This is a genomic window from Nonomuraea sp. ATR24 (assembly GCF_041950485.1).
Taxonomy (GTDB): Bacteria; Actinomycetota; Actinomycetes; order Streptosporangiales; family Streptosporangiaceae; genus Nonomuraea; species Nonomuraea ceibae.
The window spans coordinates 57672-112627 of sequence record NZ_JBGNUU010000007.1; the positions used below are offsets into that span (position 1 = coordinate 57672).

Below are 54956 nucleotides of genomic sequence, written 5' to 3' on the forward strand. Positions count from 1 at the left end.
TGATGGTGGTCGCCCATGGCTCGTGCGGCGGCGCCCAGGGCGTTCAGGGTCTCCGCCTGCAGGTGCGGGCCGAGGTCGCGGCTGATCGCGTAGGCGCGTTCGAAGGCGCGGCGAGCGGCGTCGTGCTCGCTCTGGTCGGTGTGGAGGTTGCCGAGGGCGAGCTGGGCGTTCCAGAGGCTTGCCTGGCTGCCGATCTCGTGGTTGATCCGCTGGGCCTGCATCAGGTGGTCGCGGGCCAGGTCGGGCTTGCCCAGTTGCCTGTAGGTCTCGCCCATGTCGATCAGGAGGACCCCCGTGCCGACGCGGTTGTCCGCCTTCTGGAACAGTTCCAGTGCCTGTCGATAGTGGTCGTGGGCGCCGTGGACGTCGCCTCGGCGTTCGAGCGAGTGGCCCAGGAAGTGATGGCCCACCGCTTCGCCCTCCGGGTCGGCGGCCGCCCGGCAGGTGCTGATCGCCTCGTGGGCGTACTGGACGGCCTGGGCCACGTTCCCCAGGGCGTGGTGAGTTCTGGCCAGGTCCGCGAGGGTGCGGCCCTCGCTCCACAGGTCGGCTGCCTGCCGTACCGCTGAAAGGGTTTGCAGGTGGAGGGTGAGTGCGGCGCCGCGGCGGCCGCGTTCCTCCAGGAAGGGGAACAGGGTCGTGGACAGGAAGAAGGCCTGCGTGTGCCAGCCGTGTTCAGCCGCGTGCGCGCCGACGGCCAGGAGGACGGGCAGCTCGGTGTCCAGCCAGGCTGCGGCGTCGGCGCGGTCGGACAGTGGTGGGGTCTCCAGGCCGGGAGCGGGCTCGTGCGGAGCTGGGAGAACCCTGTCCGCGTACCTGAGGTCGGCGGCCATGCCGGTCAGGTGGGTGTAGAAGGCGAAGAGCCTGGTCAGGGCGGCCTTTGCGGAGGCGTCCTGTTCCTCCAGAACGGCGGCTGACCTGGCGTGGTCGCGCAGAAGGTCGTGGAAGGTGTAGCGGCCTGGTTCCTGCTGGAGGAGCATGTGGGTGTCCAGCAGGTCTTCCAGGAGCGACTCGGCACGCGTAACGGTCAGGCCGGTGAGCGCGGCGGCCGCGTAGGCGTCGATGTCCTGGCCGGGGTGGAGACCGAGCAGGCGGAACATGCGGCGATGGTCGGCGCTCAGTTGCTCGTACGACAGTCCGAAAGCGGCCGCGACGCCCCGTTCCGCAGTGGCCAGTTCGGCCAGGCGGCGGCCCTGGTCGCGCAGCCGTACGGCGAGGTAGTCCACCGTCCACCGGGGACGGTGGCGCAGCCGCGCGGCGGCGATGCGCACGGCCAGCGGAAGGAACCCGCACAGGCTCAGGACCTCGGCGACGGCAGCGGGCTCCTCCCGCGCGCGCGGCCCGACGACGCCGGTGAACAGCTCGACCGCGTCACGCTCCGAGAGCACGTCGACGGAGATGGCGTGGGCGCCGTCCAAGTCGGTCAGCCTGCGCCGGCTGGTGATCACGGCCATGCTGCCCGAACCGCCGGGCAGCAGCGGCCTGACGTGCTGGGTGTCGGCGGCGTTGTCGATGACGACCAGGGCGCGCAGCCCCGACAGTTCGGCGCGCCACAGCGCGGCGCGTTCGGAGGTCCCTGGCGGTACGCGCTCGTTGGGGACGCCGAGCTGGCGCAGCAGGATCTCCAGCGCGTCGCCGGGATCGACGGGGTCCCGGCCTGCGGTGTGGGCCTGCAGGTCGACGAAGAGCGCGCCGTCGGGGAAGCGCTCGGCGAGCAGGTGTCCCGCGTGTACGGCCAGCGTGGTCTTGCCGATGCCCGCCATGCCGTCGATCGCGACCACGCTCACCCCGTCGGGCAGCATGGCGAGCCGCTCGAGCTCGGCTTCCCGTCCGGCGAAGTCGGGCACGTCGTACGGCAGGAAGTTCACCACCGCGGGCCGGTCGTCTCTCAGCACCGCCTCTTCGACGGCCGCGAACTCCCGGCTGGGGTCCAGGCCCTGCTGCGCGGCCAGCGTCGTGCGGTAGTCACGCGCGGCCGCCAGCGCCTCCGCCTGCCGTCCCGACCGGTGCAGCGCCAGCACGTACTGCCCGCGCAGGCGCTCCCGCAGCGGGTGGCCGGCCACTTCCGCGGCGAGCTCGTCCAGCAGCACGGCATACCGCACGGCCTCCAGCTCCAGCTCCGCCAGCCGTTCCAGCGCCGTCAGCCGCTGCTCCTCCAGCAGGGCCCGGGTGGCGGGCACGAAGTCGGCCTGCACGTCGGCCAGCGCCTGCCCCCGCCAGAGCCCGAGCGCCTGGCGGATCTCCTCGCGGTCGCCCGCGGCCAGCCGCCTGAACTCGTGCACGTCCACCTGACCCGGCTCCGTCACCACGGCATAGCCGGCGGGACGCGTCTGCACGATGTTCTCGGCCTGCGCCGCGCGCAGCATCCGGCGTATCGCCATCACCGACGCCTGGACCTGCGCCTTGGCCGTCTCCGGTGGGGTCGGCCCCCACATCGCCTCGATCAGCCGGTCCGTGCTCACCGTGCTTCCCGCGTTCAGCAGAAGGTAGGCGAGCATCGCTCGATGCCGGGGCGCTCCGCCCAGCACATGCCCGTCAGCGCTCACCTCCACTGTGCCCAGGAGCGAGAAGCGCATAGAGACCATATGGGCGAATGTATCAACGCCCTCGCTCAGTATTTCTCCAGGCCGCGGCACGTACAGGACAGGAGGACACATGAGCGGAGACGCGCTGATCTCAGGTGCGGGTGTCGCGGGCATGTCGCTGGCGTACTGGCTGCACGGGCAGGGCTACGCGGTGACCGTGGTGGAGCGCGCCGCCGCGTTGCACGGCACCGGGTACGCGGTCGACTTCCGCGGGCAGGCGATCGGCGTCCTGGACGGCATGGGTCTGCTGTCGCAGATGCGCGATCACGCCACGGGACTGGGAGCGATCACGCTCGTCGACGGTGACGGGAAGCGGATCGGTGAGGTTCCCGGGGAGACGCTCGCCGGCGACCTGACGGTGCTCAAGCCCGATGTGACGCGCATCCTGCACAGCATCACCGCCGACGACGTCTGCTACGTCTTCAACGACTCGATCACCGCGATCGACCAGGGCGAGGACGGCGTCAGCGTCGAGTTCGAACGGGCGGCCGGGCGCAGGTTCGACCTGGTGGTCGGCGCCGACGGCGTCCACTCCGGCGTTCGCCGCCACGTCTTCGGTCCCGACCGCGACTTCGTCCAGCACCTGGGCATGTCGGGTGTCGGGTTCACCACGGCCAACCGGCTGGGCCTCGACCACGAGGGCCTGCTGTACAGCGGGCCAGGCAGGGCCGTCCACGTGTTCAGCTGCGGCGACCCCGGCAGGATGACCGTGAGCCTGTCGTTCGCCACCGCTTCGGCCGACGTGGACAGGCTCGGCCGCGGCTCGAAGGAACGCCTGGTCCGCGAGCGCTTCGCAGGCACGCGATGGCTGGTGCCACGGCTGCTGGAGGAGATGCGGCTGGCTCGCGACTTCTCCTTCTTCTCCGCCTGCCAGATCGTCATGGACCGTTGGTCACACGGCCGCGTCGTCCTCGTCGGCGACGCCGGCTACTGCGCGGCGCCGATGGCGGGCATGGGCGCCTCCCAGGCCCTGATCGGGGCCCGCCTGCTGGCGGCCCGCCTGGTGGAGACGGACGGCGACCACACCGTCGCGTTCCCCGCCTACGAACGTGAACTACGCCCCTACGTCACCGAGAACCAGGCCAAGGGCGCAGAGGCGGCAAAGGCGTTCGGCTGCACCATCCGCCCATCCCATTGATTTTCCGTAACGCATCGAAGGAGCACACCATCATGTCCGTCACCCTTACCGAGCAGGACAAGAACACCCTGCGGATCGCCGCGTGGGGCGCCGTCTCGCTGATGTCCGCCGCCGGCGCCGCCGGCTCGGCGCACCAGGCCGGGACCGACGGTTCCCTCGCCCTGACCTCCGCGACCGGGCTGGTCGGGCACGTGCTCGCCAAGGCGCCCAAGGGTGTGAAGTACGGCAGGTCCGTGGCCGAGCTGGCCGATCAGGTGCTGCCGGCCCTGAACGCCTCCATGAGCCTGCTGAAGGAGCAGGCCGCGGCAGAGGCCGGCAACTTCCGGCGCACCGTCCTCGTCGCCGTCGAGGCAGCCGCCCGCACCCACCAGGGCGAGCCCAGTCCCACCGTGGCAGAGATGGCCCGCAAGATCACCGCAGCTCTGGACGCCGCTCCGGCCACGCCGCCCGGACAGGATCGCCCGGAGTTGCAGAAGCTCATCCAGGAGATGGTCGACTCCGGTTTCGTCGGAGTGACGCTGCGGGTGCGTGACGAGCAAGGCGAATGGGCAGGCAGCGCCGGGGCGGGCGAGCTCGCCGGGACCGAAGCGCCGCCGATCGACGGGCATGTCCGGATCGGCAGCAACACCAAGACGTTCACCGCCACCGTGGTGCTGCGACTGGTGGCCGAGGGCAAGATCGCCCTGGACACCCCGGTGGACGACTATCTGCCCGAGTTCGGGCTGGACCGGCGGATCACCGTGCGGATGCTGCTGCAGCACACCAGCGGGGTGTTCAACTTCACCGGCGAGTACTTCGAGGACGGCACGTTCGTGGCGGGGATCCCCGCCACCCCCGCTGGCAAGGCGTGGGTGGACAACCGGTTCCACAGCTACCGGCCGGAGGAGCTCGTACGACTGGCGCTGACCAAGCCGGCGAGGTTCGAGCCGGGCACCGACTGGAGCTATTCCAACACCAACTACGTGCTGGCCAGGCTGCTGATCGAGAAGGTCACCGGCCGCTCGGTCGCCGAGGAGATGCGGCGCCTCGTCCTGGGGCCTCTCGGCCTGACGGGCACCGTCCAGCCGACCACCGAGCAGGACATCCCCGCCCCGCACGCGCACGCCTACTACCGCTACGAGGAGGACGGCCAGGCCCGGACGGTCGACGTCACCCGGCACAACCCCTCCTGGATCTCCAGCGGCGGCGACATGATCTCCACCATCCGAGACCTGCAGACGTTCGTCACCGCGCTGCTGGGCGGCAAGCTGCTGCCGGCCGAACTGCTGGCCGAGATGTGCACGCCGGAGTCCAAGGCCGGCTACGGCCTGGGCGTGTTCGTCCAGGAGACGCCGGGCGGCGGCACGGTCATCACGCACAACGGCGGCATGGCGGGCCACGCGGCCCTGATGTACGGCACACCTGACGGAGGCAGGACGTTGACCGCCGCGCTGAACTACGTGGACGACGCCGACATGTCCGTGGGCGCGGCATTCCAGCAGGCGACGCAGCGCCTGGTCGCCGAGGTGTTCGGCAGCGGCCAGGCTCAATAGCCGGCGCCTCGATCACCCTGACCGCTGGTCTGCGCCAGCGGTCAGGGCACCTCGATACCAGCACAAGGAGTCACCCCGATGAACACCACACGGTTCGTCTCCGGCGGGAGCCGGGCTCACGCCGTCACCGGAAGTCCGGCGAAGGCACGCACGAGCGCTGTCGCCAAGGCCAGGTGAAGGAGAGTGGACACCATGACGGTCAGAGGCACCGTCGCCGACGGCTTCGAGAACGTCAGGGACGAGTTCGCCGCAGTCGTCACCGCCGAACCCGGGCTGGGCGCGCAGCTCGCCGTACGGCTGGCCGGCCGGCAGGTGGTGGACCTGTGGGGCGGGCCGGGAGTGAGCGGCGAATCCCTGTTCGCGCTGTACTCGTCCGGCAAGGGCGCGGCCTACCTGGTCGTCGCGCTGCTGGTCCAGGACGGCGTGCTGCACCTGGACCAGGCCGTGGCCGCGCACTGGCCGGAGTTCGCCGCGGAGGGCAAGAGCGACCTCACCCTCCGAGACCTGCTCGGCCACCGTGCGGGGCTGATCGGCGTGGACGGCGGCTTCAGCGCGGCGGAGCTGGCCGACGACCGGCTGCTCGCCCTGCGGCTGGCCGCGCAGAGGCCCTACTGGCGGCCTGGGAGCGCGTACGGCTACCACGCCTTCGTGATCGGCGCGCTCATCGGCGAGGTGGTGCGCCGGGTGACCGGCCGATCGATCCAGGAGATCTACGCCGAGCGGGTGCGCATCCCGTACGACCTGGACTTCTACCTGGGGCTGCCCGAGGCCCTGGAGCCGCGTTACGTGCCGGTACGGGCGGCGCGTGACGACGGGCAGCGCGCTCCCGCGCCGGACAGCCTGACCGGGATCGCCTTCAACCTCAACGCCACCCCGCCGACCGACCTGGTGGAATTCGCCAACACCCGGTCCGTGCGCGCGCTGGGCCCCACCTCCTCGGGGAGCGTGGGCAACGCCCGCGGCCTGGCCACGCTCTACGCCGCGGCCGTCTCCGAGGTCGACGGCCGGCCGCCGTTGCTGACCCCTGAGACCCTGGCCGAGTTCACCGAACCACACTCGACCGGCGCCGACCTGGTCACCGGTGAGCCCGACCACTTCCTCCTGGGGTTCGAGGCCCAAGGGGTTCGCTATCCCCAGCTCGGCGCCGGCGCGTTCGGGCACAGCGGCGCCGTGGGCGCCCAGTCGTTCGCCGACCCCCACCACGGGATCGCCTACAGCTACACGCGCAACCGCTTCGCCGCCGGCGGAGGTGGCGGCGCGCTGGAGAACCACCGGCTCATCGCCGCAGTGCTGCGCGCGATCGGCTGAGACCGGGACACCGGTGGCATCCAGGAGGCCCGTGCCCGCCGTGAGTCAGCCGATGAGGAAGGATGTCAGGCTGTGCTTGATCTCAATGCGTTGCGCGCTCCGCGTACCCGCGTCCCCGGACCCGACCTGCCGCACGTCAGCGACCTGAGCGGCCCCGGCCAGCTGCGCCTGCGCCACTACCGGCCGGCCGACGAGCCGCGGCCGATGATCGTGTTCCTGCACGGCGGCGCGTTCATCCTGGGCGACCTCGACAGCCACGATCGCACCTGCCGCCGGATCGCCGCCGCCTGCGACGTGGAGGTGCTGGCCGTCGACTATCGGCTCGCACCCGAGCACCCCTACCCGGCGGCGATCGACGACGCGGTCGAGGTGCTGCGCTGGGCGAAGCCGTGGGCCGTCGCCGGGGACAGCGCCGGCGGCTACCTGGCCACGATGGCCTGCCTGCGGCTGCGCGACGCCGGGGAGCCGCTGCCCGCCGCGCAGGTGCTCATCTGTCCGAACACCGATCTCACGCTCGCGTCGGCGAGCGTCCGGGAGCAGGGCGGGTGGGGGCTCGACCCGGCATTCCTGCGCGAGGCGATCTCCTGCTGGACGCCCGACCCCGCCGACCCGGCCGCGAGCCCCTTGAGCGCGCCCAGCCTGCACGGCCTGCCGCCCGCCGTGGTGATCACCGCCGAGCGGGACCCCCTGCGTGACGAGGGCGAAGCCTATGCCGGGCGGCTGCGCGAAGCCGGTGTCGCGGTGACAAGCAGGCGGGAGGAGGGCCTGGAGCACGGCTTCATCCAGAATCTCGACGAGGCGGCGATCGCCGCCACCGAGCGGATTTTTCAGGATGTTCAACGGCTTCTGCCCTGACCTTCGGCATCGCCATCGTCGAGGGGCAGGCGACGCTCACCCGGTCGGGCTCGCCCGGCTACATCGCCCCGGAGCGGCTGTGCGGTGGCGGCGCTGGTGACGGGCGGGGTTCTGCTGCGGGCGGCCCCGGGTCAGGTCATGTCGCGCCGGTCGCGCAGGATGTCGACGCCGTCGCCGTCAAGTTCGTCGCAGAACACCGAGCGTCCGGTCGTGGCCATCACCAGCGCCAGCGTGGTGCCGGACACCAGCGGGCCGGAGCCCGTGGCGAAAGGGCCGTCGGTGGCGACGAGCCGCAGGCCGGTGATCCGTCTCTTGGCGGCGACGACCAGGTCCGAGCCCTGGTAGTACTCGGCCACCCGGGTGAGGGTCTCGATCGGGTAGTCGTGGCGAATGCCCAGCGGCCGCCGGATGTCCTCGGCATGCACGACCGTCTCACCCAGCATCGCGATGACCGGGAGCGGCGGCTTGGTGGTGCTCGTGATGACGCGGCGGAACCTGTCATGCGTCTCCCCCGTGGTCGCGCCCAGCTGCTCGGCCAGCCGCATGGCGACCTGCTTGTCGAAGTCGAACCGGTAGCGGATCACCCCCGCCAGCCACCGCACGCCGTTGAGGCTCGCCCCTGCGGTGAGGTGCGCCAGCACCTCCCGCACCGTCAACCCGGCACACAACGACGGCGTCTCCCACTGCTCGGCGGTCAGTTCCGCCAGGTCGCCCGCCAGAGCCGCTCGTTCGGCACGCACCAGCGGCCAGAGGTCAGCCGCGCGGCTGCCGCGTGCTTGCGGTGCCGGATCGGTCATGTCGGACGGCCTTTTCTCGTCAGTCACAGGAGTCCTCGCGTCAGGTCGGTCAGGAAGGTCGAAGGTGAAGACTTCCACCAGGGCGCGAAATCATCGGTGACTTGCCGGTACGGGGCCACGGCCGCGCGATGCGTTCACCAGCAGCGGAGGTCCCAGGTGCCGGAGGAAATCATATCGACGGCGACCGACACGTGGCCGGCGGACTTCTGCAGGACGATGACGCTCGGCTCGGAGAAGTGCGTGTCAGCCCGCATGAAGGGAGCCGCCTCGTAGTAGCGCTTGATCTCCTCGGGCGGGCGTTCGGTGCGGAGGTTGAAGGTGAAGCCGACCCAGCAGTCGCCGGAGTCCCCGTTCAGGGGCTCCTGAGGTTCGGACCCGGCGAACGTCGTGCCCGGCGGCATCGGATGTTCGAGGGCTCGCTCCTCGAAGCTCGCCAAGCGGTGATCGGTGATCCACTGGGGGACCGCCACGACGGCGTACAGCAGGAGGAAAGGCGCGGCGCCGATGGCCGCCCCGATGAGCACCCATTTCAGAACGGATGGCCGGGAGGGCTTACCCGTAGGTCGCACTCGCCAATGATCACACAGGAGCCGCAGGCCCGTGCTCGGTTCATTTCCGCGGGCGTTCGCTCGGGATCGATAATGGGCCGATGGCCTGGATCGGTGGATTGTCCGGTCGGCGGGGCGACGGTGTGATCGCGGCGGTCACCACCGCGGCCACCCTCGGCCCGCTGCTGGTGTCCGGCCCGAAGGCGTGGTGGATCGTCGCCCTGGGCGTGGTCGCCTCCGCGCCCGTCTACTGGCGCAGGCGCGCACCCATGACGGTGGCGCTGCTGGTCGGCGCCGCGATGAGCGCCATGGTCTTCTGGGAGAAGCCGTTCCTGCCGTTCGGCCCGCTGGTCGCCGTCCACACCATCGCCGACCGCAGCCCCGCGCGGCAGCGGCTGGCCGCGATCCCCGCGATCGCCGCCATCGTCGGGGTGTCCCTGGCGCTGCCGGGAGAGGACAGCGAGACGTTCCGCCTGGTCGGCATCGCTTTCGTGGCCGCGTACGCGCTCGGCACCAGCGCGCGGGCGAGCCGGTCACGTACCGCGGAACTGGCCGAACGGGCACGCCGCCTCGAACAGGAGCACGCCGCTGCGGTCGCTGAGGAGCGGGCGCGGATCGCCCGGGACATGCACGACATCATCACGCACGCCGTCGGGCTGATGGTCGTGCAGGCCGAGGCCGGGCCCGTGGTCGTCCGGAGCGACGCGCCCAGGGCCGAGGCCGTCTTCGACGCGATCGCCGACACCGGCAGGGGGGCGCTCACCGAGCTGCGCGGCCTGCTCGCAGCCCTGCGCACCTCGGCCGTCCCGGCGGGGGAGGACCTCGGGCCGGCGCAGCCGCGCCTGGACGGGCTCGCCTCGCTGGCCGGGCGGAGCGGCCTGGACGTGGACATCGCCGTGGAGGGCGAGCGGCGGCCGGTGCCCGCCGGCCTCGAAGCCGCCGTCTACCGGATCGTCCAGGAATCCCTCACCAACGTGCGCAAGCACGCCGGGGTGGACGCCGTACGGCTGCGACTGCGATGGACCGCGCAGGAGCTGGTCGTCGAGCTCGCCGACAAGGGCGGCGGCCCGGCCCGAGGCGGCAGCGGCTACGGCCTGATCGGCATGCGGGAACGCGCGGCGTCCTGTGGCGGGACCCTCACCGCCGGGCCGGGACCGGCCGGCGGATACGTGGTCAGGGCCGTCTTTCCGCTTGAATAGCGCACATGCTGCGCGTGCTCATCGCCGACGACCAGGATCTCTTCCGGGCCGGGTTCGGCCTGATCCTCGGCGCTCAACCGGACATGCTGGTGGTGGGGGAGGCGGCGGACGGCGACGAGGCGATCGCGCTGGCCGGGCGGCTGCGTCCGGACGTCGTCCTGATGGACGTGCGGATGCCGGGCAGGAACGGCATCGAGGCCACCCGTGAGATCTGCGCGACCACCTCCGCGAAGGTGCTGGTGCTGACGATGTTCGACCTGGACGAGTACGTGTACGACGCCGTACGCGCGGGCGCGAGCGGCTTCCTGCTCAAGGACATCCGCCGCGACGAGCTGGCGCACGCGGTGCGCACCGTCGCCGCCGGTGAGGCGCTGCTGGCTCCCGCCGCCACCCGCAGGCTGCTGGAGAGCCTGGTCAGACGGCCGGCCCACGACCCGATGCCGCGCCTGGCGGGACGGCTGGAGGCGCTCACCGAGCGGGAACGCGAAACGCTCAGGCTGGTCGCCCGCGGCCTGTCGAACGCCGAGGTCGCCGCCACGCTCGTGGTCACCGAGCACACGGTCAAGACGCACGTCAGCCGCATCCTGACGAAGCTGGGCCTGCGGGACCGGGTGCAGGCGGCGGTGTTCGCCTACGAATGCGGCCTGGTGGTCGCCGGTGAGAGTGACCTCGGGGATCATACTCAGGACTGACGCGCCACCGGGGTCGCCTCCAGCAACATCGTCGCCATGAGACGTGCCCTGATCCCGCTCGTCGCGGCTCTGGCCTCGGCTGTCCTGCTGCACTTCGGCACCGGCCTGCACCCCGTGGCCTGGCTGACCTGGCTCGCTCCCTTGCCCGTGCTGGTCGCCGCTCCCCGGGTGGGGGCCGGGCTCGCGTTCGCCTCGGGCGCTCTGGCCTGGCTGGGCGGGCAGCTGCAGCTGTGGCCGTACTTCGCCGGGACGCTCGAGATGCCCGCCCTGGTGGCGGCCGGCCTCTTCGGCGGGCCGGCGCTGCTGTACGGCCTCGGCGTGCTGCTGCACCGCTCGCTGCTGGCGCGGCGGCGGCCGTTGACGGCCGCGCTCGCCGTGCCGGCGCTGTGGGTCGGCGTCGAATACCTGATGGCGCGGGCCGGTCCGCACGGCGCCTGGTGGAGCCTGGCCTACACCCAGGCCGACGTGCTGCCCGTCCTGCAGACGGCGGCCGTCACGGGAGTGTGGGGGATCACCTTCCTGCTTCTGTTCGCGCCCGCCGCCGTGGCCGCGCTGCTCGCGCCCGGCGCGACGCACCGGCTCCACGTCGCGGTGACCGCGGGCGCGCTGGCGGCGCTGGTGGCGGCGTACGGCTTCACCCGGCTCGGCGCCGGCCAGGACGGCGAGGGGCACCGTACGGTCGCGCTGATCTCCACCGACCACCCGCGCGACACCGAGGAGCTGGACTCCCCGCAGGGGCGCGACCTGCTCCGGCGCTACGGCCAGGCCGTCGACGCGGCCGCCGCCCGCGGGGCCGAGATCGTGGTGCTGCCGGAGAAGACGTTCAAGGCCGACACCCCTCGGCTGCCGCCGGCCGGGCCGGGGGTCGAGGTCGTCACCGGCGTCGCGCTCGGCGCCGGCGCGACGCGGACGAACACCGCGCTGGCCACCCCGACCGGCGTCCGCTACGACAAACACCACCTGATACCCGGGCTGGAGTCGGAGTTCACCCCTGGACGGGCGCTGGCCTTCCTCGACCGGACCACCCTGGGGCTGATCATCTGCAAGGACCTGGACTTCCCGTGGCTGGTGCGGCAGTACCGTCAGGCCGGCGCCACCGCACTGCTCGCGCCCGCCTGGGACTTCGACGACGACGCCTGGCTGCACAGCCGGATGGCGATGGTCCGCGGCGTGGAGAGCGGGCTGTCGGTGGCTCGCGCGGCCCGCCAGGGGTTCCTCACGGTGAGCGACACCCGTGGGCGGGTGCTGGCCGAGGGCCGCAGCGGCGAGCCCGGGGTTAACACGGCGAACACGGCGAACACGGTCAACACGGTGTACGCGGCGCTGCCGCGGCAGGGCGCCTCCACCGTCTACACCAGCCTGGGCGACTGGGCCGCCTGGTCCTCGATCGCGCTGCTGATCGTCGCGCTCGCCAGGCTCCGCACCCGCCAGGTCGGACCGGGCTTACCTGGTCAGAAGCAGTGAGCCGGCGTCACGGGTGCCCGTCCATGCCCCGCGGGGTAGTGGCGTCGGTCGGGTCAGGCGTCGCTGGGGCCCGGTCGCCAGCCGACGCGCTGGGCCCACGTGTCGGCGCGGCGCACGATGTCCCAGACGAAAGGCTCCTTGGCGGAGACATACCGTTGCCGGTCATCACGGAACTGCCGCGCGCACCGCCGCTTCACCTCGGCGAACTCGGCCGCGGCGTCAGGATGGGCGCGCAGGTAGTCGCGGAACAGCAGGGGCAGCTGCTGGGAGAAGCTGCCGAGCTCGCGTACGTGAACGTGGGTGCGGCGGCTGCCCGGGGCCTCGCGGAAGTAGCGCTTGGTCAGCTCGGGGTTGTCCGCCCGATGCGTCAGGCCGAGCCGTCGCCGAGTGCCCCGCGCAACGCCTTCCCGATCGCGGCGAACTCCGCCTGCAGGCCGAGTCATGGTCCACGACCTCGATCGAATTGCCCATGCCCTGATTGTCCCTGCTGGGCGCAGCAGGGCTTACGGCAGTCCTATTATGTAAACGCATCCGTATGCGTATACGAATTGGGGTGGCCGGGATGCTGAAGGTTCTGGGCAAGATCGGGTTACTCGTCCCCGCGTTCGCGGTCGGCACCGCCTGGCTGGTCGTGCTGCGGACGAAGGACGTGCCGGTGCCGCTGCTGGTGGTCTATGGACTGCTGCTGGCCGGGGCGGTGGCCGGGCTGTTGTGGCCCGGCGTGTTCGGCCGGCCGGCCACACGGCGCCGGGTGCGGGCGTACCTCGGGGTCCTGGCCGGTCTGGGCACCCTCGGGCTCTACCTCGCGGTCGTCTACTACGTCACGGACCTGCCGGTGCTGCTCGCCCTGGCCGCCGTCACCTGCCTGGCATGGGCGGCGGTCGCCTTCCTGCGCGGGCGCCGGGCAGCGGGCGGCCGGGAGGCGCGGAGCACCAGGCGCGCCTTCCTGTCAGGCGGCGCCGGACTGGCGCTGGGAGCGCTGGGCGTACTGTCCGTCGATCGGGTGGAACGGCAGCGACGCGAGGTGCTGGCGCGGGGCGAGCAGGAGCGGCGGGCGGCCGTGCGCGCCCCGGGCGGGCGGCGGCGGATCGACGACGGCGCCGTACGGGTGTTCCCGATTCACACCGGCGACACCATCGTCACGTACGGCCAATTCTACGGCGGCCTGGACGGCTGGGAAGGGCTGAACGGCTACCTGCGCACCCTGGTGGACAAGGCGCAGATCGCGGTGCCGGTGTTCGCCTACCTCATCGACCACCCTCGGCACGGCCTCCTGCTGGTCGACAGCGGCGTCAACTGGGAACAGGCCCACGATCACGACGGGTACTACAACCACAACCAGATGGTCTCGCGCCTGCTGACCCAGCGCGACGAGTACAGGCTGACCCCCGATCAGGACCTGCGGGTACGCCTGGCCCGGCTCGGCTACGACGCCAGGGAGATCACCACCGTGTTCCTCACTCACGTCCACGACGACCACGCCGGCGGGCTGCGCGGCCTGCCCCAGGCGACGGTGGTGCTGGACCGCCGCGACTGGGAGCACGGCACGGTCTACCCGTACTCCTTCGACCTGGTCAAGGACAACCTGTCCTTCCCCGCCTTCGACTCCGGCGCCTTCGGCCCGTTCCCCGCCGCCCAGGACCACTTCGGCGACGGCAGCCTCGTCCTGCTCCCCACCCCCGGCCACTCGCCGGGCCACATGTGCGTGCTGCTGCGCCTGGACTCCGGCAGCGTGCTGTTCATGGGCGACACGCTCTACACCCTGCCCCACCTGGCCACGGACCAGGTCCGCCAGATGACCATCGGCGGCGCCGACACGACCCGCCAGCTCGATGCCGCCCGGCGCATCCAGAGCCTGCTGGCCGCCGATCCCGCCACCGTGCCGTTGTTCGCCCACGACAACACCCGCTACCAGTCCGGCCTGGTCGCCTCCGCGTTCGCCCACGGGACGCCCGGTGAGGAAGGGGTACGGGAGCTGCGCCGATACATGGACACCGTCCTCACTCCCGGCTGGCGGCTGCAGCCCGGGCACACCCCCCACTTCGTGCCGCCCCCGTCCGGCGCCGACCTGGGGCGAGTGGAGTTCCGATGACCTCCACGCGGACGACGCCGACCTCGACACCGTGATCGACATGATCGTCGGGGCGGCCATGTACCGCATGCTCATCGACCCGGCCACACCGGCACCCGCCAGTACCTGCGGGCCGTCCTCCGCCAAGCCGACCGGCTGCTGCGGCGCCCCGACGCGCCCCCTCTTCGGCAGGAACGCCTCGGGGCCCCACCGGAACGAGTCGCGCGGGCGAAGGCGTGCAGGCGGGGGCAGGTCCACCTGACTTAGCAAGGGTCAGGCAGGGGAGGGCGCCACGCCGGCCAGGAGCTTCGCGGTGTCTTCCGGCGACTCCACCGGGAAGTGGTGGCTGCCCAGGTCGACGAGCACGATGTCGAGCCGGTCACCGTAGCGGTCGATCGCATCCTGCGTGATGAGGTCGCGGATCGCGAACACGGTGATCGGCTGCTCCGTCTCGCGCAGCGCCGCGTCCATGTCCCAGCGCACCAGGCCCTCGATGGAACGCAGCCCGGCGGGCTGGCGCACGGCTGCCATCTTCTCGAAGTACGCATCCTTGAGAGCCGGGTCGGTCCCGATCGGCGAGCCTCCCTCCACCAGGCCCCGTACGCCCGCGGCGAAGTCCTCCCTGAACACGCGCAGCATCGCCTCGGCCTGCTGCTCGCTCATCGCCGGGAACAGGGACAGATAGTGCAAGGCGTCGAGCGCGACCACGTGCGAGACCCTGCCGGGCAGCAGCCGGCCCGCCTCGACGGCGACCGCCCCGCCGAGGGAGTGCCCGGCCACGACCACCCTGTCCACCGACTCAGCCTCCAGCACCGCGGCCACGTCGCGGGCGAACTCTTCGATCGTCCAGACCTCGCGCGCCGACCGCGACTCGCCGTGCTCGGCGAGGTCGATCGCCAGCACGCGGTGGTCGTCGGGCAGATGGTCGATCACCGCGTCGAAGTCGCGGCGGTCGCACGCCCAGCCATGAATGAGAGCCAGGGCCGGTCCTCCCGCCGGACCGCTGGCCGTGTAGCGGATCGTCGTGCCACCGGGCCGCCGGACCTCCCGGTCCTGCCTGATCTTGTGCGTAGTTGTCATGCTTCGTCCTCATTTCTCGAAATTGGCAGGGATGTCTTCGTCGGGGCCTCAGTCGCAGGGGACCGGGGCCATGCGGGACTGGAGCCGTAGCTGGTTCAGGCGCAGGAGGAAGGCGGAGAAGGTGATCAGCGCGATCGCCAGCGCGTAGATCACGGTGGCGGACCTCAGTCCCAGGGCGGTGACGGCGATGCCGCCGAGCACGGCGGGCACGCTGTTGCCCAGATAGTTGATGATGTTCGCCAGCGCGAAGACCGCGCCGCGCTCGTGTGGCCTGGCGATCCTGGCGAAGGTGCCGAACGTGGCCAGCACCGACCCGCCGAAGCCGATGCCCGCGACGACGGTGCCGGCCGCGGCGAGCCAGACGAGATCGCCCGCGACCCCGGCGAGCGAGATCAACGTGCCGAGCCCGAGCAGCGCCGCGGCGGGAGCCAGCAGCGAGGACGCCGGGCGGGAGCGGAGCAGGGCGACCGCGAGCGCCGCGGTGCCAGCCAGCAACGTCACGACGACACCGCCGATGAGATGGCTGCGCAGCCCCAGCAGCTCCGCGGCGACCGACGGGCCGAGGGACAGATACATGCCGGCCAGCGCCCAGGTGGCGATCATCGCCGGCACCAGCGGGACGATGTCGGCGCGCAGGTGTGCGGGCATCGCCACCCGGGGGCGAAGGGAGGCCAGCGCTCCCGGCCTGCGCAGCGACGTCTCCGGCAGCAGGGCGACGACCACCCCCGCCAGAACCATGCCTCCGAGCAGCAGCGCATAGATCAACCGGGTCGGCGCCGGACCGAACTCCACCAGCACACCACTGCCGACCGCGCCCAGAGCCAGCCCGGTCAACGGCGCCACCGACGTGACCACGCCCGCCCGGCCGCGAGCCGACTCCGGTTCGAGATCGACCAGAGTGGCGCTCAGCGCGGTCGTCGCCGCCCCGGTCGCGACACCCTGCAGCACCCGGGCGACGGACAGCACCCACACGTCTCCCGCGACCAGGAACAACACCAGCGCGACCGCCTCCAGCCCGATCGCCGCGGCGAGCACCGGCCGGCGACCGAGATGATCCGACAGCGCTCCCACGACCAGCAACGAGGCCAGCAGGCCGAACACGTAGAGAGCGAAGACCACGGTCAGCACCCACGCCGTGAACCGCCACTGCTGCTGGTAGATCACGTAGATCGGTGACGGCGCACTGGAAGCGGCCAGGAACAGCACCAGGACGGCGGCCACGGACGAGAAGGCGCCCCGCCACGGCTGGCGATGCGGACCGACGACAGGAGGGGCGGTGCCAGAGGACGCGGTATCGCAGGAATCAACAGACACTGGGACCTCGCAGTGATCGTTGCGTTAGTGGCTGGAAACGTACCACAAACGCAGTGATTACTGCGAATTAAAAGCAGTGATCGATGCAATAATGGAGACATGCCAGCTCAGAGCTCTCCACCGCGCACCGACAGCCGGCCCGGAGGTCGCTCAGCCCGGGTCCGGGCGGCCGTCCACCAGGCGGTCAAGGAACTGCTCGCCGACGAGGCCGGCGACGCGCTGACGATCCCGGTCATCGCCGCGCGCGCGGGGGTGCACGCCACAACCGTCTATCGCCGCTGGGGCTCCGTCGGCGAGCTGCTCGCCGACGTGGCGACCAGCCGCTTCTCCGGCGATGTCGTGGTCCCCGACACCGGCAGCCTCCGCGAGGACCTGGAACGCTATGCGTACGACCTCGCCAGGGACCTCAGCGACCCGGACACTCTCGCGCTCGTACGCGCCATCGTCGGCACGGGAGGGGAAGGCGCCGGCGTGTGCCGCATGGAGCGGCAGCGACAGCTCGAAGCCATCATCGAACGGGAGCAGGCGCGGGGTAACGAGGTTCCGACCATCGAACGCGCCATAGAGACCCTGCTCGCCCCCCTCTACTACCGGGCCGTCTTCACCGACCAGCCCCTTTCGCCCGAATGGGCGCGTTCGCTCGTGTCGCACCTGCTACCGAAATAGCCTGACGCCGCGCCGCCGAGAACCTCGTCCATGCAGCCCTCCCGTCAAACGGGCAGAGGTGGCCACAGGCGTGAAGCTCTGGGGGCGGGGCGCGGCGTACGACGTCGGCTCCGAGCAGGCAGCAGGAGCCGGCGGCCTGCGGGCGCTCCGGAAGCTGTGCCCGCCGGCCGAGACCAACCGGCGGATCGGCACGAGCGGGAGGTCAGCGGCGGCTCTTCCCGCACCCCTTCGGCGGGGACGCGGGCGGTCCGGTCCAGCCCGATTCGGGGCCGCGAGCCTGGTAACCCATGACCTCTCCCTTGGTCGCTCCCAGGGCGGTGCGGGTCGCGTGGGAGACGCGCGCCAGCGTCACCCCCGTCGCCGGGTCGAGGATGTGCCTGTCGTAGACCGGGAGTTCCTTGCGCGGCTTGTCGGAGTACACCAGGGAGCCTCCCGCACCGCCGAAGTCCACGGACATGCCCCTTCTGCCCAGCGGGTCCGTCACCGTGCCCACGACCTTGGTGGTCGGCAGGCCGGCCAGAACGCGGATGATCGCGGCGCGCTGGGCGGGGCTGAGCGGCATGCTCAGGAGGTTCGCGGTGATCGGCAGGAACTCCTCGAACGGCTGCGTGAAGCCGCGGCCGTTCCAGATCTCGTGATAGGCGCGAAACCGCTTCACGAGCTGGGCCGGATCGGTGGGGATCGCGGCCAGGTCCGCCATGGTGAACTCGCTGACCGAGGTGTCGGGATAGGTTCCCGCGGGATTCAGGCTCAGGCTGTACGTGCAGTCCTTCGGCTCGTCGGCGACCGGAATCGGCTCGCACGGCCCGCTGGTCTCGCAGTGCCCCTTGACCTGGGCGGGAGCGCCCGCCGCCCGCCAGGCGCGCTCGTCCGCGGCCGTGGCCGGGCGGGCGCTGTCCTGCCGCCAGACCTGCGTGAGCACCGGATCGGCGGGATCGCGCGGCTGCCAGGTCTCGCGGCGGCCGGTCACGATGAGCCTGTAGCCGCGGACGGACAGGCTGTTGCCGTCGATTCGCACGTCCCGCCAGTAGGCGCCGCCGGCTGCGGGCAGCTTCTCGATCCTGTCGGCCAGGTCGTACAGTTCCTGGTTGGTCCTCGGCGGAGTGAGCACGGCTGGGGTCGGCGCCAGGTTCGTCACCACCGCGAGGACCAGGGCCACGATCGCGGCCGTGGACAGCGGCGCCCACAGGACCACCAGGCGGGACCGCGGGGGACGGCCCGGGCGTGCGAGTGCTGGTGGCGCCTCGGCGGTGGCCCTGAGCAGCAGGTCGTCAGCGGAGACGCGTGATCCGCGGTCCAGCGAGGCCGGGCGGGCCAGGGCGAGCAGGTCCATCGCGTCGGGCTTGCGGCTCATCGCAGGTTCCTTCCTGGAACGGTCACGGGCTTGCGGGGTGTGGTGGTGCCGGTGGCTTCGACCGCCGCCTGGAGCCGGCGGCGCGCCCGGTGCAGGCGGACGAAGAAGGCGGCCTTGGTGCAGCCGAGCACCGTGGCCGCTTCCGTGGTGGACAGGCCGTGCCAGGTGGTCAGGGTCAGGATCTCCTTGTCGGCCTCGGACAAGCCGGCCAGGGCGCGGAGTACGGCGACGCGTTCGGTGGCGTGGTCGCCCACGTCGGTGACCGCCTCGTCGGTCCACCTGCGCAGTTCGGCTTCCAGGGATTCGCGCCGTGCGGCCTGCCGGTAGTTGTCACGCAGGATGTTGCGAGCGACGCGGAGCAGCCAGGGCAGCGGCGCCTGTTCGGGGATGCTGTCCAGACGCCGCCAGGCCACCAGGAAGGTCTCGCTGACCACTTCCTCCGCGAGTTGGTGCCCGGCGCGACTCGCCGCATAGCCGTACACCCGCGCTTGGTAGGTGTTGTAGAGCGCGGTGAAGCGCTCAGGTGGGTTTGGCAAGCCGGGTTCCTTCGGTCAGGGACGAACGTTCACAGAGCAAGTGGTCCGAAGGAAGGCTTTCTTACATCCCGATTCGGGCACGCCCCAGGGTGTCCGCACCTGGGCCACGCCCTCGCTGCCGCGAGCCCGGACCGCCGGCAGCATCCGAGCCGGCGGGGTGTCGCATGGCAGCAGCCCGGCCGCCCCCGCCCGCCGCCTCCTCGGCGGTCGCCGCCTCTCCTGCGACCTCCAGGCCGCTCGCGGTCCGGAGGAGCGCCGGCCCGAGCCGCTCGTCGCCGACCACCACCACCTTGATCGTCTCCCGGTACGCCGGCAGGCGGCCCGGAATCGGCGCGGGGGCCCCTCGAACGAGGGACTCTGCCCCTTGCCTACCGGATGCCCCTTCTCGTTTCTTGGTGCGCGTGCTACGTTGAATAAACGTTTACTCAATGAGGTGGGGCAGTGTCCAGGACGCGAAGTGAGCAGGCGGCATGGCGCCGGGAGCGGCTGCTGGACGCGGCCTTGCGCGTGTTCGCCGACAAGGGCGTGGACGGGGCCACGGTCAAGGACGTGGCCCAGGCCGCCGAGGTGACGCCGGGGCTGCTGTATCGCTACTTCGACAGCAAGGAGGCGATGGTGGAGACGCTCCTGTCGGAGCGGGGCTTCCTGCCGCGCCTGCGGGAGTTGCGGGCCGAGCAGGAGAATGACCCGCGGCCGGCCGTCGTGGTGCTGGCCGAGACGCTGGCGGCGTTCGACCGGCTGCTGGCCGACAACGCCGAGCTGATGGCGGTGTTCTTCAGCTCCGCCCAGGCCCGCGTGCCGCTGGCGGCGCTGGTGGGCGAGGGCCAGCGGCTCATCGGCGACTTCCTGCTCGAACGCGTCGAGGCCGGCGAGCTGCGCCCGCACGACACGGCCACGGCCGCCAGGACCCTGTTCGCCGCCGTCGCCGTCAACCGGCGGCTGGGCACCCCCATCGACGTCGCGGCCCTGGTCGGGCTGCTTTTTCCGGAAGAAGGATGAGATGCGCGCACAGTGCTGCGTCGTCGGGGGCGGCCCCGCGGGCATGATGGCCGGGCTGCTGCTGGCCCGTCAGGGCGTGGAGGTGATCGTGCTGGAGAAGCACGCGGACTTCCTGCGCGACTTCCGCGGCGACACCGTCCACCCCTCCACCCTGCAACTGATCGCCGAGCTGGGCTGGATCGAGGAGTTCCTGGACCTCCCGCACACCAGGATGCCGCAGGTCACGGTCAACCTGGGCGGCCGGGACGTCACCTTCGCCGACTTCAGCCGGCTGAACGTGCGCTGCCCCTACATCGCGTTCATGCCGCAGTGGGACGTGCTGGACTTCCTGGCCGGAAAGGCCACGGCCTACCCCTCCTTCCGCCTCCTGCGCCGCGCCCGGGCCACGGGACTGCTCACCGAGCGGGGGAGGGTGACCGGCGTCCTGGCCGACACCGCCGACGGTCCCGTGGAGGTGCGGGCCGACCTGGTGATCGGGGCCGACGGCCGCCATTCCACCGTACGGGCCGCCGCCGGCCTCACCCCGGTCAGCGCCTCGCCGCCCATGGACGTGCTCTGGTTCCGCCTGCCCCGCCACCCGCGGGACGACGTGCCGTTCTTCCAGGGCGGCAAGGGGGCGCTGATCTCCATCGACCGTGGCGACTACTGGCAGCTCGCCTACGCGATCCCGGCCGGCGCCTTCGACGAGCTCAGGGCCGCCGGGCTGCCGGCGTTCCGTGGCCGGGTGGCGCACCTGGCCCCCGCCCTGCGCGAGCGCGTGGAGGAGATCCACGACTGGGAGGCGGTGCACCATCTGAGCGTCCGGGTGGACCGGCTGTCGCGCTGGCACCGGCCAGGAGTGCTGTGCATCGGGGACGCCGCCCACGCCATGTCGCCTGCGGGCGGCGTGGGCATCAACCTGGCCGTGCAGGACGCGGTGGCCACCGCCAACCTGCTCGGCCCGCTTCTCGCCCGGGGCGGCGCGCCACAGGACGCCGACCTGGCCCGGGTGCAGGCGCGCAGAGCGCGCGCCGCGCGGATCACCCAGGCCTTCCAGCTCGGCATCCTGCGCGACCTCTACCCCAAGGACCTGGGCGACGACACGACCCGGCACGTGCCGCCGGTCCTCACGGCGTTCCGGACGCTGCCGCCGCTGCGCCACCTCCTGGGGCGTTTCATCGGCCTGGGCGTCCGCCCGGAGCACCTCGCCGCATGACGCGTCAGGGGCGTTCGAGCTCGAAGGTCACGTCGGCCAGCCGCACCGCGCGCACCTGCGGATCCTCGATGATCTTCCTGAGCTGCTTGACGGTCACCAGCTGGTCGACGTAGCCGTACGCGAGCCCTTCGCCCGATGCCTTGCGCAGCCGCGCCAGGGTCAGGTCGAACCGGCGCAGATTGGGCTCGTCGTGCTGCCTCAGCGTCTTCACCCAGGATCGGAAGGCCGCCAGGTCCTCCGGGGGAAGATCACTGCACCTGGTCACCTGGCTCTCCGGGGCGACGCCCAGGAACGTGGTCATGTCGCTGCCCCAGGTGATGGGCGCCGCCCCTGGACGGGCCTCGTACACCACCTTCTCCGGGCACGCGCCGTACTGCCGGGCGAAGCCGACCAGCGAGTCGGCCGTGAGCGGCCGCTCGAACTCCACCACGGCGAGAGCGTTCATGTCCTGCGGCAACCTCGCCAGAACCTGCCGGATGTCCGGCTTGCGCTGGAGCTGGGTGCCCATGTTGAACAGCGCCTGGGTCAGCGTGGTGTTCGCCAGCTGCGCCCACGGCAGTTCCTCGACCCCGCCGAACAGGTTCTGCCGTACGGTGAAATCCGGCCGGCTCTGCAGGCCGAACCCGCCGTGCGCGCGCATCGGCGCGGCGGTCACCGTGAAGGACATCGACAGCGGCTCCGTCCGGCAGCACGTCCAGGACGTGACCGTGTAGGCGGGCTTGGCGATCTGCAGCGCGGTGCCGAGGACGTGGACCATCCGCCCCTCCCGGTCGCCGCGCGTCTGGATCAGCGCCGAACCGAGGGTCGCCACCAGCGCGAGCGCCGTGAGGACGCCCAGCACGAGCACGGCGGTCCTGCGGATGCCGCGGCGTATCGCGCGCCGGGTCGCCTTGGGGTCGAACTCGGGGATCAGCAGGGGTTCGGGCTGCTCGGTCATGCGTCGTCTCCGTAGCTGTCGGCGAAGGCGGCGCGGGCCCGCCAGATCGCGGTCTTCACCGCCGATGTGCTCTTCCCGGTCATCGCGGCCACCTCCACGAGCGAGAACCCTTCGATGTAGACCAGCAGGAGCAGCCTCCGGTGCTGCTCGGGCACCCGGTCCAGGGCCTCGCGGACGTCGACGGCGGCGACGTCGAGCGCGGGCACCGCCAGCTCGCCGGGATCGGGCAACGGCAGCTCCAGGCGGCGGCGCCGGGCGTGATCGATGAGTACGTTGCGCGCGATGGCGAGCAGCCACGCGCCGGGGTTCTCACCACGCCAGCCGAACAACGCCCTGGTGGCCTTGATGAACGTCTCCTGGGCGAGGTCCTCGGCCAGATGGGGGTCTCGGGTGCGCCGCTGGAGGAATCCGCACACGAGCGGCCAGTACTCGCGGTACAGCTCCTCGATGATGGGGGCCTCCGGGCTTGAACGACAGTCACGTCATTGAGGACGAGCCGATACGCCCGATGGTCACAGACCATTTCCCGGCAGCGGAGCCGCCGTGGTGGACAGCGCGTACGTGACGCCCGTGAGCCGTTCGGAGAGCTGCCAGAGGCGGGCGGCCGTGGCGGTGTCGCGGACGGCGCGTTCGCGGGTCCGGCGGGTGGGCTCGCCGCGCAGTTGCAGCACGCCGTCGGGGACGACGTAGCTGCCGCCCGGCAGATCCGGCTCGGTCGCCGCGTACAGGGAGGTCTTCGCGCCTTCCGGGGTGGGACGGAAGGCCGCGCGCACCAGCAGCCGCGTGAGGGTCGCGTACAGCCGTCCCCTGCCGCTGTTGGCGCCGCCGGTGAGCACGTTCGTCCGGGTGAGGCCGGGGGCGACGGCCATGCTGCGGAGCTGGCGCCCGGCGGCGTCGGCACGGCGTTGCAGCTCGACGGCGAAGTACAGGTTGGCCCGCTTGGACTGCACGTAGGCGAACGCCGTGCGGTAGCGGCGTTCGGCGTTGAGGTTGTCCAGGTCGAAGCGGGCGAAACGCTGGCCTTCGCTGCTGACGGTGACCACCCGCGGGTCGGGCGCGGCGAGCAGGTGCGGCAGGAGCAGGCCGGTCAGGGCGAAGGCGCCCAGGTGGTTGACGCCGAACTGCGATTCGAACCCGTCGGCGGTCCTGGCGTACGGCACCATCGCCACCCCGGCGTTGTTGACGAGCAGGTCCAGGCGGCCGAGGTCCCAGCCGTCGGCGAACTCCCGGATGGCGGCCAGGCTGCCCAGGTCCAGCCGCCGCAGCTCCAGGTGGGCGCTGCCCGTCTCGTCCCGCATGCGGGCGAGGGCGGCCCGGCCGCGTCCGGGGTCACGGCAGGCCAGGACGACGTGCGCGCCCCGGCGGGCCAGCTCGCGGGCGGTGACGTAGCCGATGCCGCTGTTGGCGCCGGTCACCACCGCGACGCGTCCGCTCTGGTCGGGGATGGCGTGGAAGGTCCAAGGGGGAGGGTTGCGCATGGTGTGTCACCTCAGGGTACGCAGGCGAATGTATCGCAACTCAAAGTTGCGATAGAGTCATCCTGTCATCCATCCTGCGAATATCGCAACTTGGAGTTGCAATGCAGTCTGATCACCCCCCGGCCCGGCCGGTCGGCCGCGGTGTCAAGGTGCGCGCCGCCGTGCACGCCGCCACGCTCGCCGAGCTCGTGGACAAGGGCTACGCCGCGCTCAGCGTCGAGAACGTCGCCCAGCGCGCCGGGGTCCACAAGACGACGGTTTACCGGCGCTGGAAGGATCGCGAGAGCCTGCTCACCGACGCCCTGGCCGAGCACATGGCGACGGACGTCCCCGTTCCCGACACCGGCGCGATCGAGACCGACCTGCGGGCGCTGGCGCGCTCGATCGTCCAGACCTTCACCAGCCCCACCGGGCAGGCCATCCTCGCCGCCATGTTCACCGGAGCGGCCCACCTCCCGGAGATCGCGGCAGCGCGGCGCCACGTCTTCGACGACCGCCTCGCCCGCGCCGAACCCGTGGTCACCCGCGCCGTCGAGCGCCGCGAGCTCCCCGCCGGCACCGATCCGGCCGAGCTGCTGAAGACCCTGGCCGCGCCGATCTACCTGCGCCTGCTCATCACCGCCGACCCGGTCGACGAGACGACCGCCGACCGGGCGGTGGAGGTGACCCTGGCCGCCGCCCACGCCGGCGCCCTGCGGACGGGTAGCGGCCGCGCTATTCGCCCAGCTTCTTCGCGTAGAGGGTGATCAGCGTGGAGGTGGGGACGCGCTTGCCGGCGGCCGGGGTCTGGCGGACGACGACCCAGTTGCGGTCGAGAACCTGGAGGCGGCCCTGGCCGGTGGCGTCCTTGTCGTTGAGGATGTAGAAGCCGGTGGCCTGGAGGTGGTCCTGGGCGGCCTGGAGGTTCATGCCGACGACGTCCGGCAGGCGGACGCGCTGGGCGCTCCTGCGGCTGGGGGCGGTGGATTCCGGCTGGTCAGTGGTTAGGTCACCCGATGGTGGCGGGGTCGTGGTGGTCGTCGCGGTGACGGTGACGGCGGGCGCCGGCGTGGTGGCCGGCGGGGTGGTCGACGGGGCCGCCGGGGAGCAGGCGGCCGCCGTGGCGACGATCAGGAGCGCGGCGGGGGTGAGCGCACGGGCGAGGTGCATGGCTGGAGCCTCCTGGGAGCGGTGGGCCGACCCTTCTGAATCACGAAAAGTAGGCGGGGCGTTACTCTCGGATCAGGGCCGGCCCGGCGGCCGCGCTCAGAGGTTCACCGCGGACGCGGTCTCCTGCAGCTCGGCGGCGTCCATGTGGGCGACCCGGCTGGTGAAGAACCAGGAGTGGCCGAACGGGTCCTCCAGCTCGACCTGCAGATCGCCGTGGAACTGCATCTCCACCGGCCGGATCACACGCGCTCCCGCGGCGATGGCGCGTTCGGCGAACGTCTCGACGTCCGCCACGAAGACCATCAGGTTGACCGGCGTGCCGCCGATCGTCCTCGGGCTGAGGAAGCGGTATTCGGGGTACTCGTCACGCAGCATGAACACCGCGTCGCCGATCCGGAACTCGGCGTGCGCGATCTTGCCGCCCTGGCGGGGGATCTCGATGCGCACGTCCGCGTCGAAGGCCCGCCGGTAGAAGTCGATGGCCGCCTTGGCGTCGTGCACGTTGAGGTAGGGAACGCCGCCCTTGTACTCCTCGGGGATGGGGTTCGTCATGGTGTGCTCCTTCGTCGTGGTCATGACTCCATCCTGGCCACGGCGCCGACCTGCAACAACGACGAGATCCGCAACGACCGTCAACCCCTGGGTTAACGATCCAGTTCGGCCTGGAGGAGGGCGAGGAAGGAACGCACCCGATCGGTCCGGCCGCCGGCCGGCCAGACCGGCCCGTACTCGATCGGCGGCAGACCGGCGATGGGCACGTAGGCGATGTCCGGCCGGGCGTGATAGCGCGTGGCCTGGTTCCCCACCACGGCCATCCCCGCGCCGCCGCTGACCAGCGTGAGCAGTTCCTGCCGCGAGGTCAGCACCCGCTCGCGCCGGACGGGCCTCCCGCCGGGGGTCCGTGCCGGGATGATCGCGTCCAGCAGGTACGCGGGCGCGTCGGCGGGCACGAGCACGGCGTCCCTGGCCAGGTCCTCCACCGTGACGCTGTCACGCCGGGCGAAGGGATGCCTGGCGGAGACGGCCAGCACGCGGGGATCGCGCAGCAGCGCGGGACCGCTCGCCAGGTCGGGCTCCCGTACGGGCAGCTCGGTGATCTGCAGGTCGAGCTCGCCGGTGCGCAGCGCGCCGAACGCGTCCGACAGGTGCACCTCGCGGATGCGCACCTCGCCGCCCGGATGGCGGGCGCGGAACGCCTCGGCGGCGGCCATCAGGGCCTCGCCCACGAGCGGGCTGGAGAAGCCCACCCGCAGCGTCCCGGTGAAGCCGCGCCCGGCGGCGACCGCCTTGGCGATGCCCTCCTGGATGCGCCGGTGCCCGGCCTCCACGTCCTCCCGCAGCGCGCTGCCGACGGGGGTGAGCGCCACCTGGCGGCTGGTCCGCTGGAACAGCGCGACACCGAACCGGCGCTCCAACTGCTTGATCGTCTGGCTCACCCGGGCTGCGCTGACTCCCAGCCGCTCCGCCGTGCGGGTGAAGTGCAGCTCCTCGGCCAGGGTGAGGAAGATCTCGATGTCGCGCCGTTCCATGCCCCGTACGTTAGCGACCGTCCCGCTCGGTTCATGGCGCCGGCGGCGACCATCCGTCGACGGCCCGGCCGGCGCGGGCCCTGTACGAGGTGACCCGGCTGGTTCGGCACGCCTGCCCAGGGTCGTCTGCCATCGGCTCGACGGTCTTCCGGCTTCCCGGGACGGCTCCCGCCGCGAAGGCGCGGCATTGCTGGAGAAACAGCTGAGCGACCCGCGTAACCGGAGCGCCGGTTCGGTGGACGACGAGGAGGTGGCGCAGTCAGGGCGCCAGGTCCCGGCCGGGGGAGTGGAGACCGTGCAGCAGCTTGGCGAGCTGGTCGCCGTCCTGCGGGTCGAGCCGGTCCGTCACCGGCGTCAGCGCCCGCCGTACCTCGTCGTACACCTGCTCCGCCAGCTCCAGTCCCGCAGGGGTGATGAACACGTCGACGACGCGGCGGTCCTGGGCGTTCTTGCCCCTGGCCACCAGCCCTCGCTGCTCGGCGCGGTCGATGAGGCCGGAGAGGGTGGACTTGTCGAGGCCGAGGAACGCGGCGAGCTCGGTCATACGCGGGCGGCGGTCGCGCAGGATGCCCAGCACCCGCAGCTGGGTGAGCGAGAGGTCGTGCTCGGCTCCGATGCGGGTGAGCACGCCGACCACCTCGAAGGTGTTGCGGACGAGGGCGTCCACGAGGGCGTCGGAAGTCATGTGCTCACGCTACCCATCGTGCTTTGCATTACAAACCAGCGGGGCCGGACGCAAGAGCGGGGGTGGTGACAACCGCGTGGTCCTGTGGTTACACTCACGGCCAACATTTTTGTTCAAGCTGAGAGAAATAAATGCACTCTGCCACCGAACCTCGTGCCACCAACCGCAGCGCGGTCCTGTCCACGCTGCTCTCCGGGCGTTCCCTGGAGCGTGGACAGATCGTGGAGGGCACCGGGCTCAGTCGTGCCACCGTGTTCCGCATCGTGGACGACCTGCGTTCACGCGGTTTCGCCCGGGACGCGGCCGTGCAACCGGCCAGCGGCAGAGGAAGGCCGTCGACTCTCGTCCAGTTCGACGGCTCCGTGCACCTGGTGGGCTGCATCGACCTCGGCGGCACCAACTGCCGCTTCGCCGTCGCCGACGCGCTGGGCAACACGCTGGTCCGGGCCAAGCACCCCACCCCGCTCGCGCTCGACGGCGAGCGGCTGGCCGGCTGGATGGCCGAGCGCATCCACGAGCTGGCCGGCGCGGTATCGGGACAGCACGGCCCGCTCGGCGCGGTCGCCGTGGGACTGCCGGGTGTGGTGTCGGGCGACAGGTCACGGGTCGTCGGCTCGCACAACCTGCCGCAGCTCCACGGCACGGTCTTCGTCGACGCCCTGCGCGAGCGCATCGCCGTGCCGACGACGCTGGACAACGACTCCAAGCTGGCCCTGGTGGGCGAGCTCCAGTACGGCGCGCTGGCCGAGAAGGAGACCGCGGTGCTGCTCACGCTGGGCACCGGCCTCGGTTCCGCGGCGGCGATGAACGGCCAGGTCCTGTCCGGCAAGGACGGGCTCCTCGGCGAGTTCGGGCGGCTGCTCATCCCCGGCACCAAGACCCGGCTGCGTGACCTCGTCTCCGGCGCCGGCCTCGTCGCCCACGCCCGCGCCGCCGGGTACGACGTGACGCACGCCAGGCAGATCCTGGAGGAGCCCGAGCGCTTCGGCGACCTGCGGCAGCGCATCCGCGACGCGCTCGTCCACCTGGTGTCGATCGTGGCCCTGGCCTACGAGCCGCGCACGGTCATCGTGACCGGCGGGTTCGGCGACGGCCTGGCCGAGTCGGCGCTCGACGAGGTCCAGGGCGAGGTGCTCGACCTCGTCGGCGTCAGCACCCGGGTCCGCCGCACCATGCTCGGCGGCCAGGCGGGCCTGCTCGGCGCGCTGGCCATCGCACTCGGCGACCTGTACGCCTCGCTCGGCGTGCTGGAGGAGCACATCAACCAGATCGAGGTGGACCGGGCCCGCGCGGTCAAGGCCCTCGAAGAGGCGCCCGTCCATCCCGGCTGACCCGCCTGCGGACGCCCGAACCAGCCACCCCCACGAACCCCCTCACATCCCCCATGGAAGGAACCCCCGATGCGAACCAGGAGGACCGCCGTCGTCCACGGCGCACTGACTCTGGCCGGCCTGCTCGTACTCACCGCCGGGTGCGGTGGCGCGGGCGGCGGCTCCGGTGACAGCGGGCCGGAGTCCGGCACCCTGACCGTCTGGATGATGACGGGCGGGCCCGGCGACTCCGAGATCATCGAACAGGCCAAGGCGGCGTTCGCCAAGAAGCAGCCGGGCATCGACGTCAAGGTCGAGATCCAGCAGTGGGACAGCATCGCCACCAAGATCACGACCGCGCTGGCGTCCGGGAAGGGGCCGGACGTCGTTGAGATGGGCAACACACAGACCCCGCTGCAGTCGTACTCGGGAGCGCTGCTCGACCTGACGGCGGACAAGGCCGGCTTCGAGGAGTCGGCCACCTGGCTCGACGGTCTCGCCCAGCCCTCCACCCACCAGGGCAAGCTGTACGCCACCCCGCTGTACGGCGGGACCAAGGTGGTGCTCTACAACAAGGACCTGTTCGCCGAGGCGGGCATCGACGAGCCGCCGGCCACGATTGAGGAGCTCAAGAGCGCCTGCGAGACCCTCGCCGAGAAGAACTCCGCAACCAAGAACTTCTCCGGCTTCTACATGCCGGGCCAGTACTGGTTCGCCGGCGCGCCGTTCGTCTTCGGCAAGGGCGGCGACGTGGCCACCCGCGACGGCGACACCTGGAAGGGCGCGATGAGCACGCCCCAGGCCCAGGAGGGGCTGCGGGAGTGGAAGGACTTCCAGAACACCTGCTCCACGCCCTCGTCCGTCGGCAGCAACACCAACAGCCCGGACCAGACCCAGCTCTTCGCCGACGAGCAGACGGCGATGCTCTACGTCCGGGCCTGGGAGCCGGACAAGGTGCTGGAGAAGAACCCGAAGCTGAAGGACAAGCTCGGCTACTTCGTGATGCCCGGCTACGAGAAGGGCAAGCCGCTGCCGACGATCGTGGCCGGTTCGACGATCGGCGTCTCGGCGGCGACCACCAGGCCGAACGCCGCCAAGGACTGGCTGCGGGTGGTCACCGGCCGCGAGTTCCAGGGGCTGATGGCGCAGAAGCTCAACCTCATGCCGATCTCGCCCGCGTTCATGCCCGCCGACGGGGTGACCGAGGCGCTCACGACCGGCGCCGAGGCCGTCAGGAGCAACCACGCGCTGCCGGTGACCCCGGGCCAGGCGACGCTCGACGGCGAACGCTACAACGAGCAGTTCTTCTCCGACATCGCCGCAGGCAAGGACATCGCCGCCCGGGCCGCCGAGTACGACGCCCACCTCGCCAAGGCGTTCAACGCGACGGGGACGACCTCCTGACATGGCACTCCAGACTCAGGGGGCGGTGAGTCTCGGGCCGGACCGGGGTGAGTCCCGCGAGCCCGCCCCGGCGCGCGACCGCCGCTCCCGGCTGCCCTACGGGCTGGTCGCGCCGGCGGTGATCGTCCTGGCCGTGACCCTCGGCTATCCGGTCGTCCGGCTCGTCGTCCTGTCGTTCCAGAAGTTCGACTCCCGCTCGCTGTTCACCGGCGAGGCGCCCTTCGTGGGCGTGGCCAACTACACCGACGTGCTGGCCGACCCCGCCTTCTGGGCGGTGCTCGGGCGCACCGTCGTCGTCACCGCCGCCTGCGTCGCGGCCATGATGGCGCTGGGCTTCGCGCTGGCCAGGGCGCTGACCCGCACCTCGGCGTGGGCCAGGCTCGTGTTCGTGGTCTGCCTCGTCCTGGTCTGGGCCATGCCGATGGTCTCGGCCGCGCTCATCTGGCAGTGGCTGTTCCAGCCGCAGTACGGCGTGGCGAACTGGATGCTGACCCAGCTCGGCGTGTTCGGCGACCTGACCGCGCGCGACTGGTTCTCCGAGCCCGGCCCGGCCCTCGTACTGATCATCGTGCTCATCGTCTGGAAGGGGCTGCCGTTCGTGATCCTCACGATGTACGCCGCCCTGCTCCAGATCCCGTCGGCCCTGTACGAAGCGTCCGGCATCGACGGCGCGGGGGCGTGGCAGACGCTGCGCCGCATCACGCTACCGCTGATGCGGCCCGTGCTCGCCGTCCTCGTCGTCCTCGAGGTGATCTGGTCGGTGAACTCCTTCACCCCGTTCTGGGTGCTGACGCAGGGCGGGCCGTCCGGCCAGACGACGACCGTCTCGGTCTACGCCTACGTCCAGGCCTTCACCGCGAACGACTACGGAGCCGGGTCGGCGATCTCCGTCATCACGATCGTGCTCCTGTCGGTCTTCGCCGTCCTGTACGTCCGCCGTCTCACGAAGGGGGGCGAGGTGGCATGAACGCCCTGCGCGACTTCCGCACCCGCCGCCGGCTGGCCGTCGACGCGGTGGTCGTCCTCGCCGCCGTCGTCATGATCTTCCCCGTGTACTGGATGTTCGCGACCGCGTTCAAGCCGCCGGGGCAGGTCCTGTCGCTGACGCCGCAGTTCGTGCCGTGGCCGCCCAGCACGGAGAACTTCACCAGGACCCTGGCCGCGCCCGAGTTCCTGACCTTCCTGCGCAACTCGCTGGTCGTGTCGCTGATCACGGTCGTGCTGTCGATGGCCGTGGCCGTGGCGGCGGCGTTCGCCACCGTGCGGTTCGCCTTCGGCGGGCGCCGGACCCTGCTGGCCGTGCTCGTCCTCGTCCAGATGATCCCCGGCTCGGCGATGGTCATCCCGCTCTACCTGATGCTGCGTGACATCGGGGCGCTCGACATGCTCCCCGGGCTCGTCCTCACGTACCTGTCCTTCGTCCTGCCGTTCACCGTGTGGAACCTGCGCGCCTTCGTCGCCGGGGTGCCCGTCGAGCTGGAGGAGGCGGCGATGATCGACGGCTGCGACCGGCTGCAGGCCTTCCGCCGGGTGGTGCTTCCCCTGCTCGCCCCCGGGATCGTCGTCACGTCGGTCTTCGCGTTCATCAACGCCTGGGACGACTACCTCTTCGCGTACGTGCTCATGCGGTCGCAGGAGAACTACACGCTGCCCGTATGGCTCGTGTCGTTCAGCACCGCGCCCCAGGTCGACTACGGCGAGACGATCGCCGCCTCGGCCATCTTCTCCCTGCCCGTCCTCGTCTTCTTCCTCTTCCTCCAGCGCCGGCTCGTCGGCGGGCTGGCGGCGGGCGCGGTCAAGGGCTGACACCCGACAGGAGTCTCATGGATCACCTCGAACGGCTCGCACACGCCGTACTCTTCCCCGCTCTCGGCCGCCCCGTCGTCCCGCGCTGGATCGACGGGCCGGTGGCCGCCGGCCTCGGCGGGTTCGTCCTGTTCGGCAAGGACATCGTCGACCAGGACCAGTTGCGCGGCCTCACCGCCGGGCTGCGCGAGCTCTCCCCGTCCCTGCACCTGGCGATCGACGAGGAGGGCGGCGACGTCACCCGGCTGGAGGCGGCCGGCGGGATCTCCACGCCGGGCAACCTCGCCCTCGGCCGGATCGACGACCTCGACGCGACCAGGGCCTGCGCCCACCAGATCGGGCTCGCGCTGCGCGCGGCCGGGGTGACCTGGGACCTCGCCCCCGCCGTCGACACCGCCGTCAACCCCTTCAGCCCCAACGGCGTACGCTGCTTCAGCGGCATCCGGGCACACGTGGCCGCGCACGCCGCCGCCTGGATCGAGGGGCTCCAGGCCGCCGGGGTGAGCGCCTGCGCCAAGCACTTCCCCGGCCACGGCCTCAGCGGCACCGACGCCCACCTCGGCACCCCCGACCTCGACCTGAGCCGGGACGAGCTCGTCGACCACTACCTCGACCCGTTCCGCTCGGCGATCGCGGCCGGCGTCGACTCCATCATGGTCTCCCACCCCCGGGTGTCCGCCCTGGACGAGCTTCCGGCGTCGATCAGCGCGCCGGTGATCACCGGCCTGCTCCGCGACGAGCTGGGCTTCGACGGCGTCGTGATCACCGACGCCCTGGAGATGCGCGGCGTGGCCGACGTCGCGCCGCTGGGCGAAGCCGCCGTCCTGGCCCTGCGCGCCGGGGCCGACGCCCTGTGCCTGGGCGCGTGGGCCTACGGCGAGGACGTCAGGACCGCCGCCCACGCCATCGTCGAGGCCGTGCGCACCGGCGACCTCCCCGCCGAACGCCTCGAACAGGCCGCCGACCGGCTGCGGCGCATGGGCCGGCGCGGCGCCCCGGACAGCCCGCTCGACGGCGAGGCCGACAGCGGGCTCGGACTGCGGCTGGCGCGGCGGGCGGCGCGGGTGTCGGGGGACCCGCTGCTGCGCGGGGACGCCACCCTGGTCGTCCGCCTCGAACCGGTCGCCTCACCCGCCTCGGGCGGCGGGCCGGGGAACGTGGAGACGCTGCTGGCCACGCCCGGCCGCACCGTCGAACAGGTGACCGTGGCGGCCGGCACGTACAACGGCCCCGGGATCGTGCACGCGGCCATCTCGGAGTTCCGCGAGCAGTACGGCGCCTCGGGCGACGTGGTGATCCTGGTCAGGAGCCCGCACCGGTTCGAGTGGCAGGCCCCGATCCTCGACCGCATCCTGGCCACCACCCCGGATGTCGTCGTCCTGGACATGGGCTTCCCCCAGCTGGACTTCTCCGCCGCCCGCGGCTGGGTGCGCACGTTCGGCGCCTCCCGGGTCTGCGCCGAGGCCGCCGTCGAGGCGCTCACCGGGAGGCGCGGGTGACCGCCCGGCTCTTCGTGAACGCCCAGCTGGTGCTCGCCGACCGGGTCGAGCCCGGCTGGCTGCGCACCGACGCGGGCCGGATCACCGCCCTCGGGTACGGTTCGCCGTACCCGGCCGGCGGTGCGCCGATCGTGGACGTCGGCGGCGCGTACCTGGCTCCCGGCCTGGTCGACCTGCACTGTCACGGCGGCGGCGGCGCGGCCGTCTACACCGGCGACCCCGCCGACGTGCGCACGGCGGCCGAGGCCCACCTGCGGCGGGGCACCACCGCCATGCTCGGCTCCGTGGCGACGGTCGACCAGCCCCTGATGCGGGCCGCCGCCCGGGCGGTGTGCGAGGCGGCCAGAGATCCCGGCGTGCCCAACCTCGTGGGCGTGCACTTCGAGGGCCCGTTCCTCGCCCCCGCCCGTCGCGGCGCCCAGACCGAGTCGGCGCTGCGCCCGCCGGACCGGACCCTCCTCGAAGACCTCCTGGAGCTCGCCGACGGCCTCCCCACCGTCATGACCATCGCGCCCGAACTGCCCGGAGCGCTCGACCTCATCGCCGCCTACTCCGGCGACTGCGTGTTCGCGATCGGGCACACGGACGCCACCTACGACCAGGTACGCGCCGCCGCCGACGCCGGCGCCCGGCACGTCACCCACCTGTTCAACGCCATGCCCCCGCTCGGCCACCGCACCCCCGGCCCCGTCGCCGCCACCCTCACCGACCCGCGGCTGACCTACGAACTGATCGCCGACGGGCAGCACGTGCTGCCGCCCGTCCTGGCCCTGGCCACCGGTGACGGCACCCGCGCCGTCCTTGTCACGGACGCCATGGCCGCCGCCGGCCTCGGCGACGGCCGCTACGCCTTCGCCGACCGCACCGTCGACGTCTCCGGCGGCACGGCCCGGCTGGCCGGCACCGACCGCCTCGCCGGGTCGACCGCCTTCCTCACCGACTGCGTCCGCCACCTGGTGCGAGCGGCCCACGTCCCCGTCCACACCGCGCTGCGCATGGCGACCGCCAACCCGGCCGCCGTCCTCGACCTCCCCGGCCGCGGCGCCCTGGAGCCCGGCCACCGCGCCGACCTCGTCATCCTGGACGCCCACCTGCACCCGCAGACCACCTACCTGGCCTGACCGCCCGGGCTCAGGGGTCGTGTCGCCGTGCTGATCAGCGTCGGTGCAGCAGGGTGGTGGCGATGGCGACCTGGGCGGGTTCGAGGGTGGGCTTGCCGTCCTCGATGTCCCACAGGGCGTTCTGCAGCACGCGGCCGAGGGTCCAGCCGACTGCGCGGTTCCGGTCGAGGCCGAGCGTCTCGGTCAGCAGGTCGAAGCGGCGCAGCACGGCGCGAGCCACGTCGCCGGTGGCCTCCACCTGCTCCCACCGGTTGTCCAGGGCGGGCAGCAGCTCGAACCCCGGGTCGCCGGCCAGCGGTTCGGGGTCGATGGCCAGCCACGGCTCCCGTTCGCCGGCCAGGATGTTGTCGTAGTGCAGGTCCCAGTGCAGGAGGCGGTCGCCGGGCTCGCCGATCAGTTCGGCCACGGCGGACGCGCAGGTGCGTACCAGCCGCTGCTCGTCGGGGTCGCGCAGTGCGGGGACGGCCTGCGGCGCCTGGTCGAGCATGGCCGTGGCGATGCCGGACAGCCGGCGCAGGTCGCTGGGGGCGGGGATCGAGGTCAGGCGGGCCATCAGGTCGGCCAGGATCCGCATGGCGGCGTCGTCGTCGGCCACCGATGAGAGCGTCCGGGTCGCGTCCAGGCGTTCCAGCAGTTGGGCGCCGCTCTGCTCGTCATGGTCGAGCAGGCGCACGATGCCGTTGCCGTTCCAGGCCCGCAGTCCGGCGGCGGCGCCGGCGGTCTCCTCCCGGAGCTGCTGGAGCTTGAGGACGGCGGGCGTCCCGTCGGGCTGGCGTACGGGGAGGACCAGCGAGGCCATGCCGTACGCGGCCGGGCCGTCGGGCCGCAGCCGCCAGCGGTCCAGGAGCTCGCCGCCCAGGCGCGGCAGTCCGGCGAGCCAGGCGCGGGCGTCGGCGTTGTTCGCTCCGTAGGAGGCGGCGAACTGGTCGGGGACCTCGATGGAGGCCGACGTGGTCATGAAAGGGATCTCCTTCGTGGATTCGGGTCACATGGCGACGAACGAAGGAGATCACGGAGGGGCCCGGTCGCTGGGCCGACGTCAAATCATGGGCCCAGCCTATCGCGCGCCGCGCTTGTGGTGCGATCGCACCAAATAAGTGTTATGGTTCGAACGCACCACAAAAGGAGGCGAAGCGCATGAAGTACGTGACCGTGCTGATCATCGGCATGCTGCTGCTGGTCCTGGGGACCCAGGGCGCCATCCGGCTGCTGGCCGACCATGACAACGCCGGGTTGCTCGGCCGGCTGCCCGGAGGGTTCGGGGTGTGGCTCGCCTGCTACGTGGCCGCCGCCGTCGCAGGAGCCCTCCTGGCCGGCTGGGGCAGCAAGCACGCCAAGCGGAGCGGGCGCGGACGGTGACCCGGCCGTACGGCAGTGCGGAAGGCAGGACTGTCCCCGCCGGACGACGACCACCGGCGGTCCTTGCCGTCCTGCACTACCTGCAGGCCTGACCTTCACCCACGCCGGCCCTGGCCCCCGGGGGTCATGGCTCCAGGCGGGTGAGGTCGAGGCGGGCGAGGCGGTCGGGGTCGGACAGGATGTCGATCGTGGCGAGCTTGCCGTCGGAGATGGTGAAGCTCATGACGGAGATGAGCTGGTCGTCGACGGTGTTGACCAGGCCGGCCAGGCCGTTGACGAGCGCCGGCTGGGTGGTGCTGGAGGTGGCCATGCGCTGGAAGGTGGCGAGCTGGCCGGCCACGGCGGCGACGCCGCGGATGACCTTCATGCCGCCGGTGAGCACGCCGCCGTCAGCGCGCAGGACCACGTCGGGGTCGAGGATGGAGACCAGGGCGGCGAAGTCGCCGCCGCGGGCGGCGGTGAGGAAGGCGTCGACGACCCGGCGCTGGCTGTTCAGGTCGGGGTCGGGGTTCGGGGCCGCGCCGCGGACGCGCTGGCGGGCGCGGCTGGCGAGCTTCTTGGCCGCCACGGGGGTGCGGTCGACGATGGGCGCGATCTGCTCGAACGGCAGGCCGAACATGTCGTGCAGCACGAACGCCAGCCGTTCGGCGGGGCTCAGCGACTCCAGCACGACCAGCAGCGCCAGGCCGACCGAGTCGGCGAGCAGCACTTCCTGCTCCGGGTCGGTGGCGTCCGTGCTGCTGATCACCGGGTCGGGCAGGCGCTCCTCCAAGGACTCCTCGCGCCGGGACTTGCGGGTGCGGAGCATGTCCAGGCACACCCGGCCGACCACGGTGGTCAGCCAGCCGCCCAGGTTGTCGATGTCACCCGAGTCCGAACGCGCCAGCCGCAGCCACGCCTCCTGCACCGCGTCCTCGGCCTCGCTCAGCGAGCCCAGCATGCGGTAGGCGACGGCCTTCAAATGGGGGCGGTGTCCCTGGAACTGGTCGGCCAGGAAGTCAGGGGAGGTCATCGGTCGCGTTCCTCTCGTCTCAGTCACATCACAACAGGTGACGTATCCAACCAGCGAAAGGTGACCGCGTACGCCTCGGCGTCAGTCCAGCGTGTCCTCCACGAGGTCGAGGTAGGCGTGCCCGGCGGCGAGGTCGCCGGGCCGGTCGAGCGGCGTGAAGCCGTCCAGCAGCCGGCGCAGCGCGGCGAGGTGGTCCCGCCACGAGGCCCCCGGCGAACCGCCGAGGAACTCGATCAGCTGAGCGGTCCCGGGTGAGCGGCGGGCGATCCGCTTGCCCGCGATCGGGATCATCACCAGCCGCGCCACCTGGTGGTCGACCGGCCGCTTGGGCGTGGGGGTCTCTCGCTCGCCTGCGGCGAGCAGGTCGGCGAAGGCGGCGGGGAGCCGGTCGAAGCCGCGCCGGTCGAGGACGACCGTGCTGTCGGCGGGCCAGCCGGCCCGCGAACTCGGGTGGACGTGCCAGTCGACGCAGAGCGGGAGCCCGTCGATGATCTGGTACGCGCTGAACGCCCTGGTGCCGCGCGGCCCGTTCTGCCGGGCGTCGAAGGCGGCCGTCATGGTCCCGGGGCCGGTGGGGAGGCGGCCGGGCAGCGCGTAGTCGTCGAGGAGCGGATCGTCGACGACCACGAGCAGGTCGACGTCGCTCCAGTCGTCGGCCCGGCCCGCGCCGAGCGACCCGACCAGGGCGGCCCCGGCCACCGCGGGATCGTCGCGGAGCCCCGCGGTCGCGGCGGTGAGCCAGCGGGACCGGATGCCGGCGAGGCGGGGAGCGGGCGGCGCCGTGCCGCTGTTCGTGCTCATCGAGGGCCACTCCAGCACCTCGGGCGCGACGACGGCAACCGGTTAACGGGGCCGTGGTGGCGTCCCAGGGCGATGGGTGTCACACTGTTCTAGAACTCACTGAAGAGTTATAGAACGATCGGAGCTAGACATGCGTGATCTGCTGCCCTGGCGCGAGCCGGTCCCGCAGGGCGCGACGACGGACGCCCGGGGGCGGTTCGGCGCGTACGGCGGGCGCTACGCGCCCGAGTCCCTGGTGGAGGCGTGCCGCGAGGTGGACGAGGCGTTCCGGGAGGCGTGGGCGGATCCCGGGTTCCGGGGTCTGCTGGCGCGGCTGCTCGCCGTGCACGCCGGGCGGCCGACGCCGCTCACCCCGGCCCGTCGCCTGTCGGAGGCGCTGGGGGTGGAGCTGTACCTGAAGCGCGAGGACCTCACCCACACCGGGTCACACAAGATCAACAATGTGCTGGGCCAGGCCCTGCTCGCCACCCGGATGGGACGGCGCAGGCTGATCGCCGAGACCGGCGCCGGGCAGCACGGCGTGGCCACCGCGACCGCCGCCGCGCTGCTCGGCCTGCGGGCCACGGTCTTCATGGGCGAACGCGACATCGAACGCCAGGCGCTCAACGTGTTCCGCATGCGCATGCTGGGCGCCGAGGTCGTCCCGGTGACCTCGGGCAGCCGCACCCTCAAGGACGCGACCAGCGAGGCCATGCGCCACTGGGTGGGTGCGACCGGCGACTCCCACTACTGCATCGGCTCGGTCGTCGGGCCGGACCCGTACCCGTGGATGGTCAGGGAGTTCCAGCGGGTCATCGGCGACGAGGCGCGCGCGCAGTGCGCGGCCGAGCTGCCGGCCGGCGTGCCGGACCACGTCGTCGCCTGCGTCGGCGGCGGCTCGAACGCGGCCGGCACGTTCGCCGGCTTCTCCGGCACCTCGGCGCGGCTGGTCGGGGTCGAGGCGGACGGCGGCGCCGGGGCGAGCCACGGCCGGCTCGGCGTCCTGCACGGCTGCCGCTCGCTGTTCCTCCAGGACGGCGACGGGCAGATCGTCGAGCCGCACTCGATCGCCGCCGGGCTCGACTACCCGGGCGTCGGCCCCGAGCACGCCCACCTGCGCGACCTGGGCCGGGCCCGCTACGTCACGGTGACCGACGACGAGGCCGTCGCGGCGGCGGTGCGGCTGGCGCGTACGGAGGGCATCCTCCCGGCGCTCGAGTCGGCGCACGCCCTCGCCTGGGTGATCCGCGCGGCGGCGGACGGCGAGCTGGCCGCCGGCTCGACGGTGCTGATGACGCTGTCCGGCCGCGGCGACAAGGACGTCTCCACCCTGAAGGAGCTGCTGTGACGAACCCGACCCTGACCGCCGGAGCGGTCGAGCGCCACCTGAGAGCCCGCCGCGCCACCGGCCGCGGCCTGCTCATGCCGTACGTCACGGGCGGGATCGCGCCCGGCTGGACCGGCTACCTGCGGGCGTTCGCCGACGCCGGGGCGGACGCGATCGAGCTGGGCCTGCCGTTCTCCGACCCCACGCTGGACGGCGCCACCATCCAGCAGGCGAGCGACGCGGCGCTGGCCCGCGGGGCGAGCACCCGCCGCATCCTCGCCGACCTGGCCGAGGTGCGCGACCTGGGCGTGCCGCTGGTCGCCAGCACCTACTACAACCTGGTGCTCAACGACGGCCCCGAGGCGTTCTGCGCCGCGCTGCGCCGGGCCGGCGTCAGCGGCCTGATCGTGCCCGACCTGCCGGTGCACGAGGCGGACGAGCTGGCGGACGTGGCCGCCGACGCCGGGATCGAGCTGGCCCTGCTGGCGTCCCCGACGACCCCGCAGCCACGGCTGGCGCGGATCTGCGAGCGCAGCCGCGGCTTCGTCTACGCCGTGTCGCTGATGGGCACCACCGGCGAACGGGCCGCCCTCGCCGCCTCGGCGGCCGGGCTCACCGCGCGGATCAGGCACGTCAGCGACCGGCCGGTCTTGCTAGGCTTTGGCATCTCCACCCCGGACCAGGCACGCGAGGCCCGCCGGCACGCCGACGGCGTGGTGGTCGGCGCCGCCGTCATGCGGCGGGTGCTCGACGGGGCCGGGCCGGACGACCTGCGGGTCTTCCTCACGAGCCTGCGGCAAGCCCTCGACCAGGAGTGTGACCGACCCCGATGACCCCCGACGCCGGGCACGAGGCGAGATACCGCGCCATCGCCGCCGACCTCGCCGCGAAGATCCGGTCGGGACACTACGCCCCCGGCACGGCCCTGCCGCCGCAACGGGAGCTGAGCGCCTCCTACGGGGTGACCCTCATGACGCTGCGCCAGGCGTTGCGTGAGCTGAGCGACGAGCGGCTGATCGTGCAGCAGCCCGGCAAGGGCACGTTCGTCGCCCCACCCCACCTGGGATACCAGCTCGACTCGCTCCGCAGCCTGGCCGACGACCTGCGCAAACAGGGTCACGACGTACGCACCTCGGTGGCCGGGCGGGCGGTGCGCCGGGCCCCCGCGCACGTCGCCGCCGAGCTGCGGCTGCGGCCCGGCGACTCGGCGCTGCGGCTGGAGCGGGTCCGCGAGTTCGCCGGGCGCCCGGCCGTGCACCAGGTGTCGTGGGTGCGGCGGCCGGTGGCCGACGGGATCCGCGACCGCGACTTCACCGCCGTCTCCCTCTACACGGCGCTCGCCGACGCCGGGGTGACGGTCGCGCGGGCGTCGGAGGTGGTGCGGCCCGGCGTGCTCGACCCCGCCGCCGCCCGCCACCTGCACGAGCCCGAGGGCAGCCCGGTGCTCGTCAGCACCCGCGTCACGTTCACGCTCGACGGCACGCCCGTGGTGGCCGACCACGCCACCATCCTCGGCAGCATGATGGAGATCCGCACCGAACGGGCCGCCACCGGCCTCTCCCTCACCTGGGGCCCCGCGAGCTGACCGGCGCCCGGCCGGCAAGCCTGGTCAGTCGAGGACCTGGAGGTCGACGGCCTTCTTGAGGAAGAGGATGCCGTCGATCAGGCCGAGGTGGGCCGGGTCGAGGGAGAAGTAGGCGAAGTCGCGGGAGACGCGCTTGTCCGGGGCCGGGACGGCCTCGGCGAGGCGGCGGGCGTCGACGAGGGCGTGCTCCCACGGGAGCGTGGAAAGCAGCCCCTCCACGGTGTCCGGGGACGGGGTGTCGTCGCCGACCGTGCCGAAGGCCGTGGCCAGGAACGCGTAGCGGTCGCCCAGATCCGTCGCGGCGAGCGCGCCCGCGCTCCACCATTCCAGCTCGTGGTCGCCGAAGGACATGAGGCTCTTGTGCCGCTGCAAGTGCAAATTGCCGGCGTAGACGAGGACCGGGCCCCGGGCGGCGATGGCGCGCAGGTTGTCGGCCATCATCGCGTCCCGCAGGGCCGACAGCCGGGCCCACCGGGTCGGGGCCGTGTCGGCCATCCAGTGGTGGTAGCGGAGCAGGCCGACGGCGGTGCGCCCGTACAGGGCCGCCCGCTCCCGGTCGGCGGCGCTCAGCGCCGGCGCCTGGGTGGCGAGCAGCGCCACCAGGTCGTCGGCGATCACCCGTAGCCGGTGGGCCTCGGCGGACCGGCCGATCGACCGGGACGGGTCCATGGCCGCGGCCTCGTCCGACCACCGCTCGTCCGCGCCCAGCAGCGTGTCGAGGGTCTCCGCGGTGCAGGGGAGCGGGCCGTCCAGGAGGGCGTGCAGGCCGGTGATGGCCTGGCGGGGGCTCGCCGCCCAGTACTCCAGCGGGCCGTCGAAGCCGAAGAAGCGCACCTTCTCGTCGTGCTCCTCGTTGTAGGCGCGCATCCAGCGGACGAGCTCGCGGTTGGCCGGGACCGTGCCGAACCGGTGGCTGAAGCCGCGCTCCATGACGTCGTCGAGCGTGCCCGCGCCCGTGGTGACGTAGTCGTCGACGAGCAGGCCCATGAGGCAGTCGCTCTCCAGGGCGAACCCCCGGTAGCCCTCGTGCTCCACCAGATGCCGGAAGATCTCGTTGCGCGCCTCGCCCAGCTCGTTCACGAAATGCCTGGCCTCGCCCAGCCCCAGCAGCAGGGGCCGGGCCGGCAGCGAGCGGAGGAACGCCGAGACGCCCGCGCCGTCGAGCGGCCGGGCCATGTCCTTGAAATCCATGCCTTCGACGGTATCGTTGAACAGCCAGTGTAAACTTTCGCGCGAAATTCCGAGACCTGTGCGGGATGGGCCTTCAAACGGTGATGCATCCATGAGGCCGGTGGACCTGGCGCGCGAGCACGGCCTGTCCACGCAGGCGATCAGAAACTACGAGGACGCCGGCATCCTGCCCGCCGCCGGGCGCACCGCCCACGGCTACCGCGCCTACACGCCGCTGCACGCCGAGGCGCTGCGCGCGTTCCTCGCCCTCGTGCCGGGGCACGGCCACCGGACGGCCACGTCGATCATGCAGGCGGTCAACCGGGGGGCCGTGGAGGACGCGCTGCTGCTCGTGGACGAGAGCCACGGGCTGCTTCTCGACGACCGCCGCACGCTCCAGGCCGTCGAGGCGGCACTGCGGGATCTGGCGCCCGTGCCGCAGGAGCGCGGCGACACGTTCATCGGCCCGCTGGCCAGGAAGCTCGGCCTGCGGCCCGCCACGCTGCGCAAGTGGGAGAAGGCCGGGATCGTCCGGCCGCGCCGCGACCCGCTGACGGGCTACCGGGTCTACGGCGCGGCCGACGTACGGGACGTGCGGCTGGCCCACCAGCTCAGGCGGGGCGGCTACCTGCTGGAACAGATCGCCCCGCTGATCGCGCAGGTCCGCGCCGCCGGAGGCGTCGCCCCGCTGGAGTCGACGCTGCGCGAGTGGCAGGCCCGCCTGTCAGCGCGGGGCCGGGCCATGCTTAGCGCCGCCGCCGCGCTGGACGCCTACCTCCGCGCCCGGGAAGCCTGACCCGGGCGGGGCGGCGGACGAGCAGGCCGGTCGCCGGGGTCAGGTGAAGGAGATCTGGCCCGTGCCGGTGAGCTGGGTGAATCCGGCGGCGGTCGTGCACTGGTTCAGGTCGGAGGTCATGGTGCCGCTGCCGCTGAAGGTGCGGCCCTTGAGCCGGCCGGAGGCGACGGTGCCGCTCAGCAGGTTGTCGGCCAGGGTGGCGCTGCCCGGGTGCGAGGCGGTGAGCGTGGAGGTGCCCACGCTCGTGCCCTGGCCGTTGCGCCAGGTGGCGGTGCCGGTCGCGGTCAGGTCGGCGACGCCGCGGCAGCTCGCGGTGGCGCTGCCGCTCACCTCCAGCCGCCCCGACTTGATGTCGGTGATCGTGCCCGAAGGCGAGGTGCAGTTCTCCAGGAGGAGGACGCCCTGCCCCTCGGTGTGCCGCGCCGCCGCGTCGCGCAGCGCGGGGGTGAAGGCGATGGGGTGCTTGGGCGCGGTGCGCACGTCGCACTTCAGCACGGCCGCGGCTGCCGCCGCCGGTTGCGCCGCCGGGCGGGCCACCTGCCGGGCGACCTGCCGGGCGACGGTCTCGGCGGAGCCGGTGGAGGCCAGGAACGGCACTGCGAGACCGGCGACGACGACCGCGACGGCGAGACCGCGAACGCGGCCGGGACGTGACTGGGACACGCATCCTCCCAATAACTATCTGGAGCTGATTGACTACTCTTTGTAACACGCTTTTGGCTCCGCTTACCAGGAGGCGGCATCGTGGTGGTGTCCTCACACGCGTCGGCCGGCGAGTCGGCCGCCGAGCGCCGGGAGCGTCGCTCGCTCTGGTGGCGGCTGGGCGTGCTGGCGGCGCGCCGCCGCCGGGTGATCCTCGCCGCGTGGCTGGCGCTCGTGGCCGGGTCGGCGGTGCTGGTCCCCGGCCTCGTCGAACGCTCGGCCGCGCCCGCCGTCCGGGTCGAGGGGTCGGGCTCGGCCGACGCCGCGCGGCTGTTGCAGCAGGGCTTTCCGCAGCTCGGCGGCGAGCAGATGCTGATGGTGTTCGCCTCCGCGACGCTCACCGACGCCGACGGCCCCTACCAGCGGGCCCTCCACGACGCTACGCGCGCCGTGGCCGCCCGGCCCCTGGTGGGCGGGGTCCGGCTGCTGCCCGCCGTGCCGGGGCAGGACCGGCGGCGCGTGTACGCGCTCCTCGGCGTCAACGGCGACCAGCGGGCCAGGCAGGAGGCGCTGCCGTCGCTGCTGCGCGCGGCCGGTGACGCGGCCGGGCGGGCCTCCGGAGGGCGCGTCGAGGTGCACGTGGTGGCCGAGGGCGCGCTGCTGACCGTGGTCAAGCAGGCCGACCTGGCCGACCTCCGGCGGGCCGAGCTGCTGGCCGTGCCGCTGTCGCTGCTGACGCTGGCGGCCGGGCTGGGCGCGATCGGGGCGGCCGTGGCGGTGCTGGCGGTGGCCGGGGCGGTGACCATGACGTGCCTCGGCCTGCTGGGCGCGGCGAGCCTGCTGGGCGTGACCGTCAACACGTTCATGCTCGCCGTGGCGGCCACCGTCGGGCTGGGGCTCGGCCTCGACTACGCGCTGCTGATCCTGCTGCGCTACCGCCAGTCGCGGGCCGCCGGGCACGACCGGCATGACGCGGCCGGGGCCGCGGTGGCCACCGCCGGGCGCACGGCGGCCTGGTGCGCGCTAGGGGTGGCGCTCACGTCGGCGGCGCTGCTGGTCGTCTGCACGCCCATGATCCGCACCATGGCGGTGGCGGTCAGCGTGACGGCCGTGGTGGCGGCCGCAGTCGCCGTCACGCTGCTACCGGCCCTGCTCGCGGCCGCCGACAGGTGGCTGCTCCGCCGCCGCGCCGCCGCTCCGGCGGGCGGTGACGGCTGGGCGCGCTGGGCCCGGCACCTCATGCGCCGTCCCGTCGCCTACACGCTGGCCTGCTCCGGGGCGCTGCTGCTGGCCGCCGCCCCGCTGACCGGGGTGCGTCTCGGCTTCGACCTGGACCGGCCAGCGCTCGCGGGCAGCGACTTCGCGCGCGGCCTGGCGCACATGGAGGCCGACGGCATCGCCTCGGGCCTGGCCGTCGTGCTGCCGCACCCCGCCGGCACGCCGCCGGTCGACGCCTTCGCGCTGGTCGCCACGCTCAAGGACGACGCCAGGGTGTCGCTGGCCACCTCGGTCGACAACGGCCGCGACCTCACCGTGGTGACCGTCTTCACCCGGACCAGCCTCGACGACCCGGCCACCACCGAGCTGGCCCGGCAGATCACCGGGCGGCTCGCGCCCGCGACGCTGCCGCCCGGCCAGCGGGTGTACGTGACCGGGCCCACGGTGATCTTCGCCGATCTCATGGACGAGACCGCCGCCCAGCTCGGCACCGTGATCCCGCTGGTGCTGGGCTGCTCGCTGGTGTTCCTGCTGGTGACGTTCCGCAGCGTCGTGCTGCCGGTCAAGGCCGTCGTGATGAACCTGCTGGCCGTCCTCGCCGCGTTCGGCCTGCTGACCCTGGCCACCCGCCACCTTCCCGGCCTGGTCGGCGCCGAGGTCGACACGCTGGTCCCGCTGCTGGCGTTCACGCTGGTGTTCGGCCTGTCGATCGACTACGAGATCTTCCTCATCCATCGCGTCGCCGAGCACTACCAGGCCCACGGCGACAACACCGCCGCCGTGGCCGACGGCCTGACGCACACCGCCAGGCCGATCACCGTGGCCGCCGCCTGCATGGTCGCCACGTTCGCGGCGCTGCTCACGGCCGACAGCCGCCATCTGGTGCAGCTCGGGCTCACGGTCGCGGTCGCGATCGTGATCGACGCGACCGTCATCCGGCTGGTCCTCGTACCGGCGCTCATGCGGCTGTTCGGCGACCGCAACTGGTGGCTGCCGTTCGCGCGTCACTCGTCCAGGTGACGGCTGGCCGCGTACAGGCCGAGAGCCCGGATCATGACCGTGTGGTGGTTGACCGGCAGCAGGGCCTGCAGCGGACGCCACGCCTGGTCGACGGCCGTGCGCGCGTCGGCCAGGCTCGCCCCGGTGGCGCCGCAGCGGTCCACGGCGCGGGCGACCTCGGCCGCCGCGACCGGGTCGGCGCCGCCCGCCCGGACGATCTCCCACACCTCCCGCAGCCGGTCGCGCGGCAGCCTCGCGACCGCGTGGGCGAGCGGGTAGGTGACCTTGCCCTCGCGGATGTCCTCGCCGGGGAGCTTGGCGACGCGTGCGCCAGGACGGCCGTCCGCGACCAGCACCGCCCGCAGGTCGGCCACGTCGTCGGTGATCTGGTACGCCAGCCCCACGGCCTCGAAGTACGCGCTGACGGCGTCCAGCAGCTCGCCCCGGGCGCCGCCGAGGATCGCGCCGAACTCGCCCACGCCGCGCACCATCCCGCCCGTCTTGAGCCGGTGCGTGGTCCGCACCCGCTCCAGCACGGCGGCGGCGTCACCGGTGGCCACGGCGAGCTCCATCACGTCGTGGTGCCCGGCGATGTCGAGTGCCTGACCGGCGTGGTTGCGCCGCATGCCGTCGAGGTACGCCTGGTAGAGCCGCAGCCGCCGGTCCGGGTCGCCGGGCAGCAGATGGCGTGCTACCTGGTCGAAGACCAGATAGGTGTGGGTGCCGGTGTTGATGGCGGTGGCCTGCCCGAACACCGTGTGGACGGCGGGCCGGCCGCGCCGCGTCGGCGCGTTGTCCTCGACGTCGTCCACCATGAGGCTGGCGGTGTGCATCAGCTCGACGAGCGCCGCCAGCGCCCGGTAGTGGCGGCTGTCGACGCCCTGCATCTCCATCGCGGCGAGCGCGGCGTAGCTGCGCCAGCCCTTGCCCATCGCGTCGGCCAGGTGGCGGACGGGCGCGACCAGCGCGCGGTGCAGCGGCCCGGCGACGGCCTCGACCGGCCAGGAGCCGGCGGGGGAGAGGCCGGCCAGCGTGGCGATGGCGTCCGGGTCGGGCTCGTCGGGATACAGGCGTACGACCTCGGCGTGGGTGATGTCGCGCAGCCGTTCGACGTGCCCTTCGAAGTCGGTGATGCGGTGGTCGGGCTGGATCTCCAGCCAGCCGGCGCCGCGCACCGGCTCGCCGCCCAGCTCGCCCTCGGCCGTGACGGCGGCGTCGAACAGGGCGCCCAGCCCGACCGCCGCCTGGCGCTCCTGTTCCGGGAAGCAGGCGGTCACCCGCAGCGACAGGCCGGCGCCGGGCGCCTCGATCCGCCAGACGACCGGGTAGGCGTGCAGCGTCGTCGTGGAGATCCAGCTCTCGCCGGGGACCAGCGTGACGGGGCTGCCGGCGCGGGTGCCGTCGGGCGAAACCAGCAGCAGCCCGCCGTCGGCGGCCACCACGTCCCACCCGTTGTCCAGGTGCACGGCGATCCGCGCGTGGCCATCCCGCGCCGGGGCGGGCCCGTGCCGGTACAGGGCGATCCCGGTCAGCGGGACCGGTGGGTGCTCCGGCCGCCGCCAGGTCGCCTCGACCGCGAGGCGGGTGACGAGCTCCGCGCCGGACGCCGCCACGGCCGGCTTGAGCGGGCGCGCGGTCAGCTCCCACTCGTCGCCGTCGCCGCGCAGCACGACGCGGCAGCCGTCGTCCCCGGCCGCCCGCAGCTCGGCGACGCCCCCGAAGTCGAGTCCGGTGCGGCCGGCCGCCACGCGGGCCGGGCCGGGCAGCAGCCGGGCGGGAAGGATCGGCCGCCCGCCCGCGCACGCCTCGCGCACCGCCTCGCCGATGCGCGGGTCCCACCCGTCGGCCGCCTCCTGTCGCGTCAGCTCGACCCCGCCGTCGTCGCACCAGGTGAAGGCCCGGTACGCGGGCTGCCCGGGCTCGCACGTCGCCCACTCGCACCCGTGGGCGACCAGCGGGCCGCCGCCGGGGCGGGTGGCGCGCCGGACCTGGAAGCCGGCCGTCAGCCGGTGCTCGACCCCGCCCTCGTCACGCAGCACGGCGGCGAAGCGCCACTCCTCGTGATCGAGACGGGGGCCGGGAAGCGTCTGCGTGCCCGTCTCGACGATCGGCTCAACCCCCACGGCGTCCACCCTTCAGATCGGTGACGATACGCATGCGTACCGTCGCTCACCGTCATGATGAGGGATGGCATGCCGTCACTGCCACCGGATCGGCCCGGGCCGCGCCTGTACTCGACAAGTCCCACAAAACCGGGGAAACGATGGTAATTGTGGGACTGGTGTTGCAGACGGGACATGAGGGATAAACATGCCGACAGACGAGCCGTGGCGGCTGCTGGAGCAACTCGTCCAGGAGGTCAACCAGCAAACCGAACAGCTCGGCAGGATGCGCGAGCGGGCCCGGGAGCTGTCGGCCACGGCCACGTCGAAGGACGGCCTGGTCACCGTGACCGTCGGCCCGCGCGGCGAGGTCCGGTCCATCGAGTTCGACCCCCGCGTCTACCGCAGGCTGTCGCCCTCGGAGCTGTCCGCCGTGCTCGTCGAGCAGATCGGGCGGGCGACCACGCAGGTGTCCGGCGAGATGAAGGAGCTGATGGCGCCGTTCGTGCCGGACCTCCCGTTCGAGGACCTGTTCGGCGAGGGCACGGACCTCGACGCGTTCCTCCCCGGTGCCGGCCCGGCGCAGCCGCGGGGGGACGCGCGCTGATGGGGCTGGACCTCAGCCTGGTGCCCGACGTGGTCAAGCCGCTGGCCAAGCCGTTGACCGGCGGCGCGTTCCCCGGGGCCGACGTCGGCGGGCTGCTCGCCGAGGCGCAGGCGCTGGAGCGGCTGGCGGACCTGCTGGCCGGGATCAAGGCCGAGGACGCCGGCGCGGTCACCCGGCTGTTACGCAGCGGGGAATGGGAGGGCGTCGCCAAGGAGGCGTTCGAGAAGGCCTTCGAGTCCCTCGGCGGCGAGGCCGGCTCCGTCTCCGGCGAAGCGGTGCTCGACGTGCTGGAGCGGGCGCTGCGCGACGAGGCGGAGGCCCTGCGCACGCACGGCGTGCGGATGCAGCACGCCGAGTGGATGATCTACGCGGCGCTGGCGCTCCTCGGCGTGATGATCGTCAGGCTGCTGGTGTGGATCTACGTCAACGGCCCGGCCGTCCTCGCGCTGATCAGGCACCACACGCTGATGACCCAGGTGAGCATCCAGACGATCAAGCGGCTCATGCTGCTGAACACGCTGAAGTTCGCCGGGATCATGGGCGGCCTGGACCTCGGCGTACAGGTGGCCCAGCAGCTCTGGGGCGACCGCGAGGCGGGGGACTTCGACCTCGCCTCGCTGGCGATGTCGACCGGCAGCGGCGCCCTCACCGGCGTGCTGTTCGGCGGCGCGAACGCCGCCCTCTCCCGCCTGCTGAGCAAGCAGATGGTGTACGTCGCGTCCCGGGCCGAACTGGCCGTCCGCGACAAGATCGTGGCGATCGGGCAGAGCATGTACGGCCAGGCGCTGCTGGGCGGGGCGGCGGGCACCGCCGGGGCCGTCCCCGCGCTGGCGGCCAGCGGGCAACTGGACGCCTCCCACCTCGGCTACGCGTTCATCTCCGGGGTGGCGGGCGGGCTCGACATCCCGGCGTCGGCCCGGGTGAGCTACCTGCCGATGGCGGCCATCGGCGAGATCGGCGGCCCCGCGCACCCGGCCGGCGATTCACCGCCTCCCGCCCGGCCCGCCCTCGGGGAGACCTCGCTCGCCGGGGCCGCCCACGCCGACACCGCCCCGCCGCCCGCCCCCAGAGCCCCGGACGACGCCGGACCGCAGGTGCTCCCGAACGGCGCCCTCGCCGGCGAGGTCGTCCGGCGTCACGACACGCCGCTGCCCCCCGCCGACCGTGCCGCGCCGACGCGCCCCCCGCACCAGCCGCCCGGTGACCGCGCACCGCAGCCCCATCCCGGTGACCGCGCCCCGCACACCCGCCCGGCCGAGCGCGCCTCGCAGGACCCGCCGGGGGAGCGGGCTCGTAACCTGCCGGCCGAGCGCGCCCCGCAGACCCTTCCCGCCGAGCGGACCCCGTACAGCCAGAGCGCGGCCACCACCGCTCGCGCCGATGCCGCGGGCCCGGGGGAGCTTCCGCGCGCCTCCCTGGTCCCGGCCACCGTCCCGGCGACGGTCGTCGCGTCCCCCGAGACCGCCACCGGCGGCGAGCCCCGACCGGAACGGCCCGAACACCCCCGCACGGACGCGCCCCCACCCGCACGCGGCCAGAACCCCCCCCCCCCCCCCCCCCGGCCCGAACCGGAAGCCCCCACCGCACCCCGCGACCAACCGGAGGCAGGGTCCCTGGCGACCACCCGCGACCGGCCCGAAGGGGCGGCCCCCGAGGGGGCGGCGTCCCAGCGGGAGCGGCCGGTGGCGTCGATGCTCGCGGCCGATCATGCCCCCACGCCGGCGACCCCCGTGCGCGAGGGCGCGCCACCGGCGGCGGGCGGGACCGCCGTGCAGGATCGGGCGTATCCGGCGGGGCCGCAGCACGGGCCCGACGTTCACTCGCCGATCGCGGACCCCCGCCCCCGGAACTTCGCAGAGGCCGCGGCGATCGTCCACCGCTGGACCCCCGGCCCGCAGAACCGGATCGAACGGCTGCTCAGCGGCCCGTCCGACGAGGTCCTCCTGGCCGAAGGCCGGCAACTGGCCGAGCGGCTGTCCACCACCCGGCGCGACGACGCGACCGCCCGCGCCCTGGCCCACATGAGCCGCAGCCTCGGCGGGCCGGACCCGGCGCGCGCCGTCCAGGATCTCGCCCGCGACCTCGGCCTGGATCGCGAGATCGACGCCCTGGTTGACGTGTTCGGCGACGCCCGGCGGTACGAGATGGCCCCGGAAGCCGCGACCGACCGCGCGTCGCTGACCGCCGTGCTCGACCGGATGATGGGGGCGGACTCGTACCGCTGGACGGGGTTCAGGAACCAGCTCCGGTTCTCCTTCCACGACGCGGACGCCGACCAGGCGCGCACGATCGGGATCATGATCGACGTGATGGGGGAGCCCGTCACCTCCAGCCGGGTCAGGAGCTACACCAAGCCCGTGCTCGACCGGTACGGCATCCGCGACATCAGGGAGCTGCTGCCGGTCTTCCGCGCGGCTCACCAGAACGGCCACTTCCCGCGCGGGGCGATGGGCGAGGCGGACTTCCTGGCGGCCATGGACGCGTTCCGGCGCGAGGACCCGGCCCTGTGGGACGGCGTGCTGCTGGCCGAGCGGCACGCCCTGACCGGCCTGAGCGAGCCGGAGGCGCGCCTGCTCGCGCTCCTGGACGACCTCGCCGCCCGCCAGGAGGGCGACACGCCGCCGCTGGAGCGGCTGGCCGCTGAGGTGGGGCAGGGGGACTCGGTCGAGCAGCTGCTCCACCTGGCCGCCGACGCGCACCGGCACGGCGCCGACCTGACGCGGGTGTCCGGCCCGCGCGAGCTGGCCGACCTGCTCACCGCCCACCGGACGCGGGACCCGTACCTGTGGGACGGGCTGCGCGTCGCGGCCGAGCACGGCGTCACGCGGCCGGCGGACGACGCGGCGCGGGCGCTGTCCCGGCTGGCCGAGATCACCGGTTCGGAGGCGCCGTCGCGGCTGCCGGTGTTCGAGCCGCTGCGCCGCCTGGCCGTGGACGCGGGCCTCGGCTACTCCGTCGAACGGCTGGCGGACCGGGCCGCCGAGGTGCAGCAGCGGGGCTTCGACCTGTTCGCGCCGGTCGGCCGGCAGCAGGTGCTCGACGCCCTGATCGGGGACGCCGGAGCCGCCGCGCCCCGGCCGCCGGCCGTCCCGCCCGGCCTGCACGACCTGCCGCCCTCGGCGCACCGGGATGCGCTGCGGGCCGCGAGCCGCGAGCTCGACGCGGCCCAGCAGACGCGCCCCGAGCAGAATCCCGTCCTGCGCCGCGTCCGCTCCCTGCTGGCGGGCCCCGATCCGCTGGCCGCGATGGAACGGGAGCGCGTCGCCTCCTTGGAGTCCCGCGTCCGGGCCTGGCAGCGCTGGCCGGATCGCCCGGAAGTGTCGTACACCAGGGACTTCGCGGCGTTCCGTGACGCCTACGACCGGGCCGTGGAACGGGCTGTGAGCGGCGAGCCGGTGATCCCGTACATGCTCGACGACGCCACGGCGTCGCTGGGCGCGCGGGAGGGCGGGCGCGGGTTCGGGCTGGAGCTGGAGTTCGAGCTGCCGGAAGGCGTCTCGTCCCGGCGCCTGGAGGACATCGCCCGCGCCCTGCACCAGGCGGGGCTGACCGGCGACGCCGTGCAGCACGGCTATCACACGATGAAGAAGCGGGGCTACAGCGCGGGCGCGAACGGCGGGCTCGGCCTGTGGGCGCTGGAGCAGGACGGCACGGTCGCGGGCGAGCTGGTCTCGCCCATCCTGTACGACGAGCCGGCGACCTGGGCGAACCTGCGCACCGCCGTCGAGATCATCCGGGCGCACGGCGGCACGGCCGGGCCCCGGACCGGCGGGCACGTCCACGTGAGCACGAACGACTTCGACCACATCGTGGAGAACTACGTCAGCACGCTGGTCCACGTCGGCCACCACACCGACACGCTGTTCAGGCTCGCGCACAACCCGGAGGCGGACAGCCACCGGGGTCTGAAGCACTGCCGCCCCAACGCGGTGCCCACGGAGGGCTATGCGGAGATCGGGCCGGTGCGGCACCGCAACAGCGGCCATGAGTCCGCGGTGAACATGCAGGCCATGACGGGCTCGGCGGCGGACCACATCGAGCTGCGGCTGTGGGACGGCTCGCTCGACGCCGCCGTGATCCAGGCGCAGGTGAAGGTGTCGCTCGGGCTGGTCGAGGCGGCGTTCCGCAACGCGACGCTGGACCACCTGCCGAACCGGGGCGAGCCCGACCCGCTGGGCGCCCACGCCGGGCACTTCCGGGACCCGGCGCAGGACCGCACCGAGGCGGGGAGCCTGTCCTTCCGCAGCCTGATGGACGAGATCTTCTGGCGGGCCGCCGACAAGGAGCAGCTCACCGCCCTGTACGCCGCCACCCGCTGGGCCACGGAAGGCACCCCATGAGCGTGATCATCGCCAACCCGTCGTCGGCGGAGCCGCCCCCGGCCGCACCGGCCGGACCGGACGGCCTGCCGTACCGCTTCGAGATGATCCACGCGGGCGGCAGGCTCCGCGGCTACGCGGGCGAGCCCGCCGAGCTGGTCGCGATGCTCGTCCCCGGCTACGCCGAGCTGCCCGGAGAGGACGGGCGCGCGGCCGCCCGCGTCCGGCTCGCCCTCGACCTCCAGGTCAGGCTGCAGGCGGAGCTCGCGGCCGGGCGGCTCGGCGCGTGCACGGCCGAGGAGCGGGCCGTGCTCCTCGGCCCCCGGCACGAGCCCCCGGCGCCCGCCCGGTGGACGGCGCCGGTCCCGCTGGTCCTGGTCGCCGCCTTCTACGAGCCCGCCGGTCCTCTCCCTCGGCCGTCCGGCCCGGCCGGCCTTCAGGTGTGGCTCGATCCCGCCGACGACTGGACGCTCCTGACCAGCCTGCACACCGCCGGACTGATCACCGTGAACGCCCGCGCCGGAGCCTGACGGGGCCGGGGTGAGCGCCGGGGCGCTGGTAATCTGCGATCGTGCCAGCCAGCCGGAGCAAGTCGCGGACCGACGCCGAACGGAATCGAGCACGCGTGCTGGAGGTGGCCCGCGAGCTGTTCGCCGAACTCGGCGACCAGGTGCAGATGGCGGAGGTGGCCAAGGCCGCCGACGTGGGCATCGGCACCGTCTACCGTCACTTCCCCACCCGGCAGGCGCTGGTCGAGGCGGCGGCGCAGCACCGGTTCGCGGAGATCCTGGACTTCGCCCGTGAGCGCTGCCTGGCCGCGCCCGACCCCGGTGTCGGGCTGGACCTGCTGCTGACGGGCATCGGCGAGGTGCTGGCCAAGGACCGCGGCCTGTCCGGCGCGATCGAGTCGGCCATGGGTTCGGCCGAGCCGTCGGGCGACAGCCGGACCGCGCTGGAGGGCCTGGCGGGCACGCTGCTCGACCGCGGGCGCGCGGCGGGCTCGGTCCGCGACGACGCCACGGTGACCGACGTCTACATGATCGTGTGCGGGCTGGCGGCGGTGATCCGCACGGGCAGCGGCGACTGGCGGCGGTTCGTCAGGCTCGCCCTCGACGCGCTGCGGCCCGGCCGCCCCTCCTCGCCGACCGGCTAGCCCTCCTCGTAGACGACGTGGTGCTTGCGCGTGTGGCGGTTGAGCGCCGCCGGGTCGAACCGGCCCGCCCTGCTCACCTCGGACCTGTGCTCGATCAGGGCCTCCACCACGCTCTCCCAGCCTCCGGGTGACGAGATCTGGACGACCCGGGGCGGCGGCGTGGAGCCCGGCCGGATCGCGTGGGGCACGCCATGCGGAAGCAGGACGAACTGCCCCCTGCCCGCGGTGTGGACCGCGCCGTCGAACTCGATCTCCAGCTCGCCGTCCAGCACGTAGACGCACTCGTCGGCGACCAGGTGGGTGTGCCGGGGGACCGGCTGCGCGACCGTCACCTCCAGCAGCGAGAACAGCCCGCCGGTGTCGGCGGTGCGCGCCTTGACGGAGAACGCGGGCGGCACGGGGACGCGCCCCGGACGCGCCTCGCCCGGCTTCAGCACGAAGCAGCGGTTCAGGTCGCCCCAGTCGTCCCGCGGGTCCGCCCCGGTGGCGTCCTCCAGGTGACGCTCCCGGCCGCCCGGCGCCGACACCCGCAGCGCGTGCATAGGGGAGGCGTCGCCGCCGAGGTCACGCATGGCGCGGGTGACGCCGCGCGGCAGCAGTACGCACATCCCCGCGGTCAGGCGATGGGATGCGCCGCCGACGTCGACGCCGAGCTCGCCCGCGATGACGTACACGAACTCGTCGTAGTCGTCGTGCGCGTACGGGGGGACGTCGCCGCCGCGGAGCTCCAGGAGGGAGAAGCGGCCCTGGGTGTCCTCGGCGCTCGCCTTGACGCTCGCCCGCGGCGGCAGAGGCACGCGGGCGGGCCGGGAGTCCCCGGCGTCCAGCACGAAGAAACGGTCCTTGCTCATGGCAGCCCTTTCGACAAAGCGGATTCGGATTCCGATTCCGTTTTAGATCTAGCAGACCGCCCGAATCACTGTCAAAGCAGCCTGTCTATGCTCAGGCCCATGGCACTGGAATGGGAACAGATCATCGTCGACTCCGCCGACCCTGTCGCGCTCGGGCGCTGGTGGGCCCAGGCTCTCGGCTGGATCGTGGTCGACGAAACCGAGGAGATCATCGAGATCCGGCCCGAACCGGACCGGATGCCGGGGCTGCTCTTCGTGCCTGTCCCCGAGGGCAAGACGTCGAAGAACCGGCTCCACCCCGACTTCCGCCCCGACGACCAGGAGGCCGAGGTCGCCCGGCTGCTCTCCCTCGGCGCCCGGCGCGCCGAGACCGTGCAGGACGAGCAGCACTGGGTGACCCTCCTCGACCCGGAAGGCAACGAGTTCTGCGTCCTGGGCGAGCGGAAGCACTGAGCGGAGCCTGCCCCCGCCTCCCGGGGCAGGTCACGTACCGCTGAACAGCCGGTCCAGATGCGCGTCGATCGCGGCGAGCGCGTCCTGGGGCTCGATCACGTCGAGTTCGATCAGGGAGGTGAAGCCGGTGAGGGCGAGGAGCAGGTTGGTCTCGGCCACCGGGTCGCGACCGGAGTCGATGTGCCCGTCGGCGATCGCCTGGCGGACCAGCCGCTCGACGAGGGCCCGCCCCTGGACGAGGCCGCGGCGCGCCTGCTCGTGCACGGCCTCGTCGTGCAGCGCCTCCAGGACGTAGGCGGCGCTCATCCGGCTGGTCGCGCGGGCGTCGGCAT

General features: G+C 72.8%; 52 protein-coding genes (2 of these 52 cut by a window edge). 29 read left to right on the forward strand and 23 right to left on the reverse strand.

The window, feature by feature from the left end:
• A protein-coding gene (locus ACBI99_RS19420) for a BTAD domain-containing putative transcriptional regulator (protein WP_375072965.1) crosses the window boundary here: on the reverse strand, nt 1–2699 show its 5' portion. Its footprint begins 205 nt before the window's first position; the window shows 2699 of its 2904 coding nt (coding positions 1–2699); the start codon lies at nt 2697–2699; its stop codon lies off the left edge, out of view.
• On the opposite strand from ACBI99_RS19420, the gene ACBI99_RS19425 reads away from it, so the two are divergent.
• The 4 genes from ACBI99_RS19425 to ACBI99_RS19440 all read left to right on the forward strand — a co-directional run bounded on the left by ACBI99_RS19425 (nt 2656) and on the right by ACBI99_RS19440 (nt 7418).
• A complete protein-coding gene (locus ACBI99_RS19425) occupies nt 2656–3723 on the forward strand; it encodes an FAD-dependent monooxygenase (RefSeq protein ID WP_375072966.1) in 1068 nt (355 codons plus the stop codon). The two genes, ACBI99_RS19420 and ACBI99_RS19425, sit on opposite strands and share 44 nt — an antisense overlap.
• 32 nt (nt 3724–3755) lie before the next feature.
• Nucleotides 3756–5255 (forward strand): serine hydrolase domain-containing protein, encoded by a 1500-nt coding sequence (locus ACBI99_RS19430; RefSeq protein ID WP_375072967.1) that lies wholly within the window; start codon nt 3756–3758, stop codon nt 5253–5255.
• A gap of 192 nt (nt 5256–5447) precedes the next feature.
• Nucleotides 5448–6563: a serine hydrolase domain-containing protein gene (locus ACBI99_RS19435; RefSeq protein WP_375072968.1), complete on the forward strand. Its 1116-nt coding sequence runs from the start codon at nt 5448–5450 to the stop codon at nt 6561–6563.
• 72 nt (nt 6564–6635) lie between these two features.
• The gene (locus tag ACBI99_RS19440; protein ID WP_375072969.1) at nt 6636–7418 is read left to right on the forward strand and encodes an alpha/beta hydrolase; all 783 of its coding nucleotides are present in this window, start codon (nt 6636–6638) and stop codon (nt 7416–7418) included.
• A 131-nt stretch (nt 7419–7549) separates the two neighbouring features.
• Here ACBI99_RS19440 and ACBI99_RS19445 read toward each other — a convergent pair whose 3' ends face one another.
• Nucleotides 7550–8215: a maleylpyruvate isomerase family mycothiol-dependent enzyme gene (locus ACBI99_RS19445; protein ID WP_375072970.1), complete on the reverse strand. Its 666-nt coding sequence runs from the start codon at nt 8213–8215 to the stop codon at nt 7550–7552.
• 134 nt (nt 8216–8349) lie between these two features.
• Nucleotides 8350–8739, reverse strand: a complete 390-nt coding sequence (locus ACBI99_RS19450) for a hypothetical protein (protein ID WP_219507123.1) — start codon at nt 8737–8739, stop codon at nt 8350–8352.
• Between the two features lie 125 nt (nt 8740–8864).
• On the opposite strand from ACBI99_RS19450, the gene ACBI99_RS19455 reads away from it, so the two are divergent.
• Genes ACBI99_RS19455 through ACBI99_RS19465 form a run of 3 tightly spaced genes read left to right on the forward strand, consistent with a single transcriptional unit; the run spans nt 8865 to nt 12118 of the window.
• Entirely contained in the window at nt 8865–9962 is a 1098-nt protein-coding gene (locus tag ACBI99_RS19455) for a sensor histidine kinase (RefSeq protein ID WP_375072971.1), read from the forward strand.
• Nucleotides 9963–9967: 5 nt separating this feature from the next.
• Nucleotides 9968–10654: a response regulator transcription factor gene (locus tag ACBI99_RS19460; RefSeq protein WP_219507120.1), complete on the forward strand. Its 687-nt coding sequence runs from the start codon at nt 9968–9970 to the stop codon at nt 10652–10654.
• 36 nt (nt 10655–10690) lie between these two features.
• On the forward strand, nt 10691–12118 hold the full coding sequence (locus ACBI99_RS19465) for a hypothetical protein (RefSeq protein WP_375072972.1): 1428 nt from the start codon (nt 10691–10693) through the stop codon (nt 12116–12118).
• 53 nt (nt 12119–12171) lie between these two features.
• Here the strand turns inward: ACBI99_RS19465 and ACBI99_RS19470 are convergent, their stop codons facing one another.
• The gene (locus ACBI99_RS19470) at nt 12172–12561 is read right to left on the reverse strand and encodes a GrpB family protein (RefSeq protein ID WP_375072973.1); all 390 of its coding nucleotides are present in this window, start codon (nt 12559–12561) and stop codon (nt 12172–12174) included.
• Nucleotides 12562–12680: 119 nt separating this feature from the next.
• Between ACBI99_RS19470 and ACBI99_RS19475 the strand changes: the two genes are divergently transcribed.
• Entirely contained in the window at nt 12681–14210 is a 1530-nt protein-coding gene (locus ACBI99_RS19475; protein ID WP_375072974.1) for an MBL fold metallo-hydrolase, read from the forward strand.
• Between the two features lie 252 nt (nt 14211–14462).
• On the opposite strand, the gene ACBI99_RS19480 is transcribed toward ACBI99_RS19475, so the two are convergent.
• Nucleotides 14463–15269, reverse strand: coding sequence for an alpha/beta fold hydrolase (locus ACBI99_RS19480; RefSeq protein WP_375072975.1), 807 nt, complete (start codon nt 15267–15269; stop codon nt 14463–14465).
• Nucleotides 15270–15317: 48 nt separating this feature from the next.
• On the reverse strand, nt 15318–16490 hold the full coding sequence (locus ACBI99_RS19485) for an MFS transporter (protein WP_375072976.1): 1173 nt from the start codon (nt 16488–16490) through the stop codon (nt 15318–15320).
• 192 nt (nt 16491–16682) lie between these two features.
• Here ACBI99_RS19485 and ACBI99_RS19490 point away from each other — a divergent pair, with 192 nt between their 5' ends.
• On the forward strand, nt 16683–17249 hold the full coding sequence (locus ACBI99_RS19490; protein WP_357587750.1) for a TetR/AcrR family transcriptional regulator C-terminal ligand-binding domain-containing protein: 567 nt from the start codon (nt 16683–16685) through the stop codon (nt 17247–17249).
• Nucleotides 17250–17451: 202 nt separating this feature from the next.
• On the opposite strand, the gene ACBI99_RS19495 is transcribed toward ACBI99_RS19490, so the two are convergent.
• Complete coding sequence (locus ACBI99_RS19495) at nt 17452–18603, reverse strand: hypothetical protein (RefSeq protein WP_375072977.1); 1152 nt, start codon at nt 18601–18603, stop codon at nt 17452–17454.
• Nucleotides 18600–19139: an RNA polymerase sigma factor gene (locus ACBI99_RS19500; protein ID WP_219507108.1), complete on the reverse strand. Its 540-nt coding sequence runs from the start codon at nt 19137–19139 to the stop codon at nt 18600–18602. Before ACBI99_RS19500 ends, ACBI99_RS19495 begins: the two co-directional genes overlap by 4 nt.
• 441 nt (nt 19140–19580) lie before the next feature.
• Here ACBI99_RS19500 and ACBI99_RS19505 point away from each other — a divergent pair, with 441 nt between their 5' ends.
• Both ACBI99_RS19505 and ACBI99_RS19510 read left to right on the forward strand, forming a co-directional pair.
• Entirely contained in the window at nt 19581–20138 is a 558-nt protein-coding gene (locus tag ACBI99_RS19505; RefSeq protein WP_375072978.1) for a TetR/AcrR family transcriptional regulator, read from the forward strand.
• Nucleotide 20139: 1 nt separating this feature from the next.
• Complete coding sequence (locus tag ACBI99_RS19510; protein ID WP_375072979.1) at nt 20140–21333, forward strand: FAD-dependent oxidoreductase; 1194 nt, start codon at nt 20140–20142, stop codon at nt 21331–21333.
• Nucleotides 21334–21337: 4 nt separating this feature from the next.
• Here ACBI99_RS19510 and ACBI99_RS19515 read toward each other — a convergent pair whose 3' ends face one another.
• From ACBI99_RS19515 to ACBI99_RS19525, 3 genes are read right to left on the reverse strand one after another with little or no spacing between them, the layout of a single operon-like run.
• A complete protein-coding gene (locus ACBI99_RS19515; RefSeq protein WP_357587760.1) occupies nt 21338–22270 on the reverse strand; it encodes a hypothetical protein in 933 nt (310 codons plus the stop codon).
• On the reverse strand, nt 22267–22722 hold the full coding sequence (locus ACBI99_RS19520; RefSeq protein ID WP_375073143.1) for an RNA polymerase sigma factor: 456 nt from the start codon (nt 22720–22722) through the stop codon (nt 22267–22269). The genes ACBI99_RS19515 and ACBI99_RS19520 overlap by 4 nt, the downstream gene beginning before the upstream one ends.
• Nucleotides 22723–22782: 60 nt before the next feature.
• Nucleotides 22783–23748 (reverse strand): oxidoreductase, encoded by a 966-nt coding sequence (locus ACBI99_RS19525; protein ID WP_357587762.1) that lies wholly within the window; start codon nt 23746–23748, stop codon nt 22783–22785.
• 101 nt (nt 23749–23849) lie between these two features.
• On the opposite strand from ACBI99_RS19525, the gene ACBI99_RS19530 reads away from it, so the two are divergent.
• Nucleotides 23850–24494 (forward strand): TetR/AcrR family transcriptional regulator, encoded by a 645-nt coding sequence (locus tag ACBI99_RS19530; protein WP_375072980.1) that lies wholly within the window; start codon nt 23850–23852, stop codon nt 24492–24494.
• Here ACBI99_RS19530 and ACBI99_RS19535 read toward each other — a convergent pair.
• From ACBI99_RS19535 to ACBI99_RS19550, 4 genes are all read right to left on the reverse strand, one after another.
• The gene (locus ACBI99_RS19535; protein WP_375072981.1) at nt 24463–24897 is read right to left on the reverse strand and encodes a PASTA domain-containing protein; all 435 of its coding nucleotides are present in this window, start codon (nt 24895–24897) and stop codon (nt 24463–24465) included. The genes ACBI99_RS19530 and ACBI99_RS19535 overlap by 32 nt on opposite strands.
• Nucleotides 24898–24993: 96 nt before the next feature.
• Nucleotides 24994–25473 carry a VOC family protein gene (locus ACBI99_RS19540; RefSeq protein ID WP_375072982.1) on the reverse strand — a complete coding sequence of 160 codons (480 nt, stop codon included), beginning with the start codon at nt 25471–25473 and terminating at the stop codon, nt 24994–24996.
• A gap of 68 nt (nt 25474–25541) precedes the next feature.
• Nucleotides 25542–26426: a LysR family transcriptional regulator gene (locus ACBI99_RS19545; RefSeq protein WP_375072983.1), complete on the reverse strand. Its 885-nt coding sequence runs from the start codon at nt 26424–26426 to the stop codon at nt 25542–25544.
• A gap of 259 nt (nt 26427–26685) precedes the next feature.
• A complete protein-coding gene (locus ACBI99_RS19550) occupies nt 26686–27111 on the reverse strand; it encodes a MarR family winged helix-turn-helix transcriptional regulator (RefSeq protein WP_219507091.1) in 426 nt (141 codons plus the stop codon).
• Nucleotides 27112–27242: 131 nt separating this feature from the next.
• Here ACBI99_RS19550 and ACBI99_RS19555 point away from each other — a divergent pair, with 131 nt between their 5' ends.
• The 6 genes from ACBI99_RS19555 (at nt 27243) to nagA (ending at nt 34251) form a co-directional block, all read left to right on the forward strand.
• Nucleotides 27243–28442, forward strand: coding sequence for an ROK family protein (locus tag ACBI99_RS19555; RefSeq protein WP_219507090.1), 1200 nt, complete (start codon nt 27243–27245; stop codon nt 28440–28442).
• A gap of 69 nt (nt 28443–28511) precedes the next feature.
• Nucleotides 28512–29825: an extracellular solute-binding protein gene (locus ACBI99_RS19560; protein WP_375072984.1), complete on the forward strand. Its 1314-nt coding sequence runs from the start codon at nt 28512–28514 to the stop codon at nt 29823–29825.
• 1 nt (nt 29826) lies between these two features.
• Nucleotides 29827–30792, forward strand: coding sequence for a carbohydrate ABC transporter permease (locus ACBI99_RS19565; protein WP_375072985.1), 966 nt, complete (start codon nt 29827–29829; stop codon nt 30790–30792).
• Nucleotides 30789–31631: a carbohydrate ABC transporter permease gene (locus tag ACBI99_RS19570; RefSeq protein WP_219507085.1), complete on the forward strand. Its 843-nt coding sequence runs from the start codon at nt 30789–30791 to the stop codon at nt 31629–31631. Before ACBI99_RS19565 ends, ACBI99_RS19570 begins: the two co-directional genes overlap by 4 nt.
• A gap of 17 nt (nt 31632–31648) precedes the next feature.
• The gene (locus tag ACBI99_RS19575; protein WP_375072986.1) at nt 31649–33130 is read left to right on the forward strand and encodes a glycoside hydrolase family 3 protein; all 1482 of its coding nucleotides are present in this window, start codon (nt 31649–31651) and stop codon (nt 33128–33130) included.
• Entirely contained in the window at nt 33127–34251 is a 1125-nt protein-coding gene (nagA, locus tag ACBI99_RS19580; RefSeq protein WP_375072987.1) for an N-acetylglucosamine-6-phosphate deacetylase, read from the forward strand. The genes ACBI99_RS19575 and nagA overlap by 4 nt, the downstream gene beginning before the upstream one ends.
• A 34-nt stretch (nt 34252–34285) precedes the next feature.
• On the opposite strand, the gene ACBI99_RS19585 is transcribed toward nagA, so the two are convergent.
• Nucleotides 34286–35209 carry an aminoglycoside phosphotransferase family protein gene (locus ACBI99_RS19585; protein ID WP_375072988.1) on the reverse strand — a complete coding sequence of 308 codons (924 nt, stop codon included), beginning with the start codon at nt 35207–35209 and terminating at the stop codon, nt 34286–34288.
• Nucleotides 35210–35388: 179 nt separating this feature from the next.
• Here ACBI99_RS19585 and ACBI99_RS19590 point away from each other — a divergent pair, with 179 nt between their 5' ends.
• Nucleotides 35389–35610 (forward strand): hypothetical protein, encoded by a 222-nt coding sequence (locus tag ACBI99_RS19590; protein WP_375072989.1) that lies wholly within the window; start codon nt 35389–35391, stop codon nt 35608–35610.
• A 124-nt stretch (nt 35611–35734) separates the two neighbouring features.
• Here ACBI99_RS19590 and sigJ read toward each other — a convergent pair whose 3' ends face one another.
• Together sigJ and ACBI99_RS19600 are read right to left on the reverse strand one after the other, a co-directional pair.
• Nucleotides 35735–36622 carry an RNA polymerase sigma factor SigJ gene (gene sigJ / locus ACBI99_RS19595; protein WP_375072990.1) on the reverse strand — a complete coding sequence of 296 codons (888 nt, stop codon included), beginning with the start codon at nt 36620–36622 and terminating at the stop codon, nt 35735–35737.
• Between the two features lie 81 nt (nt 36623–36703).
• Nucleotides 36704–37423: a nucleotidyltransferase domain-containing protein gene (locus tag ACBI99_RS19600; protein ID WP_219507074.1), complete on the reverse strand. Its 720-nt coding sequence runs from the start codon at nt 37421–37423 to the stop codon at nt 36704–36706.
• A gap of 130 nt (nt 37424–37553) precedes the next feature.
• Between ACBI99_RS19600 and trpB the strand changes: the two genes are divergently transcribed.
• The 3 genes from trpB to ACBI99_RS19615 are packed head-to-tail and all read left to right on the forward strand — an operon-like array spanning nt 37554 to nt 40314.
• Nucleotides 37554–38750, forward strand: a complete 1197-nt coding sequence (gene trpB / locus ACBI99_RS19605; RefSeq protein ID WP_375072991.1) for a tryptophan synthase subunit beta — start codon at nt 37554–37556, stop codon at nt 38748–38750.
• Nucleotides 38747–39562 (forward strand): tryptophan synthase subunit alpha, encoded by an 816-nt coding sequence (trpA, locus tag ACBI99_RS19610; protein WP_375072992.1) that lies wholly within the window; start codon nt 38747–38749, stop codon nt 39560–39562. The genes trpB and trpA overlap by 4 nt, the downstream gene beginning before the upstream one ends.
• Nucleotides 39559–40314, forward strand: a complete 756-nt coding sequence (locus ACBI99_RS19615; protein ID WP_357587798.1) for a GntR family transcriptional regulator — start codon at nt 39559–39561, stop codon at nt 40312–40314. Before trpA ends, ACBI99_RS19615 begins: the two co-directional genes overlap by 4 nt.
• Before the next feature lie 24 nt (nt 40315–40338).
• Here the strand turns inward: ACBI99_RS19615 and ACBI99_RS19620 are convergent, their stop codons facing one another.
• On the reverse strand, nt 40339–41505 hold the full coding sequence (locus ACBI99_RS19620; RefSeq protein ID WP_375072993.1) for an erythromycin esterase family protein: 1167 nt from the start codon (nt 41503–41505) through the stop codon (nt 40339–40341).
• Between the two features lie 91 nt (nt 41506–41596).
• On the opposite strand from ACBI99_RS19620, the gene ACBI99_RS19625 reads away from it, so the two are divergent.
• The gene (locus tag ACBI99_RS19625) at nt 41597–42280 is read left to right on the forward strand and encodes a TioE family transcriptional regulator (protein ID WP_375072994.1); all 684 of its coding nucleotides are present in this window, start codon (nt 41597–41599) and stop codon (nt 42278–42280) included.
• Nucleotides 42281–42319: 39 nt separating this feature from the next.
• Here ACBI99_RS19625 and ACBI99_RS19630 read toward each other — a convergent pair whose 3' ends face one another.
• Complete coding sequence (locus tag ACBI99_RS19630) at nt 42320–42943, reverse strand: hypothetical protein (RefSeq protein ID WP_375072995.1); 624 nt, start codon at nt 42941–42943, stop codon at nt 42320–42322.
• An 81-nt stretch (nt 42944–43024) separates the two neighbouring features.
• On the opposite strand from ACBI99_RS19630, the gene ACBI99_RS19635 reads away from it, so the two are divergent.
• A complete protein-coding gene (locus ACBI99_RS19635) occupies nt 43025–45160 on the forward strand; it encodes an MMPL family transporter (protein ID WP_375072996.1) in 2136 nt (711 codons plus the stop codon).
• On the opposite strand, the gene ACBI99_RS19640 is transcribed toward ACBI99_RS19635, so the two are convergent.
• Nucleotides 45145–47262, reverse strand: a complete 2118-nt coding sequence (locus ACBI99_RS19640) for a polyprenyl synthetase family protein (protein ID WP_375072997.1) — start codon at nt 47260–47262, stop codon at nt 45145–45147. The genes ACBI99_RS19635 and ACBI99_RS19640 overlap by 16 nt on opposite strands.
• Before the next feature lie 187 nt (nt 47263–47449).
• Between ACBI99_RS19640 and ACBI99_RS19645 the strand changes: the two genes are divergently transcribed.
• From ACBI99_RS19645 to ACBI99_RS19660, 4 genes are read left to right on the forward strand one after another with little or no spacing between them, the layout of a single operon-like run.
• Nucleotides 47450–47848, forward strand: coding sequence for a YbaB/EbfC family nucleoid-associated protein (locus ACBI99_RS19645; RefSeq protein ID WP_357587809.1), 399 nt, complete (start codon nt 47450–47452; stop codon nt 47846–47848).
• Entirely contained in the window at nt 47848–52188 is a 4341-nt protein-coding gene (locus ACBI99_RS19650; protein WP_375072998.1) for a hypothetical protein, read from the forward strand. The genes ACBI99_RS19645 and ACBI99_RS19650 overlap by 1 nt, the downstream gene beginning before the upstream one ends.
• Nucleotides 52185–52697, forward strand: coding sequence for a hypothetical protein (locus ACBI99_RS19655; RefSeq protein ID WP_375072999.1), 513 nt, complete (start codon nt 52185–52187; stop codon nt 52695–52697). The genes ACBI99_RS19650 and ACBI99_RS19655 overlap by 4 nt, the downstream gene beginning before the upstream one ends.
• Before the next feature lie 41 nt (nt 52698–52738).
• Entirely contained in the window at nt 52739–53320 is a 582-nt protein-coding gene (locus tag ACBI99_RS19660) for a TetR/AcrR family transcriptional regulator (RefSeq protein WP_375073000.1), read from the forward strand.
• Here ACBI99_RS19660 and ACBI99_RS19665 read toward each other — a convergent pair.
• Complete coding sequence (locus ACBI99_RS19665) at nt 53317–54171, reverse strand: cupin domain-containing protein (protein ID WP_375073001.1); 855 nt, start codon at nt 54169–54171, stop codon at nt 53317–53319. The genes ACBI99_RS19660 and ACBI99_RS19665 overlap by 4 nt on opposite strands.
• 99 nt (nt 54172–54270) lie before the next feature.
• On the opposite strand from ACBI99_RS19665, the gene ACBI99_RS19670 reads away from it, so the two are divergent.
• Nucleotides 54271–54624, forward strand: a complete 354-nt coding sequence (locus ACBI99_RS19670; protein WP_375073002.1) for a VOC family protein — start codon at nt 54271–54273, stop codon at nt 54622–54624.
• 30 nt (nt 54625–54654) lie between these two features.
• Here ACBI99_RS19670 and ACBI99_RS19675 read toward each other — a convergent pair whose 3' ends face one another.
• On the reverse strand, nt 54655–54956 hold the 3' portion of the coding sequence (locus tag ACBI99_RS19675) for a TetR/AcrR family transcriptional regulator (RefSeq protein ID WP_375073003.1). Its footprint extends 298 nt past the window's final position; 302 of the gene's 600 nt are visible here — the last part of the coding sequence; the start codon falls outside the window, past its right edge; its stop codon occupies nt 54655–54657.

What these genes read in the sequence shown, in the direction of transcription:
- ACBI99_RS19425 (WP_375072966.1), top strand. Translation starts at nt 2,656, where the DNA reads ATGAGCGGAGACGCGCTGATCTCAGGTGCGGGTGTCGCGGGCATGTCG.
- ACBI99_RS19430 (WP_375072967.1), top strand. Translation starts at nt 3,756, where the DNA reads ATGTCCGTCACCCTTACCGAGCAGGACAAGAACACCCTGCGGATCGCC.
- ACBI99_RS19435 (WP_375072968.1), top strand. Translation starts at nt 5,448, where the DNA reads ATGACGGTCAGAGGCACCGTCGCCGACGGCTTCGAGAACGTCAGGGAC.
- ACBI99_RS19445 (WP_375072970.1), bottom strand. Translation starts at nt 8,215, where the DNA reads ATGACCGATCCGGCACCGCAAGCACGCGGCAGCCGCGCGGCTGACCTC.
- ACBI99_RS19455 (WP_375072971.1), top strand. Translation starts at nt 8,865, where the DNA reads ATGGCCTGGATCGGTGGATTGTCCGGTCGGCGGGGCGACGGTGTGATC.
- ACBI99_RS19460 (WP_219507120.1), top strand. Translation starts at nt 9,968, where the DNA reads ATGCTGCGCGTGCTCATCGCCGACGACCAGGATCTCTTCCGGGCCGGG.
- ACBI99_RS19465 (WP_375072972.1), top strand. Translation starts at nt 10,691, where the DNA reads ATGAGACGTGCCCTGATCCCGCTCGTCGCGGCTCTGGCCTCGGCTGTC.
- ACBI99_RS19470 (WP_375072973.1), bottom strand. Translation starts at nt 12,561, where the DNA reads ATGACTCGGCCTGCAGGCGGAGTTCGCCGCGATCGGGAAGGCGTTGCG.
- ACBI99_RS19475 (WP_375072974.1), top strand. Translation starts at nt 12,681, where the DNA reads ATGCTGAAGGTTCTGGGCAAGATCGGGTTACTCGTCCCCGCGTTCGCG.
- ACBI99_RS19480 (WP_375072975.1), bottom strand. Translation starts at nt 15,269, where the DNA reads ATGACAACTACGCACAAGATCAGGCAGGACCGGGAGGTCCGGCGGCCC.
- ACBI99_RS19490 (WP_357587750.1), top strand. Translation starts at nt 16,683, where the DNA reads ATGCCAGCTCAGAGCTCTCCACCGCGCACCGACAGCCGGCCCGGAGGT.
- ACBI99_RS19495 (WP_375072977.1), bottom strand. Translation starts at nt 18,603, where the DNA reads ATGAGCCGCAAGCCCGACGCGATGGACCTGCTCGCCCTGGCCCGCCCG.
- ACBI99_RS19510 (WP_375072979.1), top strand. Translation starts at nt 20,140, where the DNA reads ATGCGCGCACAGTGCTGCGTCGTCGGGGGCGGCCCCGCGGGCATGATG.
- ACBI99_RS19515 (WP_357587760.1), bottom strand. Translation starts at nt 22,270, where the DNA reads ATGACCGAGCAGCCCGAACCCCTGCTGATCCCCGAGTTCGACCCCAAG.
- ACBI99_RS19525 (WP_357587762.1), bottom strand. Translation starts at nt 23,748, where the DNA reads ATGCGCAACCCTCCCCCTTGGACCTTCCACGCCATCCCCGACCAGAGC.
- ACBI99_RS19530 (WP_375072980.1), top strand. Translation starts at nt 23,850, where the DNA reads ATGCAGTCTGATCACCCCCCGGCCCGGCCGGTCGGCCGCGGTGTCAAG.
- ACBI99_RS19535 (WP_375072981.1), bottom strand. Translation starts at nt 24,897, where the DNA reads ATGCACCTCGCCCGTGCGCTCACCCCCGCCGCGCTCCTGATCGTCGCC.
- ACBI99_RS19540 (WP_375072982.1), bottom strand. Translation starts at nt 25,473, where the DNA reads ATGACCACGACGAAGGAGCACACCATGACGAACCCCATCCCCGAGGAG.
- ACBI99_RS19545 (WP_375072983.1), bottom strand. Translation starts at nt 26,426, where the DNA reads ATGGAACGGCGCGACATCGAGATCTTCCTCACCCTGGCCGAGGAGCTG.
- ACBI99_RS19550 (WP_219507091.1), bottom strand. Translation starts at nt 27,111, where the DNA reads ATGACTTCCGACGCCCTCGTGGACGCCCTCGTCCGCAACACCTTCGAG.
- ACBI99_RS19555 (WP_219507090.1), top strand. Translation starts at nt 27,243, where the DNA reads ATGCACTCTGCCACCGAACCTCGTGCCACCAACCGCAGCGCGGTCCTG.
- ACBI99_RS19560 (WP_375072984.1), top strand. Translation starts at nt 28,512, where the DNA reads ATGCGAACCAGGAGGACCGCCGTCGTCCACGGCGCACTGACTCTGGCC.
- ACBI99_RS19565 (WP_375072985.1), top strand. Translation starts at nt 29,827, where the DNA reads ATGGCACTCCAGACTCAGGGGGCGGTGAGTCTCGGGCCGGACCGGGGT.
- ACBI99_RS19570 (WP_219507085.1), top strand. Translation starts at nt 30,789, where the DNA reads ATGAACGCCCTGCGCGACTTCCGCACCCGCCGCCGGCTGGCCGTCGAC.
- ACBI99_RS19575 (WP_375072986.1), top strand. Translation starts at nt 31,649, where the DNA reads ATGGATCACCTCGAACGGCTCGCACACGCCGTACTCTTCCCCGCTCTC.
- ACBI99_RS19585 (WP_375072988.1), bottom strand. Translation starts at nt 35,209, where the DNA reads ATGACCACGTCGGCCTCCATCGAGGTCCCCGACCAGTTCGCCGCCTCC.
- ACBI99_RS19590 (WP_375072989.1), top strand. Translation starts at nt 35,389, where the DNA reads ATGAAGTACGTGACCGTGCTGATCATCGGCATGCTGCTGCTGGTCCTG.
- sigJ (WP_375072990.1), bottom strand. Translation starts at nt 36,622, where the DNA reads ATGACCTCCCCTGACTTCCTGGCCGACCAGTTCCAGGGACACCGCCCC.
- ACBI99_RS19600 (WP_219507074.1), bottom strand. Translation starts at nt 37,423, where the DNA reads ATGAGCACGAACAGCGGCACGGCGCCGCCCGCTCCCCGCCTCGCCGGC.
- trpB (WP_375072991.1), top strand. Translation starts at nt 37,554, where the DNA reads ATGCGTGATCTGCTGCCCTGGCGCGAGCCGGTCCCGCAGGGCGCGACG.
- ACBI99_RS19615 (WP_357587798.1), top strand. Translation starts at nt 39,559, where the DNA reads ATGACCCCCGACGCCGGGCACGAGGCGAGATACCGCGCCATCGCCGCC.
- ACBI99_RS19620 (WP_375072993.1), bottom strand. Translation starts at nt 41,505, where the DNA reads ATGGATTTCAAGGACATGGCCCGGCCGCTCGACGGCGCGGGCGTCTCG.
- ACBI99_RS19625 (WP_375072994.1), top strand. Translation starts at nt 41,597, where the DNA reads ATGAGGCCGGTGGACCTGGCGCGCGAGCACGGCCTGTCCACGCAGGCG.
- ACBI99_RS19645 (WP_357587809.1), top strand. Translation starts at nt 47,450, where the DNA reads ATGCCGACAGACGAGCCGTGGCGGCTGCTGGAGCAACTCGTCCAGGAG.
- ACBI99_RS19650 (WP_375072998.1), top strand. Translation starts at nt 47,848, where the DNA reads ATGGGGCTGGACCTCAGCCTGGTGCCCGACGTGGTCAAGCCGCTGGCC.
- ACBI99_RS19655 (WP_375072999.1), top strand. Translation starts at nt 52,185, where the DNA reads ATGAGCGTGATCATCGCCAACCCGTCGTCGGCGGAGCCGCCCCCGGCC.
- ACBI99_RS19665 (WP_375073001.1), bottom strand. Translation starts at nt 54,171, where the DNA reads ATGAGCAAGGACCGTTTCTTCGTGCTGGACGCCGGGGACTCCCGGCCC.
- ACBI99_RS19670 (WP_375073002.1), top strand. Translation starts at nt 54,271, where the DNA reads ATGGCACTGGAATGGGAACAGATCATCGTCGACTCCGCCGACCCTGTC.